The 57671-nt window shown below is 51.2% G+C and carries 49 protein-coding genes (2 of these 49 running past the window's edge); 12 read left to right on the top strand and 37 right to left on the bottom strand.

The annotated features are described in order from the left end of the window. The 4 genes in view from E6C60_RS09615 to E6C60_RS09600 are tightly spaced (each overlapping or abutting the next) and all read right to left on the bottom strand, a layout consistent with a single transcriptional unit that may run on beyond the window. Positions 1–311, bottom strand: partial view of a carotenoid biosynthesis protein gene (locus E6C60_RS09615; RefSeq protein WP_233281189.1) — the 5' portion only. Its footprint begins 442 nt before the window's first position; 311 of the gene's 753 nt are visible here — the first part of the coding sequence; its start codon is at positions 309–311; its stop codon lies beyond the left edge, outside the window. Further along, entirely contained in the window at positions 308–1183 is an 876-nt protein-coding gene (locus tag E6C60_RS09610) for a phytoene/squalene synthase family protein (protein WP_138225653.1), read from the bottom strand. Before E6C60_RS09610 ends, E6C60_RS09615 begins: the two co-directional genes overlap by 4 nt. After that, a complete protein-coding gene (locus tag E6C60_RS09605; protein ID WP_138225652.1) occupies positions 1162–2682 on the bottom strand; it encodes a phytoene desaturase family protein in 1521 nt (506 codons plus the stop codon). Before E6C60_RS09605 ends, E6C60_RS09610 begins: the two co-directional genes overlap by 22 nt. Continuing rightward, positions 2673–4214: a phytoene desaturase family protein gene (locus E6C60_RS09600; protein ID WP_407669142.1), complete on the bottom strand. Its 1542-nt coding sequence runs from the start codon at positions 4212–4214 to the stop codon at positions 2673–2675. The genes E6C60_RS09605 and E6C60_RS09600 overlap by 10 nt, the downstream gene beginning before the upstream one ends. Positions 4215–4497: 283 nt before the next feature. Between E6C60_RS09600 and E6C60_RS09595 the strand changes: the two genes are divergently transcribed. Together E6C60_RS09595 and E6C60_RS09590 are read left to right on the top strand one after the other, a co-directional pair. After that, positions 4498–4818 (top strand): cupin domain-containing protein, encoded by a 321-nt coding sequence (locus E6C60_RS09595; protein WP_138227721.1) that lies wholly within the window; start codon positions 4498–4500, stop codon positions 4816–4818. A gap of 412 nt (positions 4819–5230) precedes the next feature. Then, complete coding sequence (locus E6C60_RS09590) at positions 5231–5713, top strand: pilus assembly protein (protein WP_138225650.1); 483 nt, start codon at positions 5231–5233, stop codon at positions 5711–5713. A 179-nt stretch (positions 5714–5892) separates the two neighbouring features. Here E6C60_RS09590 and E6C60_RS09585 read toward each other — a convergent pair whose 3' ends face one another. The 10 genes from E6C60_RS09585 to E6C60_RS09540 all read right to left on the bottom strand — a co-directional run bounded on the left by E6C60_RS09585 (position 5893) and on the right by E6C60_RS09540 (position 15081). Then, positions 5893–7518, bottom strand: coding sequence for a glycoside hydrolase family 9 protein (locus E6C60_RS09585; protein WP_138225649.1), 1626 nt, complete (start codon positions 7516–7518; stop codon positions 5893–5895). 22 nt (positions 7519–7540) lie between these two features. Beyond that, positions 7541–8182 carry an HAD family hydrolase gene (locus E6C60_RS09580; protein ID WP_138227720.1) on the bottom strand — a complete coding sequence of 214 codons (642 nt, stop codon included), beginning with the start codon at positions 8180–8182 and terminating at the stop codon, positions 7541–7543. Between the two features lie 242 nt (positions 8183–8424). Continuing rightward, positions 8425–8844 carry an arsenate reductase (thioredoxin) gene (arsC, locus tag E6C60_RS09575; protein WP_138225648.1) on the bottom strand — a complete coding sequence of 140 codons (420 nt, stop codon included), beginning with the start codon at positions 8842–8844 and terminating at the stop codon, positions 8425–8427. A 27-nt stretch (positions 8845–8871) separates the two neighbouring features. Then, positions 8872–10170: an arsenic transporter gene (locus tag E6C60_RS09570; protein ID WP_138225647.1), complete on the bottom strand. Its 1299-nt coding sequence runs from the start codon at positions 10168–10170 to the stop codon at positions 8872–8874. 211 nt (positions 10171–10381) lie between these two features. Then, complete coding sequence (locus tag E6C60_RS09565; RefSeq protein ID WP_138225646.1) at positions 10382–10705, bottom strand: ArsR/SmtB family transcription factor; 324 nt, start codon at positions 10703–10705, stop codon at positions 10382–10384. Positions 10706–10812: 107 nt separating this feature from the next. Then, positions 10813–11565: a phosphate ABC transporter ATP-binding protein PstB gene (gene pstB, locus E6C60_RS09560; protein ID WP_138225645.1), complete on the bottom strand. Its 753-nt coding sequence runs from the start codon at positions 11563–11565 to the stop codon at positions 10813–10815. A gap of 18 nt (positions 11566–11583) precedes the next feature. Then, positions 11584–12471, bottom strand: a complete 888-nt coding sequence (gene pstA / locus E6C60_RS09555; protein ID WP_138227719.1) for a phosphate ABC transporter permease PstA — start codon at positions 12469–12471, stop codon at positions 11584–11586. A 10-nt stretch (positions 12472–12481) separates the two neighbouring features. Further along, positions 12482–13399 carry a phosphate ABC transporter permease subunit PstC gene (pstC, locus tag E6C60_RS09550; RefSeq protein WP_397330940.1) on the bottom strand — a complete coding sequence of 306 codons (918 nt, stop codon included), beginning with the start codon at positions 13397–13399 and terminating at the stop codon, positions 12482–12484. Positions 13400–13485: 86 nt separating this feature from the next. Then, positions 13486–14502, bottom strand: coding sequence for a PstS family phosphate ABC transporter substrate-binding protein (locus tag E6C60_RS09545; protein ID WP_407669141.1), 1017 nt, complete (start codon positions 14500–14502; stop codon positions 13486–13488). A gap of 240 nt (positions 14503–14742) precedes the next feature. Then, on the bottom strand, positions 14743–15081 hold the full coding sequence (locus E6C60_RS09540; protein WP_138225643.1) for an LSm family protein: 339 nt from the start codon (positions 15079–15081) through the stop codon (positions 14743–14745). A 153-nt stretch (positions 15082–15234) separates the two neighbouring features. On the opposite strand from E6C60_RS09540, the gene E6C60_RS09535 reads away from it, so the two are divergent. Beyond that, positions 15235–15510 (top strand): GNAT family N-acetyltransferase, encoded by a 276-nt coding sequence (locus tag E6C60_RS09535; RefSeq protein WP_233281187.1) that lies wholly within the window; start codon positions 15235–15237, stop codon positions 15508–15510. Positions 15511–15563: 53 nt separating this feature from the next. On the opposite strand, the gene E6C60_RS21305 is transcribed toward E6C60_RS09535, so the two are convergent. Next, the gene (locus E6C60_RS21305; RefSeq protein WP_233281186.1) at positions 15564–16424 is read right to left on the bottom strand and encodes a C40 family peptidase; all 861 of its coding nucleotides are present in this window, start codon (positions 16422–16424) and stop codon (positions 15564–15566) included. 697 nt (positions 16425–17121) lie between these two features. On the opposite strand from E6C60_RS21305, the gene E6C60_RS09525 reads away from it, so the two are divergent. From E6C60_RS09525 to E6C60_RS09515, 3 genes are all read left to right on the top strand, one after another. Further along, on the top strand, positions 17122–19074 hold the full coding sequence (locus E6C60_RS09525) for an endonuclease MutS2 (RefSeq protein WP_138227716.1): 1953 nt from the start codon (positions 17122–17124) through the stop codon (positions 19072–19074). Positions 19075–19196: 122 nt separating this feature from the next. Beyond that, positions 19197–20060: a class I SAM-dependent methyltransferase gene (locus E6C60_RS09520; RefSeq protein ID WP_138227715.1), complete on the top strand. Its 864-nt coding sequence runs from the start codon at positions 19197–19199 to the stop codon at positions 20058–20060. A 2-nt stretch (positions 20061–20062) separates the two neighbouring features. Beyond that, positions 20063–20803, top strand: coding sequence for an RluA family pseudouridine synthase (locus tag E6C60_RS09515; protein WP_138225641.1), 741 nt, complete (start codon positions 20063–20065; stop codon positions 20801–20803). Positions 20804–20881: 78 nt separating this feature from the next. Here E6C60_RS09515 and E6C60_RS09510 read toward each other — a convergent pair whose 3' ends face one another. The 20 genes from E6C60_RS09510 to leuC form a co-directional block, all read right to left on the bottom strand. Beyond that, the gene (locus E6C60_RS09510) at positions 20882–21304 is read right to left on the bottom strand and encodes a MarR family transcriptional regulator (RefSeq protein WP_138225640.1); all 423 of its coding nucleotides are present in this window, start codon (positions 21302–21304) and stop codon (positions 20882–20884) included. A gap of 300 nt (positions 21305–21604) precedes the next feature. Continuing rightward, the gene (gene parC / locus E6C60_RS09505; RefSeq protein ID WP_138225639.1) at positions 21605–24061 is read right to left on the bottom strand and encodes a DNA topoisomerase IV subunit A; all 2457 of its coding nucleotides are present in this window, start codon (positions 24059–24061) and stop codon (positions 21605–21607) included. Between the two features lie 11 nt (positions 24062–24072). Beyond that, the gene (parE, locus tag E6C60_RS09500) at positions 24073–26049 is read right to left on the bottom strand and encodes a DNA topoisomerase IV subunit B (RefSeq protein WP_138225638.1); all 1977 of its coding nucleotides are present in this window, start codon (positions 26047–26049) and stop codon (positions 24073–24075) included. 93 nt (positions 26050–26142) lie between these two features. Continuing rightward, positions 26143–27132, bottom strand: a complete 990-nt coding sequence (locus E6C60_RS09495) for an ABC transporter permease (protein ID WP_138225637.1) — start codon at positions 27130–27132, stop codon at positions 26143–26145. Then, entirely contained in the window at positions 27125–28093 is a 969-nt protein-coding gene (locus tag E6C60_RS09490) for an ABC transporter ATP-binding protein (RefSeq protein WP_138225636.1), read from the bottom strand. The genes E6C60_RS09495 and E6C60_RS09490 overlap by 8 nt, the downstream gene beginning before the upstream one ends. Before the next feature lie 64 nt (positions 28094–28157). Further along, positions 28158–29051 (bottom strand): GDSL-type esterase/lipase family protein, encoded by an 894-nt coding sequence (locus E6C60_RS09485; RefSeq protein WP_138225635.1) that lies wholly within the window; start codon positions 29049–29051, stop codon positions 28158–28160. 481 nt (positions 29052–29532) lie between these two features. Further along, positions 29533–30222: a CAP domain-containing protein gene (locus E6C60_RS09480; RefSeq protein ID WP_175415257.1), complete on the bottom strand. Its 690-nt coding sequence runs from the start codon at positions 30220–30222 to the stop codon at positions 29533–29535. A 183-nt stretch (positions 30223–30405) separates the two neighbouring features. Next, positions 30406–30867, bottom strand: coding sequence for a GNAT family N-acetyltransferase (locus E6C60_RS09475; RefSeq protein WP_138225634.1), 462 nt, complete (start codon positions 30865–30867; stop codon positions 30406–30408). A gap of 128 nt (positions 30868–30995) precedes the next feature. Beyond that, complete coding sequence (locus tag E6C60_RS09470) at positions 30996–32858, bottom strand: ABC transporter ATP-binding protein (RefSeq protein WP_138225633.1); 1863 nt, start codon at positions 32856–32858, stop codon at positions 30996–30998. Continuing rightward, positions 32855–34630, bottom strand: coding sequence for an ABC transporter ATP-binding protein (locus E6C60_RS09465; protein ID WP_138225632.1), 1776 nt, complete (start codon positions 34628–34630; stop codon positions 32855–32857). Before E6C60_RS09465 ends, E6C60_RS09470 begins: the two co-directional genes overlap by 4 nt. A 321-nt stretch (positions 34631–34951) precedes the next feature. Further along, the gene (locus tag E6C60_RS09460; protein WP_138225631.1) at positions 34952–38569 is read right to left on the bottom strand and encodes a dynamin family protein; all 3618 of its coding nucleotides are present in this window, start codon (positions 38567–38569) and stop codon (positions 34952–34954) included. A 156-nt stretch (positions 38570–38725) separates the two neighbouring features. Further along, positions 38726–39001, bottom strand: a complete 276-nt coding sequence (locus tag E6C60_RS09455) for an NAD/NADP transhydrogenase alpha subunit (protein ID WP_138225630.1) — start codon at positions 38999–39001, stop codon at positions 38726–38728. A 42-nt stretch (positions 39002–39043) separates the two neighbouring features. Further along, positions 39044–39709 (bottom strand): endonuclease III, encoded by a 666-nt coding sequence (nth, locus tag E6C60_RS09450; protein ID WP_138225629.1) that lies wholly within the window; start codon positions 39707–39709, stop codon positions 39044–39046. 83 nt (positions 39710–39792) lie between these two features. Continuing rightward, positions 39793–42507 (bottom strand): S-layer homology domain-containing protein, encoded by a 2715-nt coding sequence (locus E6C60_RS09445; protein WP_138225628.1) that lies wholly within the window; start codon positions 42505–42507, stop codon positions 39793–39795. Positions 42508–42583: 76 nt separating this feature from the next. Next, positions 42584–43234: a GerMN domain-containing protein gene (locus tag E6C60_RS09440; protein WP_138225627.1), complete on the bottom strand. Its 651-nt coding sequence runs from the start codon at positions 43232–43234 to the stop codon at positions 42584–42586. 30 nt (positions 43235–43264) lie between these two features. Next, on the bottom strand, positions 43265–44638 hold the full coding sequence (locus E6C60_RS09435) for an N-acetylmuramoyl-L-alanine amidase family protein (RefSeq protein ID WP_138225626.1): 1374 nt from the start codon (positions 44636–44638) through the stop codon (positions 43265–43267). A gap of 214 nt (positions 44639–44852) precedes the next feature. Beyond that, positions 44853–45500: a GerMN domain-containing protein gene (locus E6C60_RS09430; protein WP_138225625.1), complete on the bottom strand. Its 648-nt coding sequence runs from the start codon at positions 45498–45500 to the stop codon at positions 44853–44855. Between the two features lie 25 nt (positions 45501–45525). Then, a complete protein-coding gene (locus tag E6C60_RS09425) occupies positions 45526–46974 on the bottom strand; it encodes an N-acetylmuramoyl-L-alanine amidase family protein (protein WP_138227713.1) in 1449 nt (482 codons plus the stop codon). Between the two features lie 204 nt (positions 46975–47178). Further along, on the bottom strand, positions 47179–47781 hold the full coding sequence (gene leuD, locus E6C60_RS09420) for a 3-isopropylmalate dehydratase small subunit (RefSeq protein WP_138225624.1): 603 nt from the start codon (positions 47779–47781) through the stop codon (positions 47179–47181). 21 nt (positions 47782–47802) lie between these two features. After that, positions 47803–49227: a 3-isopropylmalate dehydratase large subunit gene (gene leuC, locus E6C60_RS09415; RefSeq protein WP_138225623.1), complete on the bottom strand. Its 1425-nt coding sequence runs from the start codon at positions 49225–49227 to the stop codon at positions 47803–47805. A gap of 220 nt (positions 49228–49447) precedes the next feature. Here leuC and E6C60_RS09410 point away from each other — a divergent pair, with 220 nt between their 5' ends. After that, entirely contained in the window at positions 49448–50386 is a 939-nt protein-coding gene (locus tag E6C60_RS09410; RefSeq protein WP_138225622.1) for a LysR family transcriptional regulator, read from the top strand. Positions 50387–51309: 923 nt separating this feature from the next. Here the strand turns inward: E6C60_RS09410 and E6C60_RS09405 are convergent. Both E6C60_RS09405 and E6C60_RS09400 read right to left on the bottom strand, forming a co-directional pair. After that, complete coding sequence (locus E6C60_RS09405; RefSeq protein ID WP_138225621.1) at positions 51310–51498, bottom strand: hypothetical protein; 189 nt, start codon at positions 51496–51498, stop codon at positions 51310–51312. A 76-nt stretch (positions 51499–51574) separates the two neighbouring features. Beyond that, positions 51575–52408 (bottom strand): carbon-nitrogen family hydrolase, encoded by an 834-nt coding sequence (locus E6C60_RS09400; protein ID WP_138227712.1) that lies wholly within the window; start codon positions 52406–52408, stop codon positions 51575–51577. Positions 52409–52553: 145 nt separating this feature from the next. On the opposite strand from E6C60_RS09400, the gene E6C60_RS09395 reads away from it, so the two are divergent. The 5 genes from E6C60_RS09395 to E6C60_RS09375 form a co-directional block, all read left to right on the top strand. Then, on the top strand, positions 52554–53747 hold the full coding sequence (locus E6C60_RS09395) for a pyridoxal phosphate-dependent aminotransferase (RefSeq protein ID WP_138225620.1): 1194 nt from the start codon (positions 52554–52556) through the stop codon (positions 53745–53747). Positions 53748–54091: 344 nt separating this feature from the next. Beyond that, positions 54092–55195 (top strand): glutamate 5-kinase, encoded by a 1104-nt coding sequence (proB, locus tag E6C60_RS09390; RefSeq protein WP_138225619.1) that lies wholly within the window; start codon positions 54092–54094, stop codon positions 55193–55195. Between the two features lie 32 nt (positions 55196–55227). After that, positions 55228–56475: a glutamate-5-semialdehyde dehydrogenase gene (locus E6C60_RS09385; RefSeq protein ID WP_138225618.1), complete on the top strand. Its 1248-nt coding sequence runs from the start codon at positions 55228–55230 to the stop codon at positions 56473–56475. Positions 56476–56497: 22 nt separating this feature from the next. Further along, the gene (gene proC / locus E6C60_RS09380; RefSeq protein ID WP_138225617.1) at positions 56498–57367 is read left to right on the top strand and encodes a pyrroline-5-carboxylate reductase; all 870 of its coding nucleotides are present in this window, start codon (positions 56498–56500) and stop codon (positions 57365–57367) included. Next, positions 57364–57671, top strand: partial view of a 2,3-diketo-5-methylthiopentyl-1-phosphate enolase gene (locus tag E6C60_RS09375; RefSeq protein WP_138225616.1) — the 5' end (the start) only. Its footprint extends 910 nt past the window's final position; only the first 308 of its 1218 coding nucleotides appear in the window; it begins with the start codon at positions 57364–57366; its stop codon lies off the right edge, out of view. The genes proC and E6C60_RS09375 overlap by 4 nt, the downstream gene beginning before the upstream one ends.

Genomic DNA, 57671 nt, shown 5'->3' with positions numbered 1-57671 from the left:
ACAGCCTCTCCAAAAATGCTCAGCGTGTCCGTGTACTCATAGGTTCCAAACGGATATCCTGTTTCGGTTCCAAACCATTCCAGAATATAAGTGGACACCGCTACGATGCCAGCTCGAGCCCAGATCGAGAGCGAAGCATGTCTTTGCAAATTTTTGGAGCGAAGCTCCTGACGTTCTAGTGTCAACGCGTACATGGCGAAGAAAACAAGAAAAAGTCCGTTGGAGAAATGAAGGAGATCTGGTACCTCATAGGTCAGCATGAGGATCAGTCCAATGGTGTACCAGCCCCAGAACAAATAACCCATTTTCATGAGACTGCACTGCTTTCGGCTTTATGGTTGCTCATATTATATCTCCTCATTATGGAAAGCAGCATGGACGCCTTCTGAACGCCGCTCACATAGGCGCGCTTTCTGAATACCTGATACTCATTGCTTTTTACAGCGTCGAGAATACTGCCGTAGAAAAGCGCTGCCAGCTCCACGCTGAATGCGCTGGATGTCGGATACGTATCCAAATCCCGCAGGCCAAGCGCGAACCATTCCTTCGCCTTCTGCTCCAGCTTGAGAATCAGCTGCTTAAGTCCTTCATTAACGTCCTCAGCCTGAAAACATTCCTCACTGTATCCGCACTCCTGCATCCAATCCAGCGGAACATAGCGGCGTCCACGTCTTTTGTCCTCTCCGATATCCCGCACGATGTTCACAATCTGCATGGCCTTGCCGAGATATACTCCCGATTCCACGACCTTCTCATCGGGTGACTCATGCAGCACGGGCAGCAGCATTTCACCGACGGTACCCGCCACAAGATAACAATAATGCTCCAGCTCTTCCATCGTGTTGTATTCCGTTTGAACAAGATCCCGGCGCTGCCCTTCCATCTGCTTGTAAAAGGGAGCCTTCTGTAAATTCGGAAACTGCTGAAACAGCCAGCGAAGCGCCGGCCAGATAAAATGCCCCTCAGCCGTGGCCAGCTCATTTAGATGATGCTCCAGCTCATCAATGCTGTATAACGAGCGTTCAGGCTCATCGACCGAATCGTCAATCATACGGCAAAACGCATAAATGACATAAACCGCTTCTTTTCGTGGTGAAGGCAAGTATCCAAAAGCTTTGTAAAAGGTAGAGGAGCCTTCACGAATCATTTCTTCACATTGGACTAAACAGTTTGTGGCATGCATTCGATTCTCTCCTTTGTCAGATGATCGGCAAGGAGTTTAGCCCCCTGCATTACGATGGGAATGCCGCCCCCAGGGTGTATTGAAGCTCCAACACTGTATAAGCCGTTCAGCTCCGGAAAGGGTACAATCTGCGGCCGGAAGACAGCAGACTGCTTCAGGCTCGGTGCGATTCCGAAGCTTCCTCCCCGGTACAAGCCGTCGTTCACAGCGTCATCCGGAGTGCGAATATCCATCCAAAGCACCGATTCCCGCAATCCATCAAAGCCACGTTCCTCCGCTTCAGCCATTATTTTGTCTGCGAGCTTATATTTAAGCTCGTTCCAGTTCACCTCTCCCGCTGGCGGCACTGGCACCAGAATATACATCACACTCTGGTCCTTCGGTGCGGCACTAGCATCCAAGGCAGTCGGATAAAACGTGTAGAAGGAAGGCTCGTCAGGAACCTTCTGCTCCGTAAACAATTGCTTGAGACCCTGGTTTAAAGAGGATGGCAGAAAGAACTGGTGGATATTGGCATGCTCATAGCGTTTATTTAAGCCAAGATAAATCAAAAAGCATCCGGATGACGGCTCGTATTCCTTATTGCGTATTTTATCAGATATTTCAACAGAATGGGTGACAGATTTCGAGTTTTGTCCCGCCGGCAGCAGATTCACAAGATGCGGGAAATCTCCGTTAAAAACGACGGACTCATGCCTATATACCGCTCCCTCTGCCGAAACAAAGCCGGTGCAGCTCCCGCCCTCGATCAGCAGCTGTTCCGCTTTACACCCGGTTACGAACCTGACACCACGGCTCTCCAATATGAACTGCAGCCGGTCCACAAGGCCTGCGTAGCCTCCTTTAAGGTACCATACACCGAATGCATGCTCTGCGTAGGGAATGAGCGTATACAGCGCAGGGGCGCTGAAGGGCGCTCCTCCAATGTACAGCGTCTGAAGCGAGAAGGCGTCCTGCAGACGTTCATCCCGAAAATAATCCGCCGCCAGCCGGCGTACACTTTTGTAAGCCTTCATCTTCATCAGCAGCTTCATATTACTCCAGGTGTAAAACTGTCCCTTGCGGAAGAAGGGTTGTTTCAGGAACGAATGAACGCCTTGCTCAAACGCCTGCTCCATATCAGACATATATCTCAGAAACCCGTTCTTCTCCCCCGGGAACACCCGGTCCAGCTCCTGAAGCTGAAGATCCAGCTGCCGGTATTTCTTGAACACGGTGCCGTCCGCATAATGAATCGCATACAGCGGATCACATTCCATCAATGGCAGCTCCGCTGGATCCATACCGCCCTCTTCTAAAATGTCCAGCAGCATGTTGGGCAGCAGTACAATCGTCGGTCCTTGATCAATCTGGAAATGTCCATCCTCATCTCTCTGGTAAGCGAGCCTTCCGCCCAGTCGCTCTGCCTTCTCATACACGGTAACATCTACGCCGCGTTGGGACAGCAGCAGCGCTGCCGTTAAACCGCCGATGCCTGATCCAATAATGCCTACTTCCATACCGGCACCTCCTGTGCTGAATATCTTGGTGCCATCTTGACGCCTTCCCTAACATCCTGCTCCATCAATAGCTTGACACTAATCCGCGCCGATTCCCAAATGGTTGGCAGACCACTGCCTGGATGCGTGCCGCCGCCAACAAGCCAGCAGTGCTCCAGCTCTTCAAATCGGTTGTGGGGACGGCGGTGCATCATTTGATCCAGGGAATGAGCCAGGTTAAACGTGGCTCCCCGATACACATGATATTGCTCCTGCCAATCCAAAGGCGTAATCATCTTCTCGGCCCGTATGCGGGAGGACAGCCCGGCAAGCTCCGGCTCCTGCTCCAGCCTGGATAGGACAGAGCTGCGAATTTCCTGTTGAATATCTTCCCAGTTGCTGACTCCTGCCAGATTAGGAACGGGCATCAGCACATACAGTGCAGATTGTCCGGCCGGGGCCAGTGTGGGATCAAGAGCGCTCGGATTATGCACATAAATGGATGGATCTGCGGACAGTACGCCCTGGCGGGTGATTTCATCAACATTCTTCGGATAATCCTCGGAGAACACGACCGTATGATGGGGGAGATCAACAGCACCGTCAATGCCCAGGTACAGCATAAAGGTCGAACAGGAGTATTTTCGCGACGAAATGTACTCCGGTGTGTATTTCTTCAGTTGTCCATCTTCAAACAACTTGCTTGCCGCGGTCGCAAAATCGGCATTGATGACCACATGATCAGCTTCAATCTTCTCTCCATTCTCCAGCAATACACCGTTGGCTCGGCCATGCTGAGACAATACTTTCTTCACGCCTGTCGAAGTATTGACCGTACCGCCATATTCCTGAACAACGGCAGCCATGGCATCACAGACGGCATTGACGCCCCCGATCGGGTGAAACAGACCATACTCGTGCTCCAGATAAGACAATATGGAAAAGGTGCCCGGGCACTCCCATGGAGACATTCCGAGATACTTCGCTTGAAACGTAAATGCGTATTTTAGACGTTCATCGTTATAATATTTCGACAGCCGTCCGTACACCGTGTCGAAAGCGTTCAGTTTGGGTAATGCTTTTACAACATCTGTCCGTATGTAATCCGTAATTCTGGATATCGGACGCTTCAACAGCGGTGCAATGGCATCAAACTTGAGCTTCTCTTCTTTCATGAAACGCACATAGCCTTCGCCGTTACCTGGGAACAGCTCCTCAATCCGCTCTTTCATGACTTCTCTATTACGGGTAGCGTCCATCCGGGTCTCCCCAAACCGGAGCTGATATAAAGGATCGAGCTCCACTAAATCAACATATTGGTGCAATGAGCGTCCGACAGATTCGAACAGCTCCTCCAGCAGCTGCGGCATCATCAGGAACGTCGCTCCCCGATCAAATGCATAGCCTTCAAACTCCAGTCGGGATGTTCTGCCGCCGATGTACGGCTGCTTCTCATACACGGTCACATCATAGCCCTCTCCGGCCAGAAGCATAGCAGATGCGAGTCCACCAGGACCTGCGCCGATCACGATCGCTTTTCGATTTGAAGTCAAGATCATCCCTCCATATAAATAAAACCCAACATAAGATATAATATAATTAACCCATCGGTAAATTTACAAACATTATACTTTATTTGTATAAGGTTTGCAAATGGTAAGGTTTGCGTAATGTTGGCCTTGCGACCGATTGTTTTCTTTATTATTGTGAATTTTTCATTACCTGTAATAATTATATGTATGACGAATATAATCAATCTACCCATTGAATTCCCTTTTGGGAACAGGTAAGCTATTTTTAGCGTTGCCAGAAAATAATGGAACTGGAGGGATTATGATGAGCAAAATCGGGATTTGGGAAGATGCGGAGCCTGGCGTGAAACGTTGCATTTTAAACGCTGAAGGAAGCTTGATGATGATGGAGGTTCATTTTAAGGAAGGTGCTCAAGGGTATGAGCATAGTCATCCCCATGAGCAGATGAGCTACTGCCTTAGGGGCAGCTTTGACTTTGTCATAGAGGGACAAGTTCATCGCTTGTCTGCGGGACAATCCATTGCCATTCCAAGTCATGCCAAGCATGGCGTTACAGCTTTGGAAGAGGATTCTGCACTATTGGATGCGTTTACACCGATCCGGGAAGACCTCCTGCGTTCCTAACAAAATTAAAATGCCGCGGCACCAGGATGTAAGACTCCTGATGCCAGCGGCATGGGTATGATAGCTTCAATATCACCTGCCAGCTTGGAACGCCTCAGTGTCACTCCAAGCATCGTCACCGTGTGATGTGAACTTGAGACAAGCCGCTACAAGCGGCATGATCCGCACCGAAACGGTGCCCTGACCATTCTTCTCTGGCTGTAACGCACCAATACTCAAACAAATGATAGAGCGTGAATTTCGCGCCTTATCTAAGTAGCCCACCGTTTGGACGATGGATTCGACTTCTTCGGGTGGAAGAATCGTGTTTTCAAAAATCAATGTAACTTTTATATTTTAAAATTGTTATAAATATTGGGAAACAGCAACCCACAATGCAGAAAATTTTTCAGTACTTAGGGGGCGCTCATGTATGGAGAAGAAAGTGGCTCTTTCTGTGATTCTATCTTTAGCTTTAGCAACAACAGCGATGACAGCTTTGGCTTCTTCAAGCACCCATCAAGAATCATCTGACCAGCCTGTGGAGGCGAGTGATACTAAGGAAGATGGGGGCATCACTCCTTTTATTGTTGATAAGACTTGGAATGCTAAGGCAATTGGAGGTGCAAATGTACCTCAATACTTTAGCGTAAATGCGGGATACGGCCATCTTAAACTGTTTATGAAGAACTACAGTAGTAATTCAGTGACTGTCAATTTAACGCACCTAGATAGTAATTTGGTATATTTCACCACAACTATTCCTGCAGGCGGTTCTCTGGATTGGAAGGATTTTGATGAAGGATACCCGCAAGGCATGCGCGGCGGGAACTATGTACTTCAATGGATTGGTGGCTCATATAACGTTAATGGAGAAACGTTTGGCAAACTAGCTTCCAGCACGAGCGATTTTTAAAAAACTTTTGAAAATTTTGCTGTTTCCCACTAAGGAGGTCCCGGTTAAACATGGGGCCTTATACTCTTTCTGTTCCGAAGTCATCCGATATCGAGTTCAATGTCAGCAAAGCGACCGTAAGAAGTTCCATTGTTGATTACGGTGACAAAAGTTACATTATTCATCACTAATTCCTGATGTCAGCGATTCATGCCTGCTGTTACAAAAACAGCCGGCGAATTCCAATAAATCGTAACCTCATTACCCGCGTAGCTGGCCTCATGATCGATAAAGCAAGCTGCGGCAGGCTGACCGGAAACTTGCTCTTTTAAGCATTCGTCATTCAAATGTCTGTTCGGGCCACCGGATACGAGCCCCGGAACCGGCTCTATTACTGCATCTGCAGCAGAAGGACGATGATGCGGATAAAGAATCGGCCGATCACCAAATCCGGTGACATAGCAAACATCCAGCACATTACGACCCAGCAGATAGTGCAAGTGGGAATCGGCCAGTTCAATATAGCGCAAATCAGGCTCAAGCTCGCAGGCAAGCAGCACGAACATTGCTCTATTCAGCAGCACCATATTGCTGCCCCATATATAATCCTGTTCCTCCATAGCAATCTGATAGCCGTTATGGCTCGCCACCTTAAGCAGCCTATCTGCCTCAGCTAGCACCTGCTGTTTCAGAAGAGCGTATACTTGAGGATCGCTTCCGCCTTCCCCGTTCAGTAAATAGCTGAAGGTGCCATATCCACCCATATCCGCCCAGCCCAGCTCCGTCTTGGAGAATTCCTCTTCCGCCAGCTTCCGCAGCTGCTTATGATACATTTCATCACCTGTTGTTCGATAAAGCTCGGCTGCGGCCCAGAAACGTTCATCAACATCCTGATCGTCGCCGTACTCACCGGTTGTAATCCCTTCGGGATTGGTAAACCCCGGAGCTTGCGGATGGTTGTCCAGCCACCGATAGCTGTTCAAGCTGGAGCGAAGACATTCTATAGCAAAGGTAGCATCATAAGGCTGATATAGCCGGGCAGCCAGAGCCATAACAGCAGTGTGACACGCTGTAGCTGTGGCGCTGATCGGTGAGAATACCAGCTCTCCTTCATCCTCTTCCGGCATCACATGCAGATCGGGAAAGCTGCGAGTGGTCAGTTTATGATAGGAGCCGCCACTTTCTTGATTCTGCATCTTGAACAGCCACTCCAGCTCTACTTTGCATTCATGAAGCACATCCGGCATGATTCTGTCACTTTCCGGAAGAGGCAGAGCAGCTGTAAAGGCTGCCGGATACAGCTCAAAGGCAAGCAGCAGATCCGCGACCGCCTTAGCCCCGGGAACGACGTATTTGCCATAATCTCCGGCATCATGCCATCCTCCATTCCCATCCAGCTTCTGCGACGCTTGATCATAGATCACCCCTGGCTCGGTGTGACATGCTGCATGTCCCCAAGGTCCGGCGAATTCCTCTTCCAGCTCCGTGCCACAGCGAAAATAATAGAACGCTTTTAATAAGCCCTGCTGGAGCTCTTCATACGGCTTCTCCTCAATAATAAAAGAAGCGGAACGCTCCATCCCCGATGCGACGGCATAATATCGGCCAGGCGTCTGCAGCTCCGTGAAATCTCCTTGAAACACTACACTCCCACTGTCATCGTCCTGCACCGGTCCTTCTGCTTCACCGGAATAGACAAGCTCCTCCGTCATTTCGTTATAAATGTGAAACGTCGGCTCCGTGCCGGTAAGCAACAAGCCTTTTACATGATGCGCGGCATATCCAATCTGGTTCACGAGAATCCCTCTACTTTTTACCTTGGACATGATGCCCCCTCCTTCATCTTCTTTACAGCCATTGCGGAAGCTCGGCAAGATGGGAAATCACGCCAAGCGGGAGCACGCCCTTGGATTTTAGCTGAACAGGATCGCTGCGGTAGGCCACAAAAGGAATACCAGCTGCCTGCGAAGCTTTTCCATCAATCCAGCTGTCTCCAACCGAGAGCCAGTCGGAAGGCTTCAGGTGATGATATTGGTTCAGCACATACTGAAATCCACCGGGTGCAGGCTTTAAGGCCTCCATATATTCCCTTCCCACAACATATTCAAATTCTACCTGGATCTCATAATTTTTCAAAGCCTTTATCGCCGCCTGTGTTGCATTATTTGTAACGACGACCAGGTGATATTTCCCTTTCAAGGACTGCAGGAGCTCCTTCGCCCCCGGCTCCAATTCAGCCTGCAGCATTCCCTCGGTCTCATAACGCTCCGCAATGCCCCATAGCGCCGCTAACCGCTCTTCCGTCATCAAGCCGGATGCTTTGGCTTCCTCAATCAGTGTAGAGGTTGTATGCTCTGATAACAGGCATTCCGGGGATAACAGCCCCTGCTCCACACAGAATTGGTAGGTGTGAGACTTCATGGACTCAAAATCAATCCGGGATTGCAATAAGGTATTGTCCATATCAAATATAATGCCTTGGCCATGCATCACTTTTTTTCATCCTCTCTCCTAATATGTTACCCTGGGTTCAACTCTGTATCCTTTATAAACCTAACAAAGCATTGCAAAGGTGGTGACTCCTATAACTGAAGGTCTTGTTTCTTTACTATCCATTGTACTATGGATTGCTAGTAATCATTATCGTTTCTCTGTTTCAACATCTATAATTACGAGCGTTTTTTGACCGAAAAAAAAAGCAGGGAATAGCTCCCCGCTTCTTAAGTCTGTTTTTATTGACCCGTTGTTGCAAACTGCTGAATCCGGCTGCCGATCTGATCGCGCACACGCTGGAATACCGCCCATTTCTCTTCTTCATTCCCCTGTGCCTTGGCAGGATCATCAAAGCCCCAGTGCTCGCGGCGGACATGCGGAGGCGTCATGGGGCACTTATCCGCAGCATCCCCGCATAAGGTAACAACGAAGTCGGCACGGTTAAGGAGATCCATATCAATAATATCTGAGGTTTGATTCGAGATGTCGATTCCGACTTCAGCCATAGCTTTGACTGCGTTGGGATTCAGGCCATGAGCCTCAATGCCTGCGCTGTACACATTCCATTCCTCTCCGAGATGCTTTTTCGCCCAGCCTTCTGCCATCTGACTTCTGCAGGAATTACCTGTGCATAAAAAATAAAGTGTTTTCTTATCCATTTTACTCTCTCCTTCACATGTCTTATTTCATTGAAGTATAGCTAGCCATATATATAATCCCAAAAGGGTAATGCACAAGGTCGGAATGGTCAATATAATCCCCGTCTTGAAGTACGTGCCCCAACTGATTTTGACTCCTTTGCTGGAGAGCACATGCAGCCAGAGCAGCGTTGCGAGCGAGCCAATCGGCGTGATCTTCGGACCCAAATCCGAGCCAATAACGTTAGCATAAATTAAGGCTTCCTTGATTGCCGCGGTGGTGTTCGTGGCCTCGATCGCCAGTGCGTCAATCATAACGGTAGGCATGTTATTCATAATGGAAGATAGAATCGCTGCAATGAAGCCCATGCCGAACGTTGCCGCGAGCAATCCCTGATCTGCAATGCCTTGAATCTGCTGCGCCAGCACATCCGTCAAACCGACATTGCGCAGGCCGTATACGACCACATACATACCGATGGAGAAAAACACGATCGCCCATGGTGCTCCTTTGATCACTTCTTTGGTTTGTACAACCGGACTTTTTGAAGCCATCAGCAGGAAGAAGATCGCGATAAAGCCCGCTACAATGGATACCGGAATCCCTATAAATTCACATACAAAATATCCGGCCAGGAGCACGCTCAATACGATCCAGGATAACCGGAACATTGCCGGGTCCTGTATAGCAGACGCTGGTGATTTCAGCTGTGTGCCGTCAAAGGTACGCGGAATACTTTTGCGGAAGAACAAATATAGCACGAGAATACTGGCTCCAAGCGCAAACAGATTCGGCACAAACATTCGGCCGGCATATTCGATGAACGTTATCCCGAAAAAGTCAGCAGACACAATGTTGACCAGGTTGCTGACTACCAGCGGCAAGGAGGTGGTATCGGCGATAAATCCACTCGCGATAATAAATGGAAATACATTCTTTTCATCCAGGTTCAATGCCCGCACCATCGCCAGGACAATCGGGGTCAGGATCAGAGCAGCACCATCATTGGCGAAAAAGGCGGCTACCACCGCGCCAAGCAATGTTACATATACGAACATCCGGATGCCTCTGCCGTCGGCCGCTCTCGCCATATGGAGCGCTGCCCATTCAAAGAATCCGATTTTATCCAGGATCAAGGAAATAATAATGATCGCGATAAAAGCCAATGTCGCATTCCAGACAATTTGAGTGACGGCCCAAACATCGTGAAAATCAACCACACCGACCAAAAGCGCCAGCACCGCACCACCACAGGCGGACCAGCCGATCGACAGATTTTTAGGCTGCCAAATAATAAGGACTAGCGTAATGATAAAGATGAGACTTGCCAGAACAACAGATAACACAATGCTTTCCCCCTAGTTTGTAATCCCCGTACCTCCAACATTAATTTGTACCTGTTTACCCTCACGTATGCGGTCTCCTAAATTACCATATCATAATATACTTATACGTAGGGCGTTCAGAACCCTGGACGAAGGAAGCATACACTGAGCACTATTCTTAGCCTTCAGCGCCTCCAGTTTCCGGATGGTCCTGCTGTCTTGCATGGTTGTATTAGCATTGAGAGCTGGGTTCTTTCTTGCCGAGAGATGACATAACCGCTTCATAATCCGGCATTTGATCGAGCACAGCTTTCAGATACGGCTTATCTTCCACATTGAGGGAATAGTGTACCCATTGGCCGCGACGTGCCTCACTGACAATGCCCTGAGACTTCAGCTTGCGGAGATGCTGGCTGATGCCGGGCTGGGAGACGTCCAGTAAATCCACCAAATCGCACACACACCACTCCTTCTCCTTCAGGAGAATAAGCATTGTCAGACGTGTTTTGTCTCCGAGCAGCTTGATTCGGTCAGCCATTTGTTCGATGGACTCCATGTCTCATCCCCCCTCTTTTGCAGGGAGCTAGAACCGCTAGCTCCACAAGACTTATAAGCGTATGATTATATACTACAAGATGAACGGGATGAAAATCAACAATAAGATTAACCGAAGCGACCTTCGATGTATCTTTCGGTTCTTTCGTCTTCCGGATTTCGGAACAGCTTCTCCGTCTGATCATACTCCACCAATTCTCCGTTGAGAAAAAATCCGCACTGATCAGAAACACGTGCAGCCTGATGCAGGTTGTGCGTCACCATGACGATCGTATACGTATGACGCAGTGTCTTAACCAGCTCTTCGATCTTGAGCGTCGATAACGGATCGAGAGCAGCGGTGGATTCATCCATAAGCAGGATATCAGGATTGACAGCCAGAGCACGGGCAATGCATAGCCGTTGCTGCTGTCCACCTGAAAGCTGAAGCGCCGGCTTTTTCAACAGATCCTTAACTTCATCCCACAGCACCGCCGATTTAAGGCTGCTCTCGACAATCTGATCCAATTCCGCTTTCTTCGTAATGCCATGCAGCCGAGGACCGTAAGCAATATTATCGTAAATGGACTTGGGGAACGGATTGGGCTGTTGAAACACCATACCGACCCGTTTGCGCAGCATTTCCACACTAATCTGATCATCATAAATCTCATGACCCATAATGCGAATACTGCCTGTAATATTTACATCCGCAATGGAATCGTTCATCCGGTTAATGGTTCGCAGCAGCGTCGATTTACCGCAGCCCGAAGGTCCGATAAACGCTGTGATTGACTGCTTGGGAACATCCATAGTGACGCTTTTGACCGCGGGCTGCTGCCCGTAGGAAACAATCAAATCTTTCATCTCGATGGCACTCATAGTATGAATCTCCTTATCTTACAGGTTTTTCTGGAATCTATTTCTCAGCACAACCGCCAGCATGTTCAGGCTCAGCAGCATAATTAGCAAAATGATGATACCGCTCGCAGCCAGATCATGGAACTCGGTTTGCGGCTTAGAAATCCAGTTATAAATCTGAATCGGAAGCACTGTAAATTGATCCAGCAAGCTGTTCGGCAAAAAGGCAACATAGGTTAACGCACCGATCATGACGAGCGGAGCCGTCTCTCCGATTGCGCGTGAAATAGCCAAAATAATACCGGTCAAAATACCAGGAAACGCAGATGGCAGCACAGACCGCTGTACGGTTTGCCACTTCGTTGCTCCTAATGCCAATGAAGCATCTCTGCGGGAAGAAGGAACTGCCTTAATGGCCTCCTGCGCCGATACAATAATAACTGGAAGCACAAGCAGGGTCATTGTCAGTGCGCCGGAAAGCAAACTCCGCTCCAGATTCATCCCTCTGACAAAAATGGCAAGACCCAGAATACCGTAAACAATGGATGGGACGCCAGCAAGTGTGCTGATATTCAGCTGAATGAGCCGTGTCAGCTTATTTTTCTTCGCATACTCTTCCATGAAGATGGCGGCTCCTACCCCAATCAGGAAGGATATCGGCGCCATGATACAAACCATATAGAACGTTCCGATGAGTGCCGACTTCAATCCGGAGCCGGATGCTCGGCGAGAAGGATAATTCGTGAGCAGCTCGGGACGAAGCGTAGCCAGTCCGTCTATTAAAATATCAATAATCAAGACCATCAATGCTAATATTCCGATCGAGGTGGCTCCGAGAAACAGGATCTTGGTCCATTGATCTCTTTTCTTTCTTCCGCGTACCTGCTGATGTGCTTTAGAAGGCTGTCCGCCCGGTTGCAATGCCATGCCGGCCATGTTAGTAAACCTCCCTAAATCGTTTAGATACTGCTGCAGCAACAATATTCAGCAGAAGTGTAATAACAAACAAGGTAAGACCGACTGCAAAAATCGAGCCGTATGCCAGTGAGCCATGCGGTGTATCTCCCAGGCTGACCTGTACAATGTAAGCGGTCATCGTCTGGATACTCTCCAAGGGACTTGCAGTCAGCTGAGGTGTCGCCCCCGCTGCAACTGTAACGATCATCGTTTCACCGATTGCCCGTGAGAAAGCCAGAACAAAGGAGGAGATAATCCCGGACAGCGCGGCCGGCAATACAACCTGAATCGCTACCTCGAATCGGGTCGCTCCCAAAGCATAGGCTCCGTGTCTCAAGCTTTTCGGTACAGCCTTCATGGCGTCCTCGCTCAAGGAGGAAACCATCGGAATAATCATAATACCGACCGCGATCCCGGCACTAAGTGCATTAAACAGGCTCGTACCCGGCAGCAAGGTTTGAAGCACCGGTGTAATAAAGCTTAAAGCGAAATAACCGTATACAATCGTCGGCACTCCAGCCAGAACCTCCAGAACCGGCTTGACGATCTTGGCAACCTTCGGGGAAGCATATTCACTCAAATAAATCGCAGTTGCCAAACCTACTGGCAGAGCAATACAGCAGGCTATCAACGTTACCAGCAGCGTACCGAACAACAGCGGAATGACTCCGAAGCTGACAGGCTGGATCAACGGCGCCCAAGTGGTGCCCGACAGAAATTTGAATACATTGACTTCTTTAAAAAAGGCAACAGATTCTGTCACAAGCGTGTAGACGATACCGATTGTGGTAAAAATAGATACGAGTGCACATAAAAATAATAAAACAGGCATAGCATACTCAATAGATCTAGGCTTGTTCGAGCGAAATGGATGCTCTCCTGACAATTCCTTATTCATCATAGCTCTCCTCTTCAAAAAAACTAAAGCGTGTGTGACAGCTCTCTTGTCGCCAAGAGAGATCACACACGTTTTAAGTTACCGATTTACTTTAACTTCGCAAGGTTCTCCTGGTACATTTCTTCAGGCAGTCGAATGTATCCTACTTCTTCGGACAATTCTGCAGCGTTGTTCAAGTAGTATTCGATGAATGCTTTCAGCTCTGGCTTCTCCAGCATTTCCTTGTTTACATAAACGAACAACGGTCTGGAGAGCGGTGCATATGAGCCATCATTAATCGTTTCGTGTGTAGGTTCGATTGGACCACTGCCGCCGTCGATTGGAACAACCTTCAGCTTGTCCTTATTTTCTTCGTAGTAAGCGAATCCGAAGTAGCCCAGTGCATACTTTTCACCAGCGATGCCTTGTACCAGGGTGTTATCGTCTTCACTGAATGTCACCTGTGCGTCGTTACGGCTTTGCTGTGCTTCCTCGTTAATCGTTTCTGTGAAATAGTCGAAGGTTCCGGAGTCAGCACCTGGAGAAAAGATTTTGATCTCTTCAGCAGGCCACTCGCTGCGAACGTCGCTCCACTTGGTTACTTTGCTGCCTGGCTTGAAGATGCTGTGCAGTTCTTCGACAGTCAGGTGATCTACCCAGTCGTTCTGCGGGTTCACGAGTACGGACAAGCCGTCATATGCCACTTCCAGCTCTACGTATTCAACGCCTTGAGCTTTAGCAGTTTCAGCCTCTTCATCCTTGATTGGACGGGAAGCATTGTTCATTGCTGTTTCACCGTTGGCAAAGCGCTTAAATCCGCCGCCAGTTCCGGATACACCTACAGTTACACGTACGTCGCCGTTCTCTTTACCAAATTCCTCTGCAACAGCTTCAGTGATCGGATATACGGTACTGGAACCGTCAATTTCAATGGTACCAGACAGTTTTGCAGGTTCTTCAACTTTAGTTGTTTCGGTATTGGCAGTACCCGTGCTCTCTGTGTTCGTGTTAGTACCTCCAGTACTCTCTGTACTTTCTGTCCCCTCTGAACATGCAGTCAGCGACACCGCCGCAGCCAGCAGCATTACCATGTAAAACCGTTTCCCCTTCTTCACGATCCCCATCACTCCTAAATATATTTAATTGCTATCTACATGTCCCATTATCGAACGTTTATGTTAGCGACAATCCATACTTTTGTTAACGTTATGTAAATTGTGAATTTAATGTTGAAGGGGCTCGAAAGCGAACAGCATTTGTCTAGCGCATAACAGCAAAAACACACTGTACCGAGAACAGTGTGTTTTTGCTGCTATGCGGACATGCATACATCCCACTATAGATGCAGTTTTACTCAGACCAACTCAGACAAGGAGCAGCGTCAACGTCAGCAGGTCAAAAAGCGCTAACGGCAAAATTACATTCGAAGGGTAATAGGGCGGCCGGGGTCTAGGCGGATAGTAGCCTCCCGGATACGGATAATACCCGCGGGATTGAACCGGCTCCATACTAATGTAAATAAACGTTTTGTCATAACCGACCAGTGTCCCCTCCAGCACCTCTTGATCCACCGTTTCAATACGAACCTTACGGTTTACAGCATTCTGCAGCGCATGATGAACCTTGGACTTGTGCTGCTTCATTTGCTGCGCCATGTGCTGGTCACACTGATACAGCAGTTGATGGCCGGTATGTGTAGACATGAACATCACTCCTTCAAGTTTCCTATGTGGGCATTGTATGCGATTGGCCTCAATAGGGTGAATGCCTATGTGATTAAGGTTTCGTTTTTGTTTATGGAGGGTAATGATTCATCTGCCTAACCATCTGTCATTTATACAACGGGAGGGATATTTATGGCTGACATGATCGCCGAAGAGGGTCGCTTTGCGATCCATGATCAAGATATGACTCAAGCAGAGGTAACCTACTCTTCTCAGGGAGAAGGAACAATCAGCATTGATCATACTTATGTAGACCCGAAATTTCGGGGACAAGGTCTCGCAGGAAAGCTCATACAGGAGGTCATTCAGCATGCCCGGAAGAATCATCTGAAGATTATTCCTGCCTGTGCTTATGCGCAGCATCATTTTGAAACTCATCCGCAGGACCAGGACGTGCTTCACTCCTGACACAAAAAAAGCTGTCTCTCGCCTCTGAGGGCTGAGAAACAGCTTTGACTCTACTATAAGATCCGGTTAGCACCGTTATATTTCGGTCCCCAATATGAACTTCCGAGGCTGTCCACTTTGACTCCGCTGCTGGCTGCAGAAATAAACTGATTATTTCCAATATAAATGCCAACATGCGATGTTGAAACCTTATTCGTAATAAAGAATACGAGATCTCCAGGCTGAAGATCGCTTTTAGCTACAGGCGTTCCTACATTCTTATGCATTCCAAGAGAACTATGCGGCAAGGAGATCCCCTGCTTATCAAATACATACTGAACGAACCCTGAGCAGTCGAATCCGGACGGAGAGGTTCCTCCCCACACATATTTCGTTCCCAAATACTGCTTGGCAACAGAGATGACCTCGGCTCCCTTGGATGCTTCCGGCTCAGGTGCAATATAGGCCGGCTTGTAGCTGCCACCATCGGTATTGATCATGGCAATCTGATTGGCTGCATTCCAGGACACTTCATGTCCAAAGGCCTCCGATACAAACCGAACCGGCACGTAAGTCACTCCGTTTACAATTCGCATCATCGTATCCATCTTTACCTTGTCAGATCCGATCTGTGCATAGCTGGAGCCCGCGTGCAAGACGGCTTTCCAATCGCCTTTGACAATGGTCACTTTCGTCAGCTCTTGACTCTTCTCAAAATGAACCTCGGCTCCTAGATCCTCCGCAACCATTCGAATCGGAACCTGGGTGAAGCCCTGATCATCAACGAAAGGTCCCACTCCCGTAAATGAAACCAATGCGTCGTTGATTTGTACCTGTATAGATGACATTGCAGCATGTGTTGTGTTAGGTAATAGTGACATACTGGTTACAGCAATCGTTCCTGCAACCATCACTTGCTTGAACCACTTATTCATCGTTTTAAAAAATCCTCCCCCGTAGCTTCCAGGCAGCTCCAGCAGTAAATGATGGAGTCCCTGTACCATACGTGCTGTATGTATGGTTCCAGCTCTTTTTAACCAAGTCTACCCACTTAAAGTAACATACGGGGATTAGGTGTGCAGATTTCAAATGTGTCTAAATAGTGAATTAATGAATGTTTTGTAACCTTTATGATTCATTTTGATACTATTTTGAAACAACTGGAAATTCATTGGATAAGTTTGGAGATAGACAGCCCTTGACTTGGCAGAACCCAGGAATTAAAATATTGACCAAACCTTCTTTAAGGAGAGATTTTAATGTTGGTGAATGTTCTTAACTAACCCAATTTCATATGCTCTGATGAATTAACATGGCGCTTGTGCCCTTTGGGACAGGCTGTATTTGTTTTTCCATTCTGATGAGCTGTGCAATGTAGTTAAGAACAACGGAAACCCATTGAAGCCAGGAAGGTGTGTTTTAATCTGGCAGATTGTCCATCCGTGCTGCTTAGCAGTGCGGATTTTTTGTACCCCCTGCTCCTTCTTCAGGAGCGGAGTCAACGGACAGCTGCTGATTGGAATCCTTAACCGAGAGGGCAGAAAATGAACCTTTGTTCATTTCTCTGCCCTTTTTTTGTTGTCTAAATATCGGTTAAGACTAGCTCAATGATTAAATTAAGGAGGATCTATGATGACAATCACCACCAATCAAGCCCTGCAATACGAACAGATGAAGGAAGAAGTTCTGCGTTACGCTCAATCTTATCGCGGTGCACAATATGTAACGGCAATGTCACCCCAGCAAAACCTTCGGGCAGCAAAGAATGTCATGGAGGAAACCGAAGAAGCCGCTGCTCTGCTCAAGTCCGGGGCCAGCGTACCGCTGCCGGCTATGGAAGGAATGGAACAGATTTTACAGCTGCTAGGCACAGGATACATTTTGCAAGAAGGAGACTGGATGCAGCTGCAGCAGTTTCTCAGAAGCGTCAAGCAGCTGCTTCGGTACATGGAGACAAAGCGCGGAATTGCGCCGGTGATCAGCTCCTATGCCGCATCCATGTCGGAGCTGCCTGGGCTGCTCATGGAAATTGAGCGATGTATTTATGCCGGACGTATCCAGGATCACGCCAGCAAGGAGCTGTCCAAGATTCGTAAAAAGCTTCTGCTTACCGAAGATAAACTAAAGCGAAAGCTCAGTTCTCTCTTACTTAAGCACCGGGAGCTCCTCCAGGAAAGCCTCGTCAGTCAAAGAAATGGTAAATACGTCATTCCGGTCAAAAAAGAGCATCGCCGCCTGATCCCGGGTGTCGTTATGGATGAATCAGCCAGCGGACAGACCGTGTACATCGAGCCGGCCGATGCCGCGGCGCTCAGCGGGGAGCTTAGCTTGCTGCAAGCGGATGAAGCTAGAGAGGAAAATATAATATTAAGTCTATTGACCGCCAAAGCAGAAGCGCATCTGACGGAGCTGGCTCACAATGCAGAGGCGGTCGGACAATACGATTATATCCTGGCCCGCGGTAAATACGGATTGTCAATCGGAGGTCAACCCGTAAAGCTAAATGATGAGGGCGTGATCTCCTTACGCCAAGTTCGTCACCCCTTGCTTCATAACAGTATGATTCCGTTAGATGTTGAAATGGGTGGCACCTGCCGCGCTCTCATCATTACCGGACCCAATACCGGCGGCAAGACGATGACACTCAAAACGGTCGGCCTCGTCACATTAATGGCTCAATCCGGTTTATTCATCCCTGCTGATGAAGGCAGTATGTGCAGTATATTTCGTGAAATTTTTGTAGACATTGGAGACGGACAGAGCCTGGAGCATGCACTGAGCACCTTTTCTGCCCATTTGGCACAGATGAAGCGGATCCTCGACTCGGCAGATCATCGTTCTTTGATTCTGCTAGATGAAATGGCTTCCGGAACCGATCCTGGAGAAGGCATCGGGTTGTCCATCGCGATATTAGAAGAGCTTCATCGACGACGCTGTATTATTATGGCGACTACTCATTTTAATGAGCTTAAGCATTTTGCCGCAAATACGCACGGCTTTCAGAACGCACGAATGGAATTTGATCTCCATACACTCGCTCCAACGTACAGGCTGCGCATTGGCGAAGCCGGAGAAAGCTATGCACTAATCATAGCGGCCCGGCTTGGCATCTCGAAGGACATTATTACCAGATCGCTTGAACTTCGCAGCAGCCATCAGGTACATCCTATCGGTACGCCATCATCTGAAGACGGCCGTGAAGAAGAGATCGTGGAAGCCGAAAGTGATGCTGAGCCTCCGTCTTCTTCTGAAGAGCCCCAGGAGGATGCTCCTGCTTTAAAAGTACAGAAAAGCAGGTCTCCATTTCAGGTCGGCGATGCGGTATGGATCTCATATCTGAATGCGATTGGCATTGTTTATGCTGTGGAGGATAAGCGGGGCAGGGTTGGAGTCCAGGTTCGGGACTCGAAACTAAGAATCAATCACAAACGGCTAAAGCTGCATATTGAGGCAGCCGAGCTCTATCCGGAGCAGTATGACATGAGCATTGTGTTTGACAGCAAGGAGAATCGAAAGAAGCGCAGGCTGCTGCAGCGCAAGCATGTCGAGGGCTTAAGTATCGAGATGAAGCCGGATGAAGGATGAGCCATCACTTACTCTTGGATGGATTGCCGATTCTATTGGAGCGTAATGAAGGATTAGCATCCTTTTCACAAATTGTTGTACAATATAGACTAAATGACTTGTTGAAGGATGGTATTTACATGATGTATGTAGCAAATGACTGGAAAGACTATGAAGTAATTGACACCGGTGGCGGTGAGAAGCTGGAGCGCTGGGGAGAGGTTCTGCTGCGCCGCCCGGATCCGCAAATTATCTGGCCCCTGCAGCAGGACACCGGTCTGTGGAGAAACGTTCACGGACATTACCACCGCAGCTCCTCCGGCGGCGGCAGCTGGGAAATGAAAAAAGCGATTCCCGAACGCTGGACCATTCAATATGATCGACTCAAATTTCATATCAAGCCGACGAGCTTTAAGCATACCGGGCTATTTCCAGAGCAGGCCGCCAATTGGCGCTGGATGATGGATAAGATTGCCGGTGCCAATCGTCCGATTCGGGTGCTGAACCTGTTTGCCTATACAGGCGGTGCGACCGTAGCTGCTGCTTCTGCCGGTGCCGAGGTTGTGCATGTGGACGCTGCCAAGGGAATGGTGCAGTGGGCCAAGGAGAATGCCGCCCTCTCCGGCCTCGCTGCTTCGCCAATCCGCTATATTACAGATGACGTCTTCAAATTCGTACAGCGGGAGAAGCGTCGCGGCAATCAATATGACGCGATTATTATGGACCCTCCTTCCTATGGACGAGGACCTAGCGGCGAAACGTGGAAGCTCGAAGAAAGCTTATATCCTTTTCTTGCAAGCTGCATGGATATTGTGTCAGATCAGCCGCTGTTCATGCTTATTAATTCCTATACGACCGGGATCTCTCCAACCGTACTGCGAAATATGCTGTCGATGACCATGCAGCATAAATATGGCGGAACCATCAGTGCCGGAGAAATTGGACTGCCAATTACCCATTCCGGGCTGAACCTGCCGTGCGGAATATTGGGTCGTTGGGAGTCCTGAGGATGAGCACATCCCGTTTGCAAGGCTCTGACATTCCCGTTCTGTACGAAGACAACCATCTGCTGGGTGTCATCAAGCCGGTAAACATACCGTCGCAAGAGGATGCCTCCGGTGATCCCGATATGCTCACTTTGCTCAAAGAGGATCTCAAAGAGCGCTACAACAAGCCTGGCAATGTCTACCTTGGCCTGGTCCATCGTCTCGACCGCCCCGTGGGAGGTGCGATGGTGTTCGCAAAGACGTCTAAAGCAGCGTCGCGGCTGTCGGATGCAGTGCGCAGCCGCAGCTTCAAGAAGCTGTATGCCGCTGTGGTGCACGGTACCCTGCACCGTCCTTCGGGACGCCTGCAGGATGCACTCAGCAAGGACAGCCGCACCAACACCGTTACCGTGGTTCCGAAGGGAACGGAAGGGGCCAAGGAGGCGGTGCTGGATTACAAAGTACTTGCAGAGCAGGATGGCTTCAGCCTGCTTCTCATAGAACTGCATACCGGCCGTCCCCACCAGATCCGGGTCCAGCTCAGTCATCTCGGCCATCCCTTGTACGGAGACCAGAAATACGGCAGCCGGCAGAACAAGCCGGGACAGCAGCTAGCGCTCTGGTCCCTGCTGGTCAGCTTGTCTCATCCCGTCAGTAAAGAGCAGGTGCAGCTCCGCTCTAATCCACCCGGAACTTACCCCTGGAGCCTGTATCCGGAGAGTTTGGTTTCCTCCGCAGTAGATCAGCATTGCAGCACATCATAAACGTACGGCTGGAGCCTGAGATGATCAGGCTCCTTTTTGCTGCTGCTAAGCATGTCATTTCAGCGGGAGAACCCTCCGCTAGCCAACTTCGCGGGGCATTGTGCCCACCTTGCCTAGCAGATATACCAGCAGCTGCTGATTATGGGAAGAGATGCGATTAAGCATCTGATTTAAATATTCATTTCTGACCTGAATACCGCGCTGCATCTCCTGACGTCCGATGGTCGAAATGCTGACCCACACAATGCGGCGATCTCTCTCATCCCGCTCCCGAATAATGAGTCGGTTCTTCTCCATGCGATCCAGCAGCATGGTGACCGCAGCTGGACTTGTAGCCAGATAAGGGATGAAGTCCGAGGGCTTCATTCGCCTCCGCTCCTCCAATACCTCCAGCACAGTCAGCTGTGCCTCCGTGAGCGATGGAGCCAAGCCCTGCTCCATATGCAGCTTATAGTCTTTAGCGATCCTGGACCATACCTTGGCAAATTCATGAGAATGCATGGTTAAACCTTCCCCTTTCTAGTTTGTGATGTGTTCCCCGGATCCTCAACGATGAAGCACCCGGCAGCCCTTTTTCCGGTAGTTTATAGCGTTAAGTTTCGTCTCACAGGAAGCTTATTCCTGCCGAAAATGATAAAAAATAAAACTTCCAAGGAAGCGACAAATGCCGTCAGCCTCATCCCGACAAGGTGCTTCAGACATGCCCTGGTTTCGACATATTCATGACACTGCACGGCTTGCACATAAAAAAGCATCCGCTCCCCAAGGTCCGGGAAACGGATGCTAAAGCATACTTTCATATTACATGCCTGGCGTTTTAAATACAGGCTGCTGAATGATGTCCTTCAGCTCGCCTTTGCGGCCGACATCCGCCAGCAGCTTGCCAATGGATTTCCGATCTCCAATGGGTGCCTGCTCGGTACTGAAATGATACAAGCTGTTGTCCTGGGCATATGCAGTCAAGGACAACGGCTCTTTACAGTAATAAGCGCCAATGAGCCGGCTTCCGTTCGGTTTTACTCTCTTGCCCTCCTTGAATTCAAAGGTCACAATGCCTTTGCCTCCCCGACTCTGGGCAAGATAATCAGCCAGCAGCGAGCGTTTGCCATAGCCCAGATCACTAATCACGAAAATTTCACCCTCATCCTCAGTAACCCATAGAGCGGCGATAACCTGATCATCTTCACGAAGCTGGATGCCTTTAACGCCCCCCGATACACGTCCCATCGGGTTCACCTCGGATTCCTGAAAGCGAATGCTCATGCCGGCAGCTGTAATCAGGACCAGATCCTGATTACCCTGGCTCATGCTGACGGAAATGACCTTGTCCTCTGCTCCCAGCTTGACGGCTGCTACGGCACCAGAGCGTTTGGTCTCATAATCCTTAAGCTCCGAACGCTTAACTTGACCCTTCGCGGTGACGAAGACGAGGCTCTGACGGGCCTCTTCAAAGCTGGAAATCGGAATAACCGATACAATCTGATCCTCTTTTGCCAGCTGAATGACGTTGACGATGGCGGTCCCGGCTTCCTTCCACTTGTACTCGGGAATCTGATGCACCGGCAAGACAAAGTATTGACCCCGCTGCGTAAATATAAGCAGATTCTGAAGGGTATTCACCTCCAGCACGCGGGTGATGTAATCGCCCTCTTTCACGCCGGAGCTGTCCAGCTCACCGCCAGAGCGGGTGAAGGACATACGGCTTGTCCGCTTGACGTAGCCATCCTTGGACAGCGTAACCAGCACATCCTCTGCCGCGACCATGACCTCCAGGTTTACCTTGATCTCTTCAACCTCTTCTTGAATTTTGGCACGACGCTCGATTCCGTACTTCTCGCGAATCTCCATCAATTCCTTGCGAATGACCTGGATCAGCTTCTTATCACTGTTCAGAATTCCGCGGAGCGTGTCAATCTTCTTCTCGAGCTCATCAAGCTCCTTCTGCAGCGAGTGTATTTCCAGATTCGTCAATCGGTACAGCTGCAGCGTTAGAATGGAATCCGCCTGACGCTCGGTGAAGCCGAACATCCACTGCAGATTGTTCTGTGCATCCTGACGATTCTTCGAAGCCTTGATCGCTGCAATGACCTCATCCAGAATGTTCAGTGCCTTGACCAGACCCTCCAGTACATGAGAGCGGTCCTCGGCCTTTTCCAGCTCGAATTGAGTCCGGTGTGTGACGACCTCGCGCTGATGATCAATATAAGCCTGCAGCATGTCTTTCAAACCAAGCTGCTGCGGAGCTTTGTTCACAATGGCGACCATGTTGAAATTGTAATTGACCTGCAGATCTGTTTTCTTCAGCAAATAGGCAAGGATTCCGTTCGCATCGGCATCCTTTTTCAGCTCGACAACAATACGCAGGCCTTCCCGGCCGCTCTCATCACGAACCTCGGCGATCCCCTCAACCTTTTTCTCCAGACGGATGTTCTCCATTGCAGTGACGAGTCTTGCTTTTACAACCTGAAATGGGATCTCCTTAATTACAATCTGCTGCTTCCCGCCGCGAAGTGATTCAATCTCGGTAAGGGAACGAAGATATACCCGGCCTTTCCCGGTCTGGTATGCGTCCTCAATGCCCGATTGTCCCATGATAATTCCGCCTGTCGGGAAATCCGGTCCTTTAATAAAGGTCATAATCTCGCTCAGCTCAATCTCCGGCTTCTGCATCAAGGCAATACAAGCATCGATGACCTCCCGCAGATTATGCGGCGGAATCTCTGTCGCGAAGCCGGCGGAAATGCCGCTGGTTCCGTTGACCAGCAAATTCGGGTACCGCGAAGGAAGCACGACAGGCTCCTTGGCAGTGTTATCGAAGTTGTCCTTAAACAGCACCGTACGCTTCTCAATATCCCGCAGCAGCTCCATGGCAATCGGAGACAGGCGGGCTTCCGTGTAACGCATGGCAGCCGCAGGATCATCATCCTGAGAGCCCCAGTTGCCGTGACCGTCGACAAGCACATGCCCCATCTTCCAGGGCTGCGCCATCCGCACCATCCCCTCATAAATCGAGGAATCCCCGTGAGGATGATAATTACCCATAACGTCCCCAACCGTCTTGGCGGATTTACGATATGGCTTGTCCGGCGTGTTGCCGGAATCGTACATGGCGTAAAGAATCCGGCGCTGCACGGGCTTTAGGCCGTCACGAACATCGGGAATGGCACGATCCTGAATTATATATTTGGAATACCGGCCGAAGCGGTCGCCGACGACCTCTTCCAGAAATGCCGGCAAAAACTGTTCTGATAAACTCATGGCTTCACCTTCTATTCCTCAAACTCTGCGAAGTTGACATTATCCACGATCCAGCGCTTACGCGGGTCAACCTTATCGCCCATCAGCGTGGATACCCGGCGCTCCGCCTTGGCAGCATCCTCAATCTGAACCTGCAGCAGCGTTCTGGATTCCGGATTCATGGTCGTTTCCCACAGCTGCTCCGGATTCATTTCCCCAAGACCCTTGTACCGCTGAAGCTCGTAGGTCTTGAACTGCTTTAAATAGTTTGCGAGCTGGGCTTCATTCCATGCATATCTTACCGTTTCCAGCTTGCCGGATTTGCTCGAAATCTTGTAAAGCGGCGGCTGGGCAATATAGACGCGCCCGGCGTCAATCAGCGGCTTCATGTAGCGATAAAAGAAGGTCAGCAGCAGCACCTGGATGTGGGCGCCGTCCGTGTCCGCATCAGTCATGATAATAATTTTGGAATAATTGCTGTCGCCTGCCGAGAATTCATTGCCGATCCCGGCGCCGATCGCTGCAACAATAGCACGGTATTCTTCATTCTTCAGAATGTCTGCAAGCTTGGATTTCTCCGGGTTCATCGGTTTGCCCTTGAGCGGTAGAATCGCCTGCAGCTTGGAGTCCCGTCCCTGCTTCGCCGAACCGCCCGCGGAATCGCCTTCGACAATAAACAGCTCTGTCTTGGTGAAGTCCTTGGACTGGGCAGGAGAAAGCTTGCCGCCCAGATTGGAGCTTTCGCTGCGCTTCTTCCCGGTACGCATTTCGTCTCTGGCCTTCCGAGCCGCCTCCCGGGCTTTAGACGCCTGTATGGCTTTCTTCAGGAGGGTCTGGGCAATCTGCGGATTCTCTTCCAGGAAGATCTGCATTTTGTCAGTGACAATGCTCTCTACCGCACTCCGGGCAGAAGCACTTCCCAGCTGATCCTTCGTTTGTCCAACGAACTCGACCTCGGACATTTTGACGCTAATAATCGCCATCATGCCTTCACGCAGGTCGCCGCCCTCCAGATTCTTATCCTTCTCCTTCAAGAGCTGGTTCTTGCGGGCGTACTCGTTCATGGCCCGGGTATACGCAGTCTTGAAGCCGGTCTCATGCGTGCCTCCGCCCCGGGTCGGGATTGAGTTTACGAAAGATGCCAGCGTCTCGGTATAGCCGGCGTTATATTGCATCGCAATTTCGACCTCGATGTCTTCTTTCTCCGCAGAGAAATGAATGACATCATGCAGTACATCCTTCCCTTCGTTCAGGAAAGCGACAAACTGGCTTGCCCCGCCTTCGTAAAAAAATTCATCCTGATTCCCGCTGCGCTCATCCTTCAGCACAATTCGCAGTCCGGAGTTCAGGAAGGCAATTTCCTGCAGACGTTCAGCCAGCGTGTCATAGTTCAAATGGATGCCCGAAGCAAAGACCCGGGCGTCCGGCTTAAAGGTTACCTTGGTTCCGGTCTTATTCGTATTGCCCGTCACTTCAAGGCCGGTCACCGGCTCGCCTACATGCTCACGGCCCTTCTTGTCCTGCCAGTATTCAAAACGCTGACGATGAATTTTGCCGTCACGGAAAATCTCGACCTCCAGCCATTCTGACAGCGCATTCGTTACGGAAGCACCGACACCATGAAGACCCCCGGACTTCTTGTATCCGCCGCCGCCGAATTTGCCGCCGGCATGCAGGATCGTAAACACGACCTGTGGTGTCGGGATCCCGGTCTTGTGCATTCCGGTTGGAATGCCCCTGCCATTGTCTATGACGGTAATGGACTGGTCCTTGTGCAATTGGATTTCAATTCTCGTGCAGTACTTCGCCAGGTGCTCATCGACTGCATTATCCACGATTTCCCATACGAGATGGTGCAGTCCGGATGAACTTGTGCTGCCTATGTACATGCCTGGCCGCTTGCGTACTGCAACGAGGCCTTCGAGCACTTGAATGTCGTCAGCATCGTATCCCGGGCGGCCCTGGCCGCTCTGTGATGACTCTGCAAACCCATCGATCTGTTCGACCATTCATGCTCCTCCTTCTTTTCTTCGCTTAACCTTGACACAATATAAGGTGGTTTGGCTTAAAATGCAAACAAATGTTTTTATACTTTGTACATTTTAATTCAAAATATCCCTTCTCGTAAAGACGGTGAATGAAATGATCACCGCGGCAAGACCCCAAACCGCCAGCACAGCCAGTGAAAAATTCAGTGTCATGCCCTCAATTGGAGGCAATCTGCCTTCCAGATATCCTGGAAGATTCAGGTTCACCATAAACAAATATTTGGCGCTTGTCCAGGCTGATGCCATATTCGTCAAAATTGTACCAGAGATCAGCGCAGCCATCATCACGACGATGCTGGCGGCTGTGCTCCGCACCAGCACAGAAACCATAAAGGCGAGTAAAGCGACACATACACTCACAAACCAGGTCAGGCCACCCTGCATTAGAATATATTGCCACTGTGGAATCGCATGTACGGAGGATAGATCTACCTCTGTACCTGTAATCTTAAAGCCGGTAAATACGGGCAGCTGCAGGCCTTTATAGCCGAAGGCAAGTCCGGATATGCCGTATGCAAGGATATAAGTGGCCAAAATGATGAGCGAGACGAACAATATAAGCGTGATCATCTTGCTGAGCAGAATCTTCCAGCGCTTGACCGGGCGGGTCAGCAGCATCTTGATCGTGCCTGTTGTTCGTTCTCCAGACACCAGATCTGAAGCGACAGCCATAATGAGCAGGGGAATAAACAGTGAAACCGCATTGTTCATAAATTCCCTCGTAAAGTTTACGCCTGTCGGCTGATTGGGATTTACATCCTGATCCAGATAGTACTGCATTTGCTGAATATAAATTTGCCGGTATTTTTTATATTCTTCGGGAATACGGTCACTTCCCAAGGAATTCTGATTATCAATAATGCTCTGCTGCAGCTCTAATCGCCAGTCGTCGTTAAATTTCCCTTTGTTTCGCTCTGCGGACTTGACCTGGGCATACGTGAACATGGGCACTAGGATCAGGATGACGAGAAGAATAACGTAAAAACGCTTTTTCTTGATGACCTTGATCGTCTCATTCTGGATCAGCGGCAGTATATTATTCAATGCTCTCACCCTCCGTCATCTGCAGGAACAGCTGTTCCAGTGTAGGATTGATCCGGCTGACACCGAACACCCCAATACCTGCTTCCATCAGCTTGCGAACCGCTAGAGGAGTCATGTCCTCCGACAGTATTGTGACCAGTGCCTTCTGTCCCATTCCAGCCAGGACAGAATCATCCAGCACCTCACCAGGCTTCTCGATAATTTCACAGCCCTCTACTGTGGACAAAATGGATTGAGCCTCCGCCTGGGAAGACACATGCCAGATCACATAGCCGGAGCTTCCCGCAATCAGCTCCTGAACTCCGCCTACAGCCAGCACGGAGCCCCGGCTAATAATGGCTACCCGGTCGCACAGCAGCTGGATTTCACTAAGAAGATGGCTTGATACAAACACCGCCAAGCCCTCCGCAGCCAAGCGATGAATGAACTGTCGCATTTCCTTGATGCCCTTGGGATCCAGGCCATTGGTTGGCTCATCCAGAATTAACAGCCTGGGCCGGCCTAGAAGTGCCTGGGCAATTCCCAAACGTTGACGCATGCCGAGGGAATAGGTGCGAACCTTGTCGTGAATCCGTTTATCCATTCCGACAATGTCAACAACCTCTGCGATCCGCGCCGCATCCACACCCGGCTGCATTCTTGCAAAGTGCTCCAGGTTCTCCCAGCCGGTCAAATAGCTGTACATCTCCGGATTTTCGACAATAGAGCCGACATATTGCAGCGCCTGCTCCTGCTGCGTGTTTACATTGTAGCCGCAAACCTTGATCACGCCTTCGGTCGGTTTAATCAAATCCACCAGCATGCGGATCGTTGTTGTTTTACCCGCACCGTTAGGACCCAGAAAACCAAACACCTCACCGGCGCGAATATCAAAGGTTACATCCTTGATAATCCATTTTCGCCCGATCTTTTTCTTGACATGATTCACAGACAGCACGATTTCATCTGACGCATGTTGCATACCTTGCAGCTCCTCCCGTGAGTTCAGTAGCTTGAATAAAAAAGTGTAAACAGGTCATCCTCTGCTATTGAAGGCCTTGCGCGATTCGATCTGCGATCTGCTGATAGCCTTCTCCATTGGGATGGAAATGGTCTCCGGACAGATACTGCTCCAGTTTACCTTGAAACAGATCAAAGGTCGGAATCAACATCGCATTGGCATCTTCATTAATAACCTGCTGGGCCGCATAATTCCAGGATGAAACAGCCATATTCCCAGGCAGCAGCAGCTCTTCAATATCTCCGAACGGATGATAAAGCCCCAGGTATAGAATGCGGGCGGTAGGATTGATTTCACGGATGGACTGAATAATCTGCTTCAGCCTTTCCGTTGCGGCAGGAATCTCCTGCACCAGCTGCTCCGGATCCAATGCAGCTTCCCCGCTTTGGGCTTGAGCATTATCCGTAAGTCCGCTGTTTTGAAACAGATCATTTCCGCCAATGGACAATAGAATCAGATCTGACTTCTCCAGCGCATATTGCATGCCCGAATCCTTCAGATTGGATAGCAATCCCTCCGTTGTCAGTCCGTTGATGGCCAAATTGTTTAACAGCTCACTCTGAACTCCGATCTCATTCAGTCTTGTGATGCTGCGCCGAACATAACCTTCTCCGCTATTGTCTCCCGTTCCTTTCGCTAGAGAATCTCCAAGCGCAGTGACCTTGACTCGTTCTGGCAGCGGAGGCAGCACGGAGGTCTTTTCTCCGTCTTTCTCACCTACAGGGAACTCTTCTGTTTCTGATGCGGAGCTCTCACTGGCCTCCTCCGCCTTCTCCCTTTCTGACGTCACCGGCTCGAAAGAATCAGCTGTCGGCTGATTAATATCCTGATACGCATAAATAAATCCGATGAGAAGCGTAATCGTCGCGGCGATCGAAATTGCTGCCGTCGTCCGCCATATCCATTTTGATGAGTTCAACTGTATCCCTCCGGCTGTTCATAGTCTTATCGTAGCAGTTCAAAAGGCGTTGATCCCTGCTGTATATGTACATAAACATAAAACTTCCCGTCGCATTTTGCAAATCGGCAAAAAGACAAAAAGCGGCTGTCCAAAAGATCTAGGGTCTTGCGGGATGATCTCGTTTGTTGTTGTGAGATGCTCCGCGCATATCCATTCCCCAAAACACAGGTAAGATAAAGAAACCGCCCTTTAGTAGAATGGAAGTGTCTAGCAACCATCTAAAAAGGAGCGGTCTCATTTGTACAATCAATAATAAAGACGTGGCAGTGCTGGGATCACCTCCCTGGCTCCACCACGTCTTTATTTTTTTGCTTCAGATCTCACTCAAGTGAGCTGTATCGTTAAACAAAAATCTACTTTTGAGACCGCCGCATTCTATAAATAGTGAGCCTAAAGCCTTAGACTCCTCCGGCCTTGAGGGGAAGGCCGGACGTCTGCTTTACTGGCTAATAAATTCCTGAACCCAATGTCCGTTGTAATAGCCGACACCGATCATCGTAAAATTCGGAGACAGGATGTTCTTGCGATGACCTTCGCTGTTCATCCACGCCTTCATCACTTCCTCCGGTGTCCGTTGACCTTTGGCGATATTCTCACCGGCGTATCTGTAAGAAATTCCGTAAGCCTTCATCATATCAAATGGAGAGCCGTAGGTCGGAGATGTATGAGCAAAGTAATTGTTGCTGCTCATATCCTTTGCTTTATCTAGAGCCATAGCAGCAAGCTCCTGGTGAACAGTCAAAGACTTCAGTCCTGCCTTGGTGCGCTCCTGATTGACCAGCTCAACCACTTTGGCTTCCATAGCTGCCTGTTCGGTAGTTACGGGCGCTGCTGGCTGCTGCTTGGGCACTTCAGGCTGGCTTGGGGCTGGAGATGCGGGCTCACTAGGCTTGGTCGCTTCAGGCTGGCTCGGGGCTGGAGCGGGTTGCTGGGTTACACGCTCGCCAGGCACAAGCCATTTAAAGCTTCCATAGCCCTGACTTTTTAAATATTGCTCGATTTGCTGCTTCAGTCCTGCATAGCGATCTGTCGAGGAAGCGGCAGAGGCCGAGGACGGAAAGAGCAGTCCGACGGACAACACTGCAGCCAGGCTTCCTGCCGCTGCTTTTTTCATCATATGTTTGCGCATAAGGTTCAATCTCTCCTTTGAGCTTTTTAATTTGGTTACAATTTTGTCACCAATATGTAATCATTGTAGCATGATTTAACCAATCCGCCATCCTGCAAAAGTTGGAAAGTGATGCTTCAACTGCTCTCGGAGTATAAAGAAAAACCCGGCTCCACTTAGGAGCCGGGCAAAGGAAGGGTAGGGCTACAGCTTTTTGGTGAACTGATAGCCGTTCTTTTCAAAGCCAATATGTTCGAAAAATGCATGTGCCGGGGCTAAGCCTTCCCGGTTGCCGCTTGTAAGAAACAAGAGGTTGCTTCCGTGCTGTCTTCCCCAGTTCTCTCCCCCGCGAACCAATCGTTTGCCGATTCCTTGGCCGCGGCAGTTTGAGGTTACGAACAGCGACGTAATTTGAGTGATTCTCTCCGTCATCGTGTAGGACTTGACCTGCCGAAGCATAATCATGCCTACTACCTTCCCATTCTGTTCTGCAATCAGATTGCAGTGGGACGAATTGCACGACATATTCTCCATCTGCTCCCGAATGACACTTTGTGTCGTCGGATAGGACAACTCGCGCATCAGGGACGTGACGGATTCCAGATCTCTGCTCTCATACGTTCGAATCAGCAGTGCAGGCGCAGACATAACGCTTTCCATGCTCATTTACCCTCAAGCTTCCCTTCTACTATGATATCAACTCTCCACTCTCTTATTTTCTTTCTTTCTCAGAGAGATTTCAAGTCCATATCGACAATTTTCCCCATATTGCCACAGGTTTCTTCTGCCGAAACTTACAGAAATTTGTACTGGGCCTCAATTAACCCATAATAAATTCCTTGCTGGGTCATCAGCTCGTGATGATTGCCCTCCTCCATAATGCGTCCATGATCCAGCACTACGATATGGTCAGCGTGGCGAATGGTCGAGAGCCGGTGAGCTACGATAAATGAGGTTCGCCCCTTCAGCAGCAGCTTCAGCGCCTCCTGAATTTTCAGCTCAGTCTCGGTATCTATGGAAGCCGTAGCTTCATCCAAAATAAGAATACGAGGATCCGCCAGCAGAGCCCGGGCAAAGGACAGCAGCTGTCTTTGGCCCATAGAGAGCATGTTACCGCGCTCCTCGACCTCGGTTTCATAGCCGCCTGGCATGCTGACGATAAAGTCATGGGCGCCGACAGCTTTGGCCACCTGCTCAATCTCCTCATCGGTCGCATCCAGACGCCCAAAACGAATATTGTCCCGAATGGTACCCGAGAAGATGAAGGTATCCTGGAGCACGATTCCGATCTGGCTTCGCAGACTGTCTACCGTAACTTTTCGGATATCATACCCGTCAATCGTAATCGTTCCGCTAGTAATATCATAGAAACGGCTGAGCAGATTGATGATGGTGCTTTTACCTGAGCCGGTGTGCCCGACAAGCGCGATGGACTGGCCTGCTTTCACATCCAAGTTAATGCCCTTGAGCGCTTGGCGCCCCGGTTCATATTCAAATACGACATCTCTCAGCTGAATGTTACCCTGAATCGCTGGAATCTTCTTTGCCGCTTCGGCATCGGCAATGTTCGGCTTCTCATCAATAAACTCGAAAATGCGCTCCGAGGATGCCATGGCTACAAGCAGCTGATTATACATCATGCCCAGCCGGTTAATCGGCTCCCAGAAGTTGCCGACATAGTTCGAGAAGGCAATCAGCAGGCCGATGGTCAGCTCGTTGCTCTCAATCAAAGACGCGCCAAGCCAGAACAGAATTAATGTCCCGACACCGCCGGTAATTTCGATCATCGGTCCGAAGGCCTGGTTCATGGCTGAAGCTTTATCCCAGGATTTTTTGCTGTCCATGTTCATGGCATCAAAGAACTTCATGTTTTCTTCTTCTTGAGTGTATGCCTGCGTGACACGAATGCCCTGTATGGATTCATTCAAGTGCGAGTTGATCCGGGAGTTCTTTGCACGAACCTCCTGCCAGGCGCGACGAATGCGAACCCGCAGTGCGGTCGAAATCAAGAACATGATCGGAACGGTCACAATGACGGCCAGACCCAGCTTGAAGTTAATGGCCAGCAGGATGATCACAATCCCGAAGAGCTGGACACAGTCAATCATGAGGTTAACGACCCCGTTCGTAAACAAATCCTGAAGGGAGTTCACGTCATTCGTCACACGGACAAGCACAGACCCCGCCGGGCGTTTATCAAAGAAGTTAAACGACAGCTTCTGGATATGGCGGAACAAATCCGTCCGCAGATCGTAGATGACCCGCTGCCCGATAATATTCGTATACTTGATGCGGAAAATGCCGGTAATATATTGTACTACGAATAAGAGCAGAACGGCCGCAGCGATTTGATAAAGCAGGGTCAGGTTCGTGCTGCCTGTCTCGGCGCCTAATGCCTTATCTATAGCCATACCCGTTAAATAAGGCACCGTCAGCTTCGTCACCGTGCCAATCAGCATCAGGATGATGACTAACGGAATCATCTGCTTCGCATAAGGCCTCATATAGGAAGCCAAACGAGCCAGCTGCTTCCAGTTAAACGGCTTCTCAATCGCTTCATCATCCTGATACACAAAGCGTTCATTCAAGGTTTCTTTCGCCCCTGCTCCACTCGCGGAGGGCTCAGGCCGCCTCTTGCTCTTTAATCCTGCGCTCATGACTGCACCTGCCCTTCCACAGTTCCCCCCGAGCGTCTGGCGATCAGGTCGGCATATTGAATCTGATAGACATCCCGGTAAGGGCCGTCGAGCTCGATTAGCTCATCATGCTTGCCGCGCTGTACGATCACCCCTTCATCCAGAACGAGAATTTCATCAGCATGACGCAGTGAGGAAATCCGATGCGCGATAATAAAGGTCGTTCTCCCGTTCATAACCTCCTGGAACCCCGACTGAATCTCATGCTCGGTTTCCATATCGACGGCACTGGTGGCATCGTCGAGGATGAGTATTTTAGGGTCCTTCAGCAAAGCCCGCGCAATGGCGATCCGCTGCTTCTGACCTCCGGAGAGGCCCATTCCGCGCTCCCCGACCACGGTATCGTAGCCATGCTCCATCTCCATGATGAAATCATGCGCCTTCGCCAGCTTGGCTGCACGAATAATGTCTTCCATGCTTACATTTTTCATGCCGTAGGCGATATTATTGCGAATGCTGGAGGAGAACAGGAACGTCTCCTGAAATACGGTCGCGATCTGGCTGCGAAGGCTGCGGACTTTAATGTCCTTCACGTTCACTCCATCGAGCGTAATGCTGCCGGAGTTCACGTTATAAGCATGCATCAGCAGCTGAATGATCGTTGATTTACCGGAGCCGGTTCCCCCTAGCAAGCCGATAACAGATCCTGGTTTGGCATGAAGCTGAATATCTTTAACTGCCGCCATTTTGTTTCCATAAGCAAAGGTCACGCTGTCAAACACGACATGCCCCTTGACCTCATCGGGCTTCAGTGTTATGGCATCTTCACTGTCCTCAACATCGACCGGCTGATGGAGCAGCTCCAGCACCCGCTCTCCGGAGGCTTTGGATTGAGTGTAGTTGTTAATATGAAATCCAATGCCCCAAAGCGGTCCGATGATGTACCAGATCAGACTGAAAAAGGCAACCAGCTGTCCCAACGTCAGCTCCTGATTAATGACCATACGTCCACCGAACAGCAGCAACAGCACGACACTGATGTTGGCAAAGAGCTCCATTAAAGGAAAGAAACGCGCCCACAGCGCGGACGCAAAAATCTGATTGCTTTTATAACGTTCATTACGCCCTGAAAATTTAACGACCTCATGCGGCTCCCGGGCAAAGGACTTGACGGTCCGCACACCGGTAATGTTCTCCTGCACGGCCGTCGTCAGCGAGCTCAGCGCCAGGCGCATTTCCTGAAAGGCCGGATGAATCTTGGATTCAAACCGCAGCGCTGTGACGACCAGGAATGGCATGCTGATCATGGTGAACAGTGTCAGCTTCCAGCTGATGGAGAACATCATGATGGAGCCGAAGGTGACCATCATGACCACATTCAGCAGCTGCGCAAAGCCAAATCCGATAAACATCCGAATCGCTTCCAGATCTCCCGTCAGGCGGGACATCAGGTCTCCGGTCCGCGCGGTATCATAGTACCGGAAGGACAGAAATTGAAGCTTTTCGTAACAGGCGTTCCGCATTTGATAAGCTAAGAAATTGCCGAGCCTTCCACCATAAAATCCGTGTAAAAATTGCAGAAATGCTTTGATCGTTACGACCCCTACGACCGTGAGTGCCAGCTGAGGCACCAAGCCGAAATTTTCCGGTCTGATCGCATCATCGATCAAACGCTGCAGCAGGTACGGGTATACCAGTCCGAGCGCGGTCGCCATCGCCAGACACAGTATGGAAAGAAAGAGATAGACTCGTTTCTCCCAAAAGAAGCCCTGCAGTTGCCTGAGAACATTCATCTTAATCCTCCCTAATCTCAATACGAACAGTTATGTAGCATTTATGAAGTTTATCACCGACTTCCAAAAGCGGCAAAGACAAAAAAAAGCGGAATTGGCGATGATCTGACCTTCTGAAAGCGTTTCGTGCAACTTATCGTTTCTTCATGATGAAATCATCGGCTTTCCTCTTTAATTCTGACAAAATGGTGACATTTTCAAAAAAGCATATCACCAAGCAAAAATACCTGACATCTTAGGGGTCGGCAGCACGTCAAAAAACGGCGAAACCGGGGCTGCGTGCCCCCGGATTCCGCCGTTTCAATATGGATCTATTCCGCTTTACTCGCTAATGCTCTTCAGCTCTTGGGCCAGCTGTCGCCACTGCTCTGCAGACTGTCCGCCAGCAAGAGACGTTTGCATGGCCTTCACAGCCTGCTCCAGCTGCTCCAGCAGCACATCTCTATACTGCGTCAAGGCCACGGTCGTTTGCTCGGTGTAATGACGGACCAGCTCGTGAGACCTTGATGCAAGGAGAACGGCAATGTCCTCCTTCACTAACGGCTCAGCCTGCTCCCGCAGCTTGAGGCTGCCCTGACTTTCGAAGAAATGCCTCGGATTCTTGAACAGGCTCCAATACGGACCCCAGTCCTTCGGCTGCTGAAGCGCACTTTCCGGCAGCGTGGGAGCAGGCCACTCCAGTTCCAGACTTACGGACAAGGCGAGACCTTCTTCAAGCTCTTTAATACGATCCAGCACGCGCTGAACGGCTTTAGAGCAGAGCTTGCGCCCTGTCGCCTCCAATCTGAGCGTGGTAGCCCACAGCTCCTGATCCAGCTCCAGCGCCAGTGTGCGCTGAAGATCCTTCCCGCAGGCCGCGAACGCCGCCTTCAGACTGCCGCCATCCTCGCGCAGTACCGAGGGATGGAAGGCATCCTGGAAAAAGGAACCCATGGCATAATCAAGCCGCTGACGAACGTGGAACAACAGCTCACCACATTCCTCCTGCACATCGCGCTCATAGCTGATGACTGGCAGCTCTTCCAGCATACAGACAGCTTGTGTGCGGGATTCCTCCAGCCGCTGGGCTCTCACTTTGCGGCTATCCGCGTCCTCCTCAGCCAGTCTGGCCCACCTCTCCGCTTTCCCGGAAGCCTCTCTAATGCTGTCCAGGCCTGCCCGCAGAGACAAGCCGGGCAGCTCTTCCACGGCAAAATGATTCAGGGTCTTCTCAAATGACAGGAAGCCGGAGGATGCCAGCTTGACATCATCTGCCGCCTGCTTGGCTCTCAGGGATTCCAGACTGGAAACCGGAAAAATGCTCGGCCGGCTAATGCCGCTTCGCTTCAAATTATCCTGGACATGCTCTACCACCTGCTCCAGCTCTTCCTGTGAGGAAGCCAGATCGGCCGCGTTGACAATGAAGAACATTTTGTCCAGGGTAAAGCTGTCCTTCACCCGGCCCAGCTGCGACAGAAACTGACGGTCGGCCTTGGAAAAGGCATGATTATAATAAGTCACATATAAAATAGCGTCCGCATTCTTGATATAGCTGAACGTGACACCGGTATGCCGTGCATGAAGGGAATCGGCCCCTGGCGTATCGACCAGCACGATGCCTTGCTCTGTCAGGTCACAGCCATAGTACAGGTCAATGCCTTCAACATAGCAGGACTTGGTTTCGTCGGCTACGAAGCCCCGGTACTCCTCCAGTCCCACGGTCATGATGCTGCCTAGCCGGGACTCCATGTCCTCCCAGCCGGCCGCTGCTGCCTTTAGAAAACCGTAATGCGGCAGCCCTGCCGGGTGAATACCGGCGGGGGTCAGCTCCTCTGCGGCCTTGCGCCAGCTGCTCTTGGTGGGCTGCTCCAGGCCCAGAACCTGAAAGGAATAGTTCAGATCATCCCACCAGGTGTCATAGGTCTTCATCTTCACTTCCGCCGTTCCGTGCAGATGGTCAGCATTCGGTGCCAGAATGCGATTGACCGCCGCGGTGGTCGGGTGCGGCGATACCGGCAGGACGCGTTCGCCCAGCAGGGCGTTGGCGAATGAGGATTTGCCGGCGCTGAAGGCACCGAACAGCGCCATCGTGAAGGAGCCGCCCGCGAGGCTGTCCGCGCGGGCGTCCAGATCCCGCGCAGCTTGCGCCAGCGCGGGATGCGGCGCCAGCAGCGCCGAAGCAGCCCGCAGCTTCGCTGCCGCTGCTTCCAGGCGCTGGCGCCGGCCCCCGCCTTGCGGCACGCGGCGGGGCAGCCCTTCCCCCTGCGGCGGCGCAGCCGCAGGGGCGGGCTCGGCTGCGGCCTGCGGCAGCGCAGCCGGCTCGCTCACCTCCGGCAGGAGGCCGGGGGTGAGCGGCTCTGGCGGCGGCGCGAGCTGCGCAGCCGCGCCGCTGCGGGCGGCCTCCGCCTGCTGCAGCGCAGCATAGCGGGCGGCGGCCGCCGATTGCGCCGTCAGCTCTGCGTGACGGCGCGAGAGCTCGGCCACGCGGACTGAAGCTGCGTCCGCGGCGGCCTGTTTGAGGCGGTCCGCCAAGGTCAGGACCGCCTGCCGATAGCTCGCCTTGATCTGATCGGCGAGCTTCCGGCAATAGTTCAGCATATATTCTCCGGAGAGAATCGCCTGCGGCTCCACAGTCTGAAGTAGCAGCTCCGCTGTAACCCTCGGAAGAACAGAATCCAGGACCTGCTCCTGTTCTTCACCGAAAGAAGAGACGGCCTCCATGCTGCTCTTCCACAGCTGGCGCAAATGGAATTCGACCTGTGAGGACACCTGCTGCTTCAGCCGCTCCAGAAGCTGCTCCTGCCGTCGCTTCTTCTCCTCGCCCGTCTTGCCACTAGAGAACAGAAAGCCGACCTTAAAGCCGCTTTTCTGGCTCTCCAGCCAGGACAAGGCCAGGTCCCGCAGCTCGGCAGGCATCAGGTTTGCATTCGCCAGCAGTGCATCTCCTTCCTTGCGGAAAGCCGTTGCCGTCACCTCCGGCATATTCCGGGCAGATGAAAGCTCGGCCTCTTCCTCCGCAAGACGCTGATTCAGCGCCTCCAGCGCAGCTTGGCCCCCAATCTCCTCCAGCAGCGCCTCCTTCTCCTCCTGATGACTTCTCGCAAATGCCTCTCCATGAGAATGCGCGACCTGCCGTAGCGAAGAGGCTACACTGTAGTCCAGCAAGGACCGCGACTGCTCCAGGAGGCCGGCAATGACGGACTGAAGCTCCGGCCATTGATTATAGGGATAATCATGCACCTTCAGTGAGATGCAGAGCAATCCCTGATATTGAATGTTCCACTGCCGGAACGCTTTGCGAACGTCACTCAGGTAAGACGCCAGGCTGAGCTCCTCATCTCGGTGCTTGTCGATCTGATTGACAATCAGATACAGCGGCTTCCCCCAATCCGACAGGCTCTTGGCAAACATAAGATTGCTCTCAGACTGAACATGATTGTAATCCATCACATAAAAAACAACATCGGCCAAATGCAGCGCGGAGTGAGTCGCCTTCTGATGGCCGTCGTCCGTGGAGTCCACACCTGGTGTATCCATCAGTACACCATGGCCTTGAAGCACCGGAACCTGATCCCACACCTCAATAGCACGGTAGTCGCCGCCAGCCTTGCAGTATTCAGCCAGCTCCTCGGTCGTTACCGTAATGCTCTCTTCGACGGCTCCGTCTGCCCGGTGGATCACCGCCTTGGCGTCTCCGTTTCGAATCGTTACAATATTTGCGCTTGTCGGCACGGGGCCGGATGGAAGCACCTTTTTGCCGCACAGGGCATTGATCATACTGGACTTGCCTGCCGAGAAATGCCCGCAGAAGGCGAGTGTTAATTCCTTGGCTTCCTGTTTCCGTTGAAGATCCTTGGCCAGCTCCGCGGAGGATTCATCATTCCACGCCTGGAATTGCGCAATGGCTTCCTGCAGCAGGTCTGCATTGAATCCGGTTTCATGTGCTGTAACAGCTTTCACTTGTCATTCGCTCCTCTTCCGATCCTGTCATCAGGGATGCTTGATTTCTCCATTCCTTCATTGTACCATCTCGCCGGAATATATGGAAAGAGGCCGCAGATCGGGAAGACTCCCCTGCGGCCTCGCTATTCCATGCTTTGTCCCCGGCTCTAAAGCTTACAGCGCAGCTGCGCTCTCGGTTTCCGGAATGAGAATTTCAAACACGTTTCCATGCTGCAAAATGGTCACGCCGCGGGATTTATCGCGCATAACGACGACCTCTGCCTTTTGCGACATCCGTTCCAAATAATTTTCCGGCGCTTCACCGGAATGGCTGAAGGTTACGCCTTCAACCTCCTTCTCTTCATTCTCTTCCAGCTGGGTTTCAACCACCTGTTCAAAAATGTCAGAGAACAATTCAAAATTATCCGTGTATACCGAGATGCATTTCATGTTTAATCCCATCCTCTTTGTCTACTTTGTGCCGCCAGCCTGCTAATCCTTATTCTTCCTGACGACTGATGTTTTCATACGTTTCTTTCCTTCACGGCACAGGTCCAGCAGCGGACATACCTGGCACATCGGATTTTGCGCCTTGCAATGATAACGGCCGAAAAAAATGAGCCGGTGATGCGTCAGTGTCCACTCATCCCGAGGGACGCGCTTCATCAGCTTTTTCTCGACTTCCAGCACGCTGTCCTTCCAGCCAGCCAGTCCCAGCCGCTTGGACACCCGCTCCACATGCGTATCCACCGCGATGGCCGGTACACCAAAGGCATTGGATACCACAACATTCGCAGTTTTGCGGCCCACACCTGGAAGCTTGACCAGCTCATCATGAGCCTCTGGCACTTCACTTCCATACTGCTCAATCAGAATGAGGCACAGCTGGTGTATGTGCTTCGCCTTGTTACGGTACAACCCGATCCGTCGGATGTCCTGCTCCAGCTCTTCAATCGGAACCGAGACATAATCCTGCGGGGTTTTGTATTTCTGGAACAAGTCCTTCGTCACTTTGTTCACTGTTTCATCGGTACATTGAGCAGACAGCAGCACGGCAATGGTTAGCTCGAATGCATTGTTATGATTCAGCTCGCAGTGTGCACCCGGGTACATAGCGCCGATGGTATCGAGAATGTGACGTACGGTAGAATTATTCATCGCTGGTCCTCCCGCAAAAAAAAGTCTTGATGCGAGCAAATCCCGCATCAAGACGGTGTTTCTCGTGTATCCCTCAGTGATAACTATTGTTTCACGACCTCTACAACGGTGCCGTTGTTGAAATACAGTACAATATTATCATTTTCTTTCAGGGATTGCACGGACAAGTTCTGATCATTTTGGTGAACAAATACGCTACTTGACGTACGGAAGCGATATTCATCCGTTGTGTACGTCCGTTTTACATAAATTTCGCCATTTTGAGATTTCCAGAACGTTTTTGATAAAGAATCCAGAACCTTGACTACGGTCACTCCGGTAATGTCCTTGTGAACCTCGACCCGGTCATTAAGGGTGAGGCCGGCCAAGCTTGTGGACACCGCGCCACCGCGGTTCATCTTGACCCCGCCTGCTGCCGAAATGACTTGCTGCGTTCCATTAAAGTCTTTCACGGTCAGCGTGTTAGCGGCAGCATCCACAGCCATCACTTGGCCTAGCGTCAGACGAACCTCCTGGATCGAGGTTGGCGTTGTGCCTGTAAACTGTACATTGACCAGACTGCCTGGCTTCAAGGCACTAATCTGAATCGGTTGGCCGTTCTCGTCACTCATGACGGTTTTGTCAGTGTAAATGAGCTTGGACACCCCATCGTGCTTAACCGTAAGCCGGTTTAAGGAAGGCTCCACCGATCCCACCTCAAACTGAACGAAAGCCTTAGACTTCAAGCTGGCCAGCATATCCTGGTTAGCGGAAAGCTCCGCATAGACCTCGTCGCCGATTTTGATATCCGAGAGCGAGGCGGAAGCCTTACTGTACAGCTCTACCTTCGGATTCGAGAATGGCAGCTTCACGGTTTCACCGTTGTCGGTGAGAATCGTAACCGTCTTGGCGGCTGTATTGATTTCCGTCAATGTGCCCTCGTACTGATATATGACTTCCAGGGATAGTGCGCGGTTGCCCAGATGCTTGATGTTCACCTTTCTGCCAGAACCGAGCAGACCTTCAACCGCGGACAGCGAGCTGCCGGCCGAGGACTCCAGCTTGGTCTTCTCATCCAGGATCATCACGTGCGGCTTGCCGGCGCTGTCGCTTACCATCAGCCACTTCTTGGCTGCATCATATCTCGCTACGACCGCCTGCTTCATCAGCTCGGACTGACGTCCTACGACCGTGATCTTGGTGACCTGCTCATCGCCATTAATGATCAGCTCCACCTCGTCTCCGGCCTTCTCGTCAAAGATGAGGTCATCCAGCACCGGTCTTGCAATCCCGCTGACAATCAGCTCCGGCTGAGAGGCCAGCACCTTGATTTCCAGCTGCGTGCTGCCAGAGCGTTTATACGTAATGAATTTCCCGTTGGGATCGGCTGAATACAGCATGGCGCTAACGGTGCGGTCAACGCTCTGGCTAATTTCAACGCTCTTCAGCATACTGTTCTCAACCGTGTAATTCACGACAGCTCCCGCCTTTAATTCAGAAGGTGTCAGCAGCTGGGTTTGGTATTTGATGATGGCTCCTTCATAGCTGTAGGTTTCTGCAGACCCCGTCGTGGTCTGCACCGTAAGCTTCTTGCCATTGAGATCCACTGACTGAATGACCCCTGTCGCCGTTTTGTTCACTACGCCATCCTTCACCGTGATCGCTACAATCTGCTTCTGTGGCGTAAAGGTTTCCCGCTGCACAGTTACTACGCTGCCCGGCACCAATGTCTTGGGATCGGCAGGATCAATCTTGCTGCCGTTTTGATCCAGGAAGAGGGTATCTTTTGTGTAAGACAGAGACTCAAAGCTCGATCCCGTATCAAACCATATGACCTGGTCGGGGGACAGACGCTCAAATTTCCGTTCAAAGGATTCCAGCTGCTGCTCTTTATCCATAAGCTCGACATAAGCTGCTGCACCATCCTTCGCAATGACGGTTACCTTCGTGTAAGGCTGGATATCTCCTTGTGTAATGCGTCCGGCAGCGTCTTTCTCAAAATAGGCCGTGGAAGGCTGCAGTGAAAATGTCTGGCTCTGTCCATCGGTATACAGAGTCAGCCCGCCATCGCTCATTGAGGTGACGACGCCCTCATATTGATTCTCATACTGTTCATCTATGTAGGCCTGAGCCCGGCTAAAAAAGGTAGCCAGCTGAGCCCGGGTGACCGCTCCTTTCGGATCAAACCGATTAGCCGTCACGCCTTGGGCAAGACCCAGCTCAACGGCGGTATTGACATACCCTGCGCGGTCAGGTGAAATGCTGCCATGGTCTGCAAAGCCTGAAGCTTCCGACATGGCTGCTTGCGCATCTGCAGTACGGCCGATGGAGCGGATCAGCACCTCGGTAATCCATTCCCGGGTTGCCGTTTGAGCTCCCCAGATCATGCTGTCATCGGCATACTGCGATTCTTTCTCTTGATTGAGCAGGTTTTGCGAAAGCGCCAGGCTGACGTACGGTACAAAGTAATTATTTACTTTCATATTTGTCGGTAATGTCGCAGCCGTGTCGGTGCCTTCATTCACATTCAAATTCAAGAAACGGATTGCCATCGTCATAGCTTCCTGCTGAGTTACGGGATCATTAGGACGAAACTTGCCGTTATTACCAGTTATAATCCCTTGAGCCGCCAGTTTATAAATGTATTTTTCTCCCCAATAGCCGCTGACGACATCACTGAAAACAGGCGTCGAGAGCGCCGCGCTGACTGCTGTAGGTGCTGCAGGCTCTGCAGATACGCCAGTTCCCATAACCATAAGCCCGGCCATGACGGCGGAGACCACTTTTTTGGAATGAATATTTCTTCGTTTAGATGACATTGTTGTTGCTCCTTTCATTTCTGCTATACGCGTTCTTTGACATATTCGACAGCAGAATGTGATCTCCTTCCAGCAGCTAGCGGGTTTCCGGGTTATACAGCGTCACATGTCCCATCAGGCTCTCTACCTGCTTACCGTCGAGCAGCAGCTGAATGGTTTCCACTTCATCAAATTGAAAGTAGGTGCCCTTGAGCGCCCGAATTGCAAAATCCTCTCCCGTGGAGCCCATGTTTGCCGTATCCGGCATATGCAGATCCAGTGTCAGATCTCCATCCTCAAATGACAAGGAAAGAAGCTTCATGTTACTCCAGAGCGGAACCATCTCCTGAGATGTGCTCTTCTGAAGCGCATCGTAAGCCGCCTGGTATTTCGCTTTTTCATCGGTATACGTAATCTTGGCTGTATCCTCGAGAAGCTCCATCAAGTCAGGATCGGTGTAGTATACTTTGATCTCTTCACTTTGCTGCGCTGGCTCGGCTTCTTCCTGAGGCGTTGACGTAGAGGGGGCTTCACTGCCCCCTGTGCTTCCGCCTGCACCCTGCGTGCTGGATGGCGTCTGTGACGGCGCCGTGGTAGTGCCTTCGTTTCCGGTCTCTGCAGTCTCCTGGACAGGAGCTGCCGACTTCTCCTCCGCAGGGACAGGTGCTGCCCCTGGTTTCTCTCCGCATGCCGTTCCTAGCAGCATAAACGCTGCCAGGAACGCCGCAGACCCTATTTTTTTATTCATGAGTCCACCTCCATCTGCCCTGCATCACTATTATTTAAAATATTCATTGAGTCCGTTCACAATCGACTGCGCGACACGGTCCTGAATCCCGGAATCGTAGAGCTTGGTTTCATCCGTTTTATTGGTCAGGAACCCGACCTCCAGCAGAATGGCCGGCATCGTGGTCTCGCGGATGACGTGGAAATTCCCGTATTTCACTCCGCGGTCCTTCAATCCAACGGCATTTAACATATTTTTATGAATGACCGTCGCCAACGATTTGCTGGACGAACGCTGATAAAAGGTCTCCGTTCCGGAAGCCGTGGCAGGTCCCGCATTGGCATGAATGGAGATAAAGACATCTGCCTTCAGCTTCTCGGCAATTTTCACGCGGTCACTCAGCTCCAGGAAGGTGTCATCACTGCGTGTAAGGACAACGTCGATCGTTGAGCTGTTCTCCAGCAGCTTGGCCGTTTTGAGAGCGAGACTCAGGGCAAAATCCTTTTCCTTTTTCTTCGAGACGCTGATTGCGCCAGGATCATGACCCCCGTGTCCGGCATCAATGACGACGAGCTTTTTGCTGCCTGCTCCCGGAGCAGGAACCGGCTCAGAGCTTGTATTCAGGTCCACTGTAAACAAGCCGTTAGGTTCATTATGAAGCGTATAATTTTTGGGATAATTCAGATCAATGACAATGCGAACGGTTGACGGGCTGTCGCTGTACAGCGAATACCGGACCGATTTCACATCTGGATATCCGGTTACCGTCAAGGACCCATTGTTTGTAGCGTCCAAAATATTACTCGTGCTGAATTGCTCGGAGAATGCCGCATTCTCTACATCAATGACAATCCGGTCCGGCGAGGTCAGCTTCATAATCTTGGGCTTCATCGTTCCTGTCGCCGCTACCAGCAGGCGATTGCTGCTAAAGCTGATTCCGTCAATCGTTGTCAGAGTACCGTAATCGGACTCACCCGGGTTTGAGACGCCTGACTCCGGGGTAATAAGGTATACTGCTTTCTCTTGATTGTTCCAGCTGACATTCATGCCCATCTGCTCACTCACAAACCGGATGGGTACGATTGTCGTGCCTCCGCGCAAGAGCGGTGCCTTAACCATGCTTACACGTTGACCATCAATGGATGCACTGCTGCTTCCGACCACCATCTCGACGGTTTTTCCTCCGCCTTGAACCGTAATTTTCTGTGCTGCCTGATTCCAGCCTACCGTGTAGCCCAAATTCTCGGATACGACCCGGATCGGCACCATCACGGTTCCATTGATATTTTCCACATTGACACCTTGAGACAGCTGCAGCTCATTGCCGTTCAAATAAATCTTGGCACTTAATGCGCTTGCCTCAATGCCCTTTGGAAACACCAGCATGATGATGAACAGAAACATAAAAAAACCGAACTTCTTCATCCTTCACCCCTACCATCCTATTAATCTGCCATAAAATGGCGTAGACTTCCCGGCCTGTCCGACATTACCTGACATACAATAGACGCGTCACTCGTTCTAAAGTTGCGAAAATATTTCCACTTTGCCAAAAAAATAAAGCAGCCCTAAGCAGATTGCTTAAAGGCTGCTTTACTTTATATAGGAATAATATTACCTGAAATCCACCCCTAACTTATCAAGGTGTAGGACGCTTCATCGGATGCTCGAGGACAACATGTCCCATCAAACTCTCGACCTGTTCTCCATCAATAAGCAGCTGGATCGACTGAACTTCCTCAAACTGGAAAAACATATTCTCCAGTGCTTCCAGAGCGTACATCTCTCCGCCAGCACCCAGATTTGCCTCAGCGGGCTTGGTGATATCCAGAACGAGCGCCCCGGCGTCAAATTCAACCTGATTCAGCGTAATGGCCTCATTCCACAATGGAACGAACTCTTCATCATCGCTCTGCTGTAGTGCATTAAAAGCTTTAGCGTATTTGTCTTCAGCGCCGCTGTACATAATTTCTCCCGGGGCTTCAACGACGCCCATCAGCTCAGGATCTGTGTAGTAGAGGACTACCTTTTCTTTGCGCATCGGCTCCTCCTTCTTCTCTCCATCTGAAGCTGAAGTGCTGTTTCCTGCGACCTGAGTGCCTGCAGTCCCTTGTGCCTGCTGGGTGGTATCGACATCATCTTTGACGTTGCCCTCATCGGCTCCTGCCGCTTGCTTTACCGCTCCCGTGTCTGCAGGAGGTGCTGCAGCCGGCTTGTCTCCACATCCGCTGCTCATTACCATTACAGCAGCCAGAATTGCTGCTGACCAATATTTACGTTGACTCATTAAACCGTCCCCCTTGGGAAGTACATTACTGTACTTTAAGATATTCCTTAATTCCATCTACGATGCTTTGTGCCACCCGGTTTTGGAAATCTTCCTTGAACATCTGTGTTTCATCACCTTTATTGCTTAAGAACCCGATCTCCAGCAGTACGGCCGGCATGGATGTTTCGCGGGTCACATGAAAATTTCCGTAAGAGACGCCACGATTCTTAAGACCTGTAGCTTTAGAAAGATGACTGTGCATAATTTTGGCAAAAGACAAGCTGGCATCCCGCGTATAAAAAGTCTCCGTTCCGTTGGCGCTGCTGGAATTGTTGCTATTTCCATGGATGGAAACAAAAACATCAGCCTTAAGGTTGTTAGCTATTTTTACCCGATCCTTCAGCTCCAGAAACGTGTCATTGCTTCGTGTAAGGACTACTTCGATCTGAGTTTCCTTCTCCAGGAGCTTCCCGACCTTCTGGGCAACGGCCAGATTAAAGTCCTTCTCCCAACGCTTGTTCACGCTAGGAGCACCCGGGTCTCCATCTCCGTGTCCGGCATCAATGACAACGATTTTCTTGCCGCTGCTAGCCGGCTCCGCCGGTGCTGCGGTCTGCTCTATGTTTAAGTTGAGTGTAATTAATCCATTCTGATGGGTAAGCTCATACGCTTTGGACGTATGGAGGTCCAGAACGACACGCACGGTTTCCGGGGAAGCACTGAATCTAGCATAACGGATCTGCTTCACGTCGGGGTATCCTTCAAGCGGAAGGATCGTTTCCTTGCCCACTTGTTGATCCGACCCGGCAAAGGAGCTGGACAGAAAGCTTTGCGGAAGATCAACGACAATCCGGTCAGGGCTAGGAATACTAAAAACCTTAGGCGTCACTTTTCCGGATACGGCAATCAGCAGCTGGTTATCGACGAAGCTGATGCCATCGACGCTTGCCAAAGCTGAGACCGGGGTCACTTCTTCTACAGGAGTGACAGCGCCGGGATTGCTTCCCACTGATCCTGCTGGGGGCGGGCTTACTTGAACGGGTTCAGTCGCGACAGGAGGTGCGCTGCTAGTCAAATATACCGCCTTGATCTGGTTGTCCCACTCAATATCCATGCCCATCTCTGTACTTACAAAGCGCAGCGGCACCAGGGTGGTCCCCCCCTGCAGCATCGGCGGGATGCTCATCTGAACCTCGATCCCGTTCACCTGAGACTGTGTCTTGCCCACATTCATATGTACCGCCGTAACGCTGTCCAGCACAGAAACGGTCTGAGTGGACTTTTCCCATTTCACTTCATAGCCTAGGTTCTCGGAAATGACCCGAATGGGGACCATGATAGAGTTGTTGACATTTAACACCTTGACTCCGGACGGTAAATTCAGCTGTTCTCCATCCAGATAAATCTTTGCACCGCTTGCCTCCGCTTTTCCTGCACTGCCTAAACTCAGCAGAAAAAGCACCAAAAACATCAGCAGACCACACTTCTTCATACTCACACCTCTACCATCCCTATGAATTTAATGAAAGCGACGAGTACCCAAAAACCGCCATATTGGCTCAGCATGCGGCATTTTCCGGCTTCACAGCGAATGTTCCGCACTATATCTATGATTTTAACAGAAAAAACTTCCATATCCTACAGCGGATATGGAAGTTTTGAAGTTTTTTAGAAAGAAATATCGAATGCTGCCGGCTTAAGCGAACAAACGGTTGTGATGCTCCTGCTCGTAGGCATCAATGGCATCAGCATGCTGCAGCGTCAGTCCGATATCATCCAGACCTTGAAGCAGGAACTGACGACGATGCTCATCGAGATCAAACTGAATCTGAAGCCCTTGATCATCGGAAAGAAGCTTGTTCTCAAGATCTACACTCAGCTGATAGCCTTCATGAGCTTCAGTACGCTGGAACAGCTCTTCAACCTGCTCTTCCGACAGCTTGATCGGCAGAATGCCATTCTTGAAGCAGTTGTTATAGAAGATATCCGCAAACGAAGGCGCGATCACAACACGGAAGCCGTAATCCATAATCGCCCAAGGGGCATGCTCCCGGGAGGAGCCGCAGCCAAAGTTCGCTCTGGAGATCAGTACGCTGGCTCCTTGATAACGCGGCTGATTCAGAGGAAAGGTTGTGATGACCTCTCCCTGCTCGTCGAAGCGCCATTCATAGAACAGAAACTGGCCAAAGCCTGTGCGCTCGATTCTTTTCAAGAACTGCTTAGGTATAATTGCATCGGTATCTACATTGACCCGGTCCACGGGTGCAACCAATCCGTTTAATTTCGTAAATGCTTCCATTGTAAACTCCCCCGTCCCTTCTTAGATAACAGCTTCTTCAGATACAAAATTCCAGTCACGGACATCAACAAAATGTCCCTTTACAGCTGCTGCAGCTGCCATTGCCGGAGATACGAGATGTGTTCTGCCGCCACGTCCCTGGCGTCCTTCAAAGTTACGGTTGGAGGTCGAGGCACAGCGCTGTCCTGGCTGAAGCACATCCGGATTCATGGCAAGGCACATACTGCATCCGGCTTCACGCCATTCAAAGCCTGCTTCTGTAAAGATTTGATCCAGGCCTTCCTTCTCAGCCTGCAGCTTCACGCGGCCGGAACCGGGAACGACAATTGCAGTGACCTGAGGTGAAACCTTGTGTCCTTTTGCTACTGCGGCGGCAGCGCGAAGGTCTTCAATCCGTCCGTTCGTGCAGGAGCCGATAAATACATAATCAATCGGAATTTCTGACATCGGTGTACCTGGCGTTAAGGCCATGTACTCCAGTGCCTTTTCAGCTGCCTTGCGCTCGTTCTCGGTTTTGAAATCTGCCGGGTTAGGTACTGCGGAGGAAATGTCTGTACCCATGCCCGGGCTGGTGCCCCAGGTTACTTGCGGGATCAGGGTCTCCACATCGAATTCAAGCACCAGATCAAACTCGGCGCCTTCGTCAGTAACGAGCTGCTGCCAGGAAGCTACAGCACGGTCAAAGTCTGCACCTTGAGGCACATGCTGACGTCCACGCAAATATTCAAATGTCGTTTCATCCGGAGCGATCATCCCCGCACGGGCGCCGCCCTCGATGGACATATTACAAACGGTCATGCGCTCTTCCATCGACAGATCACGAATCGCTTCACCGGTGTATTCAATTACATATCCCGTCGCGAAATCCGTGCCGTATTTAGCAATTACGCCGAGAATCATATCCTTCGCGGTTACGCCAGGGTTACGGTTGCCCTTGAAGCGAACCTCCATGGTCTTTGCTTTGGCCTGCTGCAAGCACTGGGTCGCAAGCACATGCTCAACCTCACTGGTACCAATACCGAAGGCCAATGCGCCGAAAGCACCATGAGTAGACGTATGGCTGTCGCCACACACGATGGTTTTGCCCGGATGAGTCAGGCCCAGCTCCGGTCCCATAACGTGTACAACACCCTGGTCAATCGTCTCCAGATCATACAGCGTTACGCCAAAGTCCCGGCAGTTCTGAGTCAATGTGTCAATTTGCTGCTTGGAGATCGGATCACTGATATTGTAGCGGTCTTTTGTCGGAACATTGTGGTCCATTGTTGCAAAAGTCAGCTCCGGACGGCGAACCTTACGGCCGCTCAGGCGCAGGCCTTCAAAGGCCTGGGGAGAGGTTACCTCATGCACCAGATGCAAATCAATATACAGGATGCCGGGCTTGCCTTCCTCTTGATGGATCACGTGATTGTCCCAGATTTTCTCAAACATTGTCTTTTTACTCATTCATATCACCCCATTAGTTCATTACGTCCATATTAAAGAGAGTTGAATCTCCCTTTTGCTTATATGTAATATAGCATGTTCCTCTTGATTGATCCAAGATATAAAATCTATAAAAGCAATAGGTTCCAGCTATAAATGACTCCTCACTTTTAAATGCAATGATAAACTAATATAATTGAACTATAAATTTCATAGGTATTGCCTATAACGGAGTGATGATATGGAATTACGCCAGTTAATGTATACCCTGCAAATTGCAGCGGACAAAAATTTTTCCCGGGCCGCAGAAAAGCTTCACATCGCTCAGCCTTCACTTAGCCAGCAATTGTCCAAGCTCGAAAAAGAGCTCGGTGTACTGCTGTTTCAACGGAATACCAGCACGGTCGAACTGACTCATGCAGGCGCCAGCTTTGTGGAGCACGCCCAAAAAATCATGGATGCCGTGGAGCAGCTTCGGCAGGAAATGTCGGATATATCCCAGCTCCGCAAAGGGAAAGTCGTCGTGGGCAGCATGCCGATCACCGGCTCACATCTGCTGCCGTGGGTACTCCCTGCTTTTCACCAGCAATACCCTGATGTCGAGATTGCATTACTGGAGGATTCCTCTGCCAATCTCGAGAAGCTGACGGCTAGTGGAAAAACAGATCTCAGCCTGTTATCGCTGCCATTAACCGAGCCATCCTTGTCCTGGGTGCCTATTGGAGAAGAACGAATTGACCTCGCCGTGCCGATCCGCCATCCGCTGGCGGCGAGAGCGGATAAGGGCAGCCCGGTGCCCGTCGCTTTGGAGGAGCTGAAGGAAGAAGCCTTCATTGTGCTCAAAAAAGGTCAAGGCTTCCGCCAGCTGACGTTCGATCTTTGCCGGAATGCCGGCTTCGAGCCGAGGGTGGTGTTCGAAAGCAATAACATTGAGACGGTCCAGTCGCTCGTTGCCGCGGGCATGGGCGTGACCCTCGTTCCCCGCTTCATCGTGCGGGCCAAGCGCAGCGAATTCATTCCTGTGTATTTGCCGCTTGCAGAGCCGGTCCCCAGCCGGACGCTGGTCATAGCGTATCGAAACGGCCGATATTTATCCAAGGCTGCAGAAGCGTTCATTGAAACCTTCAAGGAAGTCATGGGCCGCCTGGCCGAGAGCGACCGCTCCATCTGCAAGGATTAAGTCATTAAGAGTTAATGTAGGCGAAAAACCGAACTCGATTCGACTCAGCGGCGCTAGTGGGCCCAACGAATGCGAAAAACCGAACTCATTTCGACTCAGCGGCGCTAGTGGGCCCAACGAACGCGAAAAACCGAACTCATTTCGACTCAGCGGCGCTAGTGGGCCCAACGAATGCGAAAAACCGAACTCATTTCGACTCAGCGGCGCTAGTGGGCCCAACGAACGCGAAAAACCGAACTCATTTCGACTCAGCGGCGCTAGTGGGCCCAACGAATGCGAAAAACCGAACTCATTCCGCCTCCACGGCGCTATGCGGTCCTACGAACTCGAAAAACCGAACTCGATTCGACTCAGCGGCGCTTTCCGGTCCAACGAACTCGAAAAACCGAACTCATTCCGCCTCCACGGCGCTATGCGGTCCAATGAACGCGAAAAACCGAACTCGTTCCGTCCCCACGGCGCTATTCGGCCCTATGAACGCGAAAAACCAAACTCATTCCGCCTCAGCGGCGCTATTCGGCCCCATGAACGCGAAAAACCGAACTCATTTCGACTCAGCGGCGCTAGTGGGCCCAATGAACGCGAAAAACCGAACTCGTTTCGACTCAGCGGCGCTATGCGGTCCAACGAACTCGAAAAACCGAACTCATTTCGACTCAGCGGCGCTATTCGGTCCAACGAACTCGAAAAACCGAACTCGTTCCCGTCCCCACGGCGCTATGCGGCACAACGAACTCGAAAAACCGAACTCGTCCCGAAACAGACCACCACCAGAGCCCAAAAAGGCGATGCCAGGGAATCTCCCTAAACATCGCCTTTTTATTAATCTTCAAGCGTCCCTGACACTCTCAAACCGTCTTCACCGCTGATCCCGCCAGCGTCAATCTACAATCCCAGATTATGCTGATCCGGGCCAGCCCTATCTACTTGCGCAGATTGTGCTTGTCCACCAGCCGGTTCTGGTTATCAGGAATGCGGGCCTTGTCTTCAATGGCATCGTTGCTGCCGCGGCTTCCGCCCTCGGATACACCCTCTACAAAGCTGCGGAACTGATTCTTCTGCTCCTGAATGGTTTCCTGGCTGTCCTGCTCGTTGTGATCTTGATTGGCCATGGCTTCATACCTCCTTGTTGGGGAATACACATAGTATACCCGTGACCTCTAGGATGAAACGCCGGATTCAAGGTGATCAGCTCAGCTTATACAATCCCGGTCTGCGGTCTTCAAAGACGGGAATGCGGGTCCGAACCTCATCCGTCAACGCCGGATTCAGCGCCCCCCGGAGGATACCTTCCTCTTCGCCGCCCTCCACAACGATGTCGCCCCAAGGGTCAATGATCATGGAGTGACCAAAAAAAGTAGTGTCCCCGCTTGTGCCAACCCGATTGCAGGCCACCACATACATTTGATTCTCAATGGCTCGGGCCGTCAGCAGCGTTCTCCAGTGATGCAGCCGCGGATTCGGCCACTCTGCAGGAACGAACAATACCTGAGCACCCTTCAGCGCAAGCGTTCTCGACAGCTCTGGAAAACGGACATCATAGCAGATGGATGCACCGGCTGTAAATCCGGGCTGAAGATCAAACACTACCGCCTGATCTCCAGCAGACAGATGCTTCTCCTCATCCATCAGTCTGAATAAATGAATCTTGGAATACATGGCTTTCTGCTCACCTGCAGCGTCATAAACATACATCGTGTTATAGATCTGTCCGTTCTTCTTCTCCGCCACAGAGCCGCCGACGATATGCACCTGATGTCTCTTGGCAAAAGAGCTCAAAAGCTCCCTGGCCTGTCTGCCGTCTGGATCGGCCAGCTCATGAATGCGTTCCAGCGCGTAGCCTGTGTTCCACATCTCAGGCAGCACCAGAATATCCGGCTTCTGCCCCTCGGAAAGCGCAGTCTCCATCAGCTTTTTTATATGTTGAAAATTGGCGGTCGGTTCACCGATCTGAATATCAGCCTGAATCAGCGCAATGTTCACAGAAAAAACTCCTTTCGTCGCATGCTGCAATATCCTCATCATATCCCGTAAACTCTGTCGTTTCAATAGAACGCCCCAAAGCCCTCTATACAGCCCTGATAAATCGTGATAAATTTAGGTTCAAAGAAATCATGACGTACTCTTTTTGGCGCAGGAAGCAGTACAGAACCGGAGTGACTTTAACATGAATTTGAACCTTAACCCGCCATTTGAAATCCGCCCTGCTGACATCATGGCACAGCTGCCAACACAGTTTTTTGCCACGCTGGTCGGTAATGTAAGCCGTTTGACTGCTCAAGGGCATGATGTTATTAATCTCGGACAAGGCAATCCCGATCAGCCGACACCAGCTCATATCGTAGCCCGGCTAAAGGAAGCAGCCGATAATCCGCAGTATCATAAGTATTCTCCGTTTAGCGGCTACTCTTTTTTGAAGGAGGCTATTGCCAAGAGATATAAGGAGGATTACCAGGTAGACCTGGACCCCGAGACGGAGGTGGCCATCCTGTTTGGAGGCAAGACCGGGCTCGTCGAGCTGCCGCAGATTTTGCTGAATCCCGGTGAGCTTTGCCTGGTGCCCGATCCCGGTTACCCCGACTACTGGTCAGGCGTTGCTCTGGCCAGAGCCGAGATGAAATTTATGCCGCTAGTGGAGAGTAACGATTATTTACCTGATTACAGTGCCATTTCGGATAGAGACAAGGAGCGGGCTCGGCTCATGTTTTTGAATTATCCGAACAATCCGACCTCAGCGGACGCCCCGTTATCCTTTTACGAAGAAACTGTGGCATTTGCTGCACAACACGGCATTGTGGTTGCAAGTGACTTTGCATACGGTGCGATCGGCTTTGACGGTCATCGTCCCGTCAGCTTCCTGCAGGCAGAAGGCGCCAAGGATGTAGGCATTGAATTTTACACCCTCTCCAAGACCTACAACATGGCCGGCTGGAGAGTCGGATTCGCTCTCGGCAATGCGAGGATCATCTCACTGATCAATCAGCTTCAGGACCATATGTATGTCAGTCTGTTCGGAGGCATTCAGTCTGCGGCAGCCGAAGCTCTAACTGGTCCGCAGGACTGTGTGCGGGACCTGGTATCGGTTTATCAATCCCGCAGAGACGCTTTTCACGACGCTCTAAAGGGAATTGGCTGGAATGCAGCCAAGCCTACAGGCTCGTTCTTCAGCTGGCTGCCGGTACCCAAGGGCTTCACCTCGGTCTCGTTTGCCAATCTTCTTCTTGAAGAAGCCCATGTCGTCATGGCACCGGGTGTTGGATTCGGAGCACATGGTGAAGGCTATGTGCGTGCCGGCCTGCTAAGCAGTGAAGAGCGCCTGCAAGAGGCCGCTGCCCGGATTGGTAAGCTGGGCGTATTCTGAGCCATTGATCTTTGAAAAGTAGAAGCCGTTGTGGTATTCTTGCTAGTAATTATAAACCGAACTCATAAACGTAATGACGGGATCAGTACGACAGGTCCGGCGCGCCCAGAGAGCGAATTCCTCAGGCTGAAAGAATTCGCCGTTTAGCCCCCTTCCGAAACCTAACCCCGAACGGCCTGCCCAGCAGGACAGCACCCTCTGTTACAGGGAAAGAGCCGGATGAGTGACCTCATCAATAAAGGTGGTACCGCGGAAGTTAAGCTTTCGTCCTTTGTCATACAAGGACGAAAGCTTTTTTTATGGCTATATCAAGGATATAGAACAACAATGAGGAAGTGATTGTAATGCCTTCACGTGTCGTCGTCAAAATCGGCAGCAGCTCCCTAACCACTCCGGAAGGCGGTTTAAATGCCGCTGCCATCCAATTTTATGCCTCCGAGCTGGCGCAGTTAACCCAAGAAGGACATGAAGTGCTTCTGGTGAGCTCCGGTGCCGTCGCTGCCGGTTTCCGCAAGATCGGCTATCCGGCCAAGCCGCGCCTGCTGCATGAGAAGCAGGCGGCCGCAGCAGTGGGCCAGGCTCTGCTCATGGAATCCTATCAGGCCGCCTTTGCCGGGCATGGGCTGACAGCCGCCCAGATCCTTTTGACCCGAACGGATTTCTCCAACCGAAAACGCATGAACAACGCCAGCCTGACGATTGAAGAGCTGCTGAAGCAGGGTGTCATTCCGGTCATTAATGAGAACGACACTGTATCTGTGGACGAGCTGAAATTCGGGGACAATGATACCTTGTCCGCGCTCGTGGCCAACATGGTTCGAGCCAGGCACCTCATCATCCTGACGGATATGAACGGCTTGTATACCGCTGATCCCCGCAAGAATCCTGAAGCCGTCCGGTTTCAGGAGATTGAGGAGATTACCGAAGAGATTTATGGACTGGCTGGCGGGTCAGGCAGCAGTGTCGGTACCGGCGGGATGCGCTCGAAGCTGGATGCGGCCAAGATTGCCACCCGTGGAGGCGTTCCCGTCTTCATTGGCCGGGCAGATCAGCCCGGCGAGCTGCTTCGTGCACTGAAGGGCAACGGGAACGGCACCCGTTTTGCCACCCAGCTCTCAACCTTGCCCATGAAGAAGCAGTGGCTCGGCTTTATGTCCTCCCCTTTTGGAACCCTTATCGTGGATGATGGAGCCGAGAAAGCACTGCTCCACGGCGGGCACAGCCTGCTTCCGGTCGGTGTGAAGAGTATGGAAGGACATTTTCAGCTCGGTGATGTGGTTGAGGTAATGAACAGCCGCCGCGAACGTGTGGGCCGGGGGATTGTCAATTATGATTCCGAGCAGCTCCAGCATATTATAGGCATGTCGACCCGAGAGGTGCTCGCCGCTCTTGGCGAGGTACATCGCCTGGAAGTCATCCACCGGGATGAATGGATTACGTTAAAGTGATAGGATAAGGAATAGAAGGAGGCTTGCAGCCAATGAGTGAAGTGAGAACGAAAGCCGGTCTTGCCCAGCAGGCAGCTCCGGTACTGAATAAACTGACGACCGAACAGAAGAATCAGGCTCTGCTGAGTATGGCAGATGCCTTGATCCAGCGCTCCGCCGAAATCATTCAAGCAAACGCCGAGGATTTGCAGCGCGGGAAGGAGCAAGGAACCTCCCCCTCCCTCCTGGATCGTTTAGCTCTGGATGAGTCCCGCATCCAGGGCATTGCAGAAGGACTGCGTCAGATCGTGGAGCTTCCCGACCCCGTGGGAGACACCCTGGATACGATGGACCGCCCGAACGGCCTGTCCATCACCAAGATCCGGGTTCCAATCGGCGTCATCGGGATTGTGTACGAGGCCAGACCTAACGTGACGGTGGATGCGGCCGGGCTGTGCCTGAAGAGCGGAAACGCCGTCGTTCTCCGAGGGGGCTCTTCAGCCATCTCCTCCAACAAAAAAATCGTCGAGGTTCTTCATGACGCTATGGCAGCAACGGCTATTCCGAAGGATGCGCTGCAGCTTATTGAAGATACCGATCGCGCTTCCGTGGATGAAATGCTGAAGCTGAACGGGCTGCTGGATGTCATTATCCCGCGCGGCGGCAGCTCCTTGATCCAGAATGTTGTCATGAATGCCACCGTTCCGGTCATCGAAACCGGCGCCGGCATCTGTCATACCTATCTTGATCAATCAGCTGACCCTGTAATGGCAGAGCAAATCAGCCTCAATGCGAAGGTGCAGCGCCCTTCTGTCTGCAACTCTATGGAGACTTTGCTCGTCCACGCCGATTTTGCAGCGCAGCACCTGGCTGGCCTGCTGGAGAAGTTCCGGGAGCAGCAAGTCGAGATCCGGGGCGACGAAGCGACCAAAGGCTATGCTTCCTGGGCACTTTCAGCCTCGCCGGAGGATTATGCTACAGAGTATAATGATTATGTGCTCAATGTGAGGATCGTAAATAACCTCGATGAAGCCATTGAGCACATCGCTGACTACGGCACCAAGCACTCCGAGTGCATCGTATCCGCCTCCAGCGAGAATGCTTCCCGCTTTATCCAGGAGGTAGACGCTGCAGCGGTGTACCACAATGCTTCCACCCGCTTTACAGACGGGTTCGAATTCGGATTCGGCGCCGAAATCGGCATCAGTACCCAGAAGCTTCATGCACGCGGCCCGATGGGCCTGCCGGCGCTGACCTCCACGAAATACATCGTGAGCGGCAGCGGCCAGATCCGCCAATAAACATGACAAGGAGGAATCATCTGTGTGTCAATCTCCCCAGAACCGCCCTTTAATTGATAAAGCCCTTACCTTCTACGGTGCCGGCTCCATGGCGGAAGCGATCGTCAAAGGCCTGACCCAACGCCATGTTATTGAACCCGAGAATATTACGATGCTGAACCGGAGCAACCTCCAGCGTCTGCAAGAGCTGCAGCAGCGATACGGAGTCCGCACGGAGAATGATCCGCAGGCCAAGCGTGAGATCTTAGCCGCAAGTCCAGTGATCGTCCTCGCGATGAAGCCCAAGGATGCGGCCAAAGCGCTGAAAGAGCTCGGAGCATTTCTGTCACCAGATCAGCTGCTCGTCTCGGTAATTGCCGGCTTATCAATACAGACCACCCAAACTCTGCTGGGGCAAAACCAGCCGCTGGCGCGGACCATGCCGAACACATCCAGCTCGATCGGCCTGGGCTCGACCGGGCTATCCTTCTCTAAAGAGATGACAGAGGATATGCGCAGTCTCGTAATGACTCTGTTTCAGGCTGTCGGGGATGTCACCGTCATAGATGAAGACAAGATGGATGTTCTGACCGGGATCTCCGGCAGCGGACCCGCTTACTTCTACTACATGATGGAAGCCATGACAGCGGCCGGAATCCGAGGCGGCCTGACTGCGGAGCAGAGCCATGAGCTGACGCTGCAGACCATCATGGGCGCGGCCCGCATGGTTCAGGTGACCGGGGAGCAGCCTTCTGCGCTGCGGGCCAAGATCACATCTCCGAATGGATCGACCCAAGCTGCCCTGGAGCGCCTGGATCAGGGAGACTTTTTTGAAACGGTTATTGCTGCTGTAAATCGCTGCGCCGAGCGCTCCCGGGAAATGGGCGCTGCGCTGAAAGGACAAGCCCAATGAGCTACTGTATTGCAACGTATCGTATCCATGATGACCATGCCGATTTTCATAAAAAAGCCCAGTCCATCGCGGTCGGTATGACCGTTGGCAGCTGGACGGAGCTTCCACAGGCCAAACGGGATGCGATGAAGAAGCATCTGGGTGAGGTGTACGCTGTTGAGGTTCACGAATCCCCGGACGGCTCTGCCGGCACCCGTTACGCCGACATTCGCATTGCTTACCCGGATATTAATTTCAGCCGGGACATTCCGGCGCTGCTCGTCACCGTGTTCGGTAAAATATCTATGGATGGCCGGATCAAGCT

The organism is Paenibacillus algicola (genome assembly GCF_005577435.1).
Lineage (GTDB): Bacteria > Bacillota > Bacilli > Paenibacillales > Paenibacillaceae > Paenibacillus_AQ > Paenibacillus_AQ algicola.
The sequence above is the reverse complement of the archived record's forward strand: the minus strand, read 5'-3'. Positions and strand labels throughout refer to the sequence as shown.

Bases quoted from the DNA above. Each gene is read 5' to 3' on its own strand.
- E6C60_RS09510 (WP_138225640.1), bottom strand. From the start codon at position 21,304: ATGCATTCTCATGAATTTGCCAAGGTATGGTCCAGGATCGCTAAAGAC.
- E6C60_RS09385 (WP_138225618.1), top strand. From the start codon at position 55,228: ATGAGTGAAGTGAGAACGAAAGCCGGTCTTGCCCAGCAGGCAGCTCCG.
- E6C60_RS09430 (WP_138225625.1), bottom strand. From the start codon at position 45,500: ATGAGTCAACGTAAATATTGGTCAGCAGCAATTCTGGCTGCTGTAATG.
- E6C60_RS09455 (WP_138225630.1), bottom strand. From the start codon at position 39,001: ATGAAATGCATCTCGGTATACACGGATAATTTTGAATTGTTCTCTGAC.
- proB (WP_138225619.1), top strand. From the start codon at position 54,092: ATGCCTTCACGTGTCGTCGTCAAAATCGGCAGCAGCTCCCTAACCACT.
- E6C60_RS09480 (WP_175415257.1), bottom strand. From the start codon at position 30,222: ATGCGCAAACATATGATGAAAAAAGCAGCGGCAGGAAGCCTGGCTGCA.
- E6C60_RS09490 (WP_138225636.1), bottom strand. From the start codon at position 28,093: ATGCAACATGCGTCAGATGAAATCGTGCTGTCTGTGAATCATGTCAAG.
- E6C60_RS09395 (WP_138225620.1), top strand. From the start codon at position 52,554: ATGAATTTGAACCTTAACCCGCCATTTGAAATCCGCCCTGCTGACATC.
- leuC (WP_138225623.1), bottom strand. From the start codon at position 49,227: ATGAGTAAAAAGACAATGTTTGAGAAAATCTGGGACAATCACGTGATC.
- parC (WP_138225639.1), bottom strand. From the start codon at position 24,061: ATGAGTTTATCAGAACAGTTTTTGCCGGCATTTCTGGAAGAGGTCGTC.
- E6C60_RS09595 (WP_138227721.1), top strand. From the start codon at position 4,498: ATGAGCAAAATCGGGATTTGGGAAGATGCGGAGCCTGGCGTGAAACGT.
- E6C60_RS09590 (WP_138225650.1), top strand. From the start codon at position 5,231: ATGGAGAAGAAAGTGGCTCTTTCTGTGATTCTATCTTTAGCTTTAGCA.
- E6C60_RS09400 (WP_138227712.1), bottom strand. From the start codon at position 52,408: ATGAGGATATTGCAGCATGCGACGAAAGGAGTTTTTTCTGTGAACATT.
- E6C60_RS09470 (WP_138225633.1), bottom strand. From the start codon at position 32,858: ATGAGCGCAGGATTAAAGAGCAAGAGGCGGCCTGAGCCCTCCGCGAGT.
- E6C60_RS09445 (WP_138225628.1), bottom strand. From the start codon at position 42,507: ATGTCATCTAAACGAAGAAATATTCATTCCAAAAAAGTGGTCTCCGCC.
- parE (WP_138225638.1), bottom strand. From the start codon at position 26,049: ATGGTCGAACAGATCGATGGGTTTGCAGAGTCATCACAGAGCGGCCAG.
- E6C60_RS09465 (WP_138225632.1), bottom strand. From the start codon at position 34,630: ATGAATGTTCTCAGGCAACTGCAGGGCTTCTTTTGGGAGAAACGAGTC.
- E6C60_RS09585 (WP_138225649.1), bottom strand. From the start codon at position 7,518: ATGTCCAAGGTAAAAAGTAGAGGGATTCTCGTGAACCAGATTGGATAT.
- E6C60_RS09545 (WP_407669141.1), bottom strand. From the start codon at position 14,502: ATGGGGATCGTGAAGAAGGGGAAACGGTTTTACATGGTAATGCTGCTG.
- E6C60_RS09435 (WP_138225626.1), bottom strand. From the start codon at position 44,638: ATGAAGAAGTTCGGTTTTTTTATGTTTCTGTTCATCATCATGCTGGTG.
- E6C60_RS09425 (WP_138227713.1), bottom strand. From the start codon at position 46,974: ATGAAGAAGTGTGGTCTGCTGATGTTTTTGGTGCTTTTTCTGCTGAGT.
- arsC (WP_138225648.1), bottom strand. From the start codon at position 8,844: ATGGATAAGAAAACACTTTATTTTTTATGCACAGGTAATTCCTGCAGA.
- E6C60_RS09515 (WP_138225641.1), top strand. From the start codon at position 20,063: ATGAGCACATCCCGTTTGCAAGGCTCTGACATTCCCGTTCTGTACGAA.
- pstA (WP_138227719.1), bottom strand. From the start codon at position 12,471: ATGGCATTGCAACCGGGCGGACAGCCTTCTAAAGCACATCAGCAGGTA.
- E6C60_RS09440 (WP_138225627.1), bottom strand. From the start codon at position 43,234: ATGAATAAAAAAATAGGGTCTGCGGCGTTCCTGGCAGCGTTTATGCTG.
- E6C60_RS09535 (WP_233281187.1), top strand. From the start codon at position 15,235: ATGGCTGACATGATCGCCGAAGAGGGTCGCTTTGCGATCCATGATCAA.
- E6C60_RS09605 (WP_138225652.1), bottom strand. From the start codon at position 2,682: ATGGAAGTAGGCATTATTGGATCAGGCATCGGCGGTTTAACGGCAGCG.
- E6C60_RS09405 (WP_138225621.1), bottom strand. From the start codon at position 51,498: ATGGCCAATCAAGATCACAACGAGCAGGACAGCCAGGAAACCATTCAG.
- E6C60_RS09525 (WP_138227716.1), top strand. From the start codon at position 17,122: ATGACAATCACCACCAATCAAGCCCTGCAATACGAACAGATGAAGGAA.
- E6C60_RS09580 (WP_138227720.1), bottom strand. From the start codon at position 8,182: ATGCATGGCCAAGGCATTATATTTGATATGGACAATACCTTATTGCAA.
- pstC (WP_397330940.1), bottom strand. From the start codon at position 13,399: ATGAATAAGGAATTGTCAGGAGAGCATCCATTTCGCTCGAACAAGCCT.
- E6C60_RS09520 (WP_138227715.1), top strand. From the start codon at position 19,197: ATGTATGTAGCAAATGACTGGAAAGACTATGAAGTAATTGACACCGGT.
- E6C60_RS09610 (WP_138225653.1), bottom strand. From the start codon at position 1,183: ATGCATGCCACAAACTGTTTAGTCCAATGTGAAGAAATGATTCGTGAA.
- nth (WP_138225629.1), bottom strand. From the start codon at position 39,709: ATGAATAATTCTACCGTACGTCACATTCTCGATACCATCGGCGCTATG.
- E6C60_RS09565 (WP_138225646.1), bottom strand. From the start codon at position 10,705: ATGGAGTCCATCGAACAAATGGCTGACCGAATCAAGCTGCTCGGAGAC.
- leuD (WP_138225624.1), bottom strand. From the start codon at position 47,781: ATGGAAGCATTTACGAAATTAAACGGATTGGTTGCACCCGTGGACCGG.
- E6C60_RS21305 (WP_233281186.1), bottom strand. From the start codon at position 16,424: ATGAATAAGTGGTTCAAGCAAGTGATGGTTGCAGGAACGATTGCTGTA.
- E6C60_RS09540 (WP_138225643.1), bottom strand. From the start codon at position 15,081: ATGTCTACACATACCGGCCATCAACTGCTGTATCAGTGTGACCAGCAC.
- E6C60_RS09410 (WP_138225622.1), top strand. From the start codon at position 49,448: ATGGAATTACGCCAGTTAATGTATACCCTGCAAATTGCAGCGGACAAA.
- pstB (WP_138225645.1), bottom strand. From the start codon at position 11,565: ATGAGTGCCATCGAGATGAAAGATTTGATTGTTTCCTACGGGCAGCAG.
- E6C60_RS09475 (WP_138225634.1), bottom strand. From the start codon at position 30,867: ATGAGCATGGAAAGCGTTATGTCTGCGCCTGCACTGCTGATTCGAACG.